The following is a 41,517-nucleotide window of genomic DNA, read 5'->3' on the forward strand; positions in this document are numbered from 1 at the left end:
CGCCGGGCGCCCAGGCGCGCAGCGCCAAGCCCGCAGCCAGCACGGCCAGCGCGCCCAGCAGCACGTGGCGCGCGCCCAGGCGCTGCTGCAGCGCCGGTCCGCACCAGGCGCCAGGCCCATCAGCAGCATGGGCCGCAGCGTGAGCCAGGCCATGCCGCGCACATCGAGGCCCGTGGCGGCGGCGATGTCGTGCGCGAGCGGGCCCACGGCCGTGAGAAAGGGGCGCAGGTTCAGCGCCGTGAGAACACCACCACGGCCAGCCACAGTCCCTGGCGGGCCGGTGCCTGCACCTGCACCTGCACTGGCTCGGGCGCGGCGGTGCGGCCGGCGGCGCTGCCCATGTCAGGCGGCCGCCCCCGGACCGGCCGGCGCGTCGCCATAGAGCTGCTGCGCTGTCACGCCGGTCTCGACCCGCGTGAGCGGCAGCGGGCGGGGGGCGAGCGGCAGGCGCAGCGCTGCATACGCCGCGGCGCTCGACAGCCCGTAGGGCGCAGCGTCGTCGTTGTCGAACGCGTAATACACCGCCTGCACGCCGCCCATGACCATGGCCGCCAGGCACATGGGGCATGGGTGGCCGCTGGCATAGACCACGCAGCCGTCCAGGCGCGGGCGGCCGAGGTGGCGACTGGCGGCGCGCAGCGCCTGCATTTCGGCGTGGGCGGTGGGATCGTGGCTGTGCACAATCTCGTTGACGCCGCTGGCAATGCGCTCGCCGCCGAGCGCCAGCACGGCGCCAAACGGGCGCCCGCCGCGCACGCGGTTGGCCTGCGCCAAGCGCACGGCCTCGCGCAGCAAAGAGGTGTGGTCGGACATGGAACGGGCTCCTGGGGGCAAGCGGAAAAACGGTCGGTGAAATGGCGCATTTCAGCGCGCGCCGGCCGCGCGCAGCAGCGCAGCGAGGGCGCTGTGGCCGCGCTGCTCGGCATGGCGCAGCGGTGCCACGCCGCCGTGGTCAGGCAGGTTGACGTCGGCGCCCGCGGCGATCAGGGCCTGGGCAATGGCCACGCGGTTCCGCGCCGTGGCCAGCAGCAGCGGCATGCGCGTGCCGCCGCAGGCCAAGGTCACAGGGTGGAAACGCATGGAAAGAAAACAGCGGAAAGCGCCAACGGATGCCAACGCAGGGCGCACAGGGTAACAAAGCGGTTTTGGCCACGGTGCTCGAGCAGGCATGCGCTGCGCCGGCCGGCGCGCGGGCGCCAGGGGCACTCAAGGATCCAACCCTCCCTGGGCTCGCGTGGGCCCTGGCGCGCCCATGCGGCGTTGTCCGGCACGCGCTGCGCCCGCGCCATGCTAGTTTGAAGTACCGAATGTTTCAGAGGACTTGCCATGCCCCTGCCTGCCCATGCGCACACGCCCACGCCACTGCCCCCGGTGGGCACGCCTCCCATCGACAAGCCGCCGCAGCCCACCTGGGTGCCCGAGCCGCCTGTGGTGGAGCCGCCTGCGGTGCCAGGCGAAACCCCGGTGCCCGATCCGACGCTGCCGGGGCCGCGCGAGTCCCCCGTGATCGATCCGCCGCCCTTTCACTGAGGGCCGGCTCCGCGGCGGCCCGCACACAAAGGCCTGCGCTACACCACGCCGCGGGCGCGCAGCTCGGCCCGCTGCGCCGCATCCACCCCCAGTGCCTCGAGCACCTCGTCGGTGTGCTGGCCCAGCGCTGGCGGCGCGTGGCGCAGCACAGGCGGGTGGGCCGCGAGGCGCAGCGGGCTGGCCACGCCGGTGATCTGCGCGACGCCGTCGCCCGCGTCCCGCGGCAGCGCCACGCGCAGGCCGCGCGCCTGCACCTGGGCGTCGCCGAAGGCCTGGGCAATGGTGTTGATGGGGCCGCAGGGCACGGCCTTGTCTTCGAGCAGCGCAATCCACTCGGCGGTCGTGCGCGTGCGCGTCACGGCCTCCATGGCCGGGATCAGTGCGGCGCGGTGCTTCACGCGCAGGGTGTTGCTGGCAAAGCGTGCGTCCTGCGCCCATTCGGGGTGGCCAGCGGCGGCGCAAAAACGCGCGAACTGGCCATCGTTGCCGATCGCCAGCAGCATGGAACCATCCTGCGTCGCAAAGTCCTGGTAGGGCGCCAGGCTCGGGTGGCTGTTGCCCTGGCGCCCCGGCGCCACGCCCGTGGCCAAAAAGCCGGCCGCCTGGTTCGCCAGGATGGCCATGCCCACGTCTAGCAGCGCCATGTCGATGTGCTGGCCCTCGCCCGTGCGGTGGCGCGCATGCAGCGCCGCCAGGATGGCGCTCGATGCGTACACGCCCGTGAACAGGTCGGTCAACGCCACACCCACGCGCAGCGGACCGCCGCCGGGCTCGCCGTCGGCGCGGCCGGTGATGCTCATCATCCCGGTCATGGCCTGGATCATCAGGTCGTAGCCGGCGCGCTCGGCATACGGCCCGTCCTGCCCGAAGCCGGTGACCGAGCAGTAGACCAGGCGCGGGTTCAGCGCGCGCAGGGTGGCGTGGTCCAGCCCGTAGCGCGCCAGGCCCCCGACCTTGAAGTTCTCGACCAGCACGTCGGCCTGTAGCGCCATCTGGCGGATCAGCTGCTGGCCGTCCTCGGTCGCCATGTCGATGGTGACCGAGCGCTTGTTGCGGTTGCAGGCGGTGAAGTAGCTCGCCTGCGTGGTGTCGTTGCCGTCGGCGTCCTGCAGGAACGGGGGCCCCCAGTGCCGTGTGTCGTCGCCCGCGCCGGGGCGCTCGACCTTGACCACGTCGGCGCCCAGGTCGGCCAGGATCTGCGTGCACCAGGGGCCGGCGAGCACGCGCGAGAGGTCGAGGACTTGGATGCCGGCGAGGGCGCCGGCGGGCGGGGTGAGGTCGGTCATGGTGGGCTGTGCACTCATAAATCAATAGCTTGAAGCGCTTATCCAGAAAGCGCTGGAGCCATTTTTCGCTTGAATTGCCGTTCAGTTGGCGAAGGCTGCGATGCCGGTCTGTGCGCGGCCCAGGATCAGCGCGTGCACGTCGTGCGTGCCCTCGTAGGTGTTGACCACCTCCAGGTTCACCAGGTGGCGCGCCACGCCGAACTCGTCGCTGATGCCGTTGCCGCCCATCATGTCGCGCGCCAGGCGGGCGATGTCGAGCGCCTTGCCGCAGCTGTTGCGCTTGATGAGCGACGTGGCTTCGACGGCGGCCGTGCCTTCGTCCTTCATGCGGCCCAGGCGCAGGCAGGCCTGCAGGCCGATGGCGATCTCGGTCTGCATGTCGGCCAGCTTCTTCTGGATCAGCTGGTTGGCGGCGAGCGGACGGCCAAACTGCTTGCGGTCCAGCGTGTACTGGCGCGAGGTGTGCCAGCAGAACTCGGCCGCGCCGAGCGCGCCCCAGGCGATGCCGTAGCGCGCGCTGTTGAGGCAGGTGAACGGGCCTTTCAGGCCCTGCACTTCGGGGAAGGCGTTTTCCTCGGGCACGAACACCTTGTCCATCACGATCTCGCCGGTGATGCTGGCGCGCAGGCCGACCTTGCCGTGGATGGCCGGGGCCGACAGGCCTTTCATGCCCTTGTCGAGGATGAAGCCGCGGATCGGGCCGACGGCACCCGCCTCGCTCACTTCCTTGGCCCAGACGACGAACACGTCGGCCACCGGGCTGTTGGTGATCCACATCTTGGCGCCCGAGAGCTCGTAGCCGCCGGCGACCTTCTTGGCGCGGCTGGCCATGCTGCCGGGGTCGGAGCCGTGGTCGGGCTCGGTCAGGCCGAAGCAGCCGATCCATTCGCCGCTGGCCAGCTTCGGCAGGTACTTCTGGCGCTGCGCCTCGGTGCCGAATTCATGGATCGGCACCATCACCAGCGAGCTTTGCACGCTGGCCATGGAGCGGTAGCCCGAGTCAACGCGCTCGACCTCGCGCGCGATCAGGCCGTAGGCCACGTAGTTGAGGCCGGGGCCGCCGTACTGCTCGGGGATGGTGGGGCCCAGCAGGCCGACCTCGCCCATTTCGCGAAAGATGCTGGTGTCCATCTTTTCGTGGCGGAACGCGTCGAGCACGCGCGGCGCCAGCTTGTCCTGGCAGTAGGCGGCAGCGGCGTCGCGCACCATGCGCTCGTCGTCGGTGAGCTGCAGGTCGAGCAAGAAGGGGTCTTCCCAGTGAAAAGTGGCGCGGGCCATGGCAATCTCCTGAAGGTGTAACGTGTTGTGCTAAAAGCGCATGAAGCGCCGACGGATGGCCCATCGTAGCGTGCATGGATATTGCGCCGCAAGCGAAAATGCTGAACTCAGTTATGAGAAAAAAGAACTCCTTAGAACGTGTTGCGCCACAATCGCGGCGTACCCGCCGTCCTTGACTGGAACCATGCGCCGCACCCTGCCGTCCACCCAGGCCCTGGCCTGCTTTGAAGCCGCCGCGCGGCACGAGAGCTACACGCGCGCCGCGCAGGAGCTCTCGCTCACGCAAAGCGCGGTCTCGCGCCAGATCACGGCGCTGGAAGACTTTCTGGGCGTGCCGCTGTTCCGGCGCACGCGCCACGGCGTCGCGCTCACGCCCGCCGGCACGCACTATGCGCGCCAGATCGGCCCGCGCCTGCAGGCGCTCGAGCGCGACACGCTCGACGTGATGGCGCACCAGGGCCATGGCGGTGCGCTGGCGTTGGCAGCGGTGCCCACCTTCGCCACGCGCTGGCTGATTCCGCGCCTGCCGCAGTTTGCCGCGCTGCATCCCGAGATCGTGGTGCACATCGAAACGCGCACGCGGCCGTTCCTGTTTGCCGACACCGGCTTTGACGCCGCGCTCTACGCCGGCACGCCCGAGCAGGTGGCCAACTGGCCCGGCACGCAGGCGCAGTGGCTGATGCACGAAGACGTGGTGCCGGTGTGCAGCCCGCGCCTGCTGGAGCTGGCCGCACAGCGCGGCCTGGGGCGCGCCTACCAGGGCGTGGCCGCCGAGGTGCTGGCGCAGCTGCCGCTGCTGCAGCAGAGCACACGGCCCTACGGCTGGCGCCAATGGTTCGAGGCCATGGGCGTGGAGGCGCCGCAGGCGCTCGATGGCCCGCGCTACGAGCTGTTTTCGATGCTGGCCGTGGCCGCGGCCCACGGCCTGGGCGTGGCGCTGATGCCGCCGCTCCTGATCGAGGCCGAGCTTGCGCGCGGCGAACTGGTGGTTGCCTGCCAGCGGCACCTGCGCGGCGAGCGCAGCTACTACCTGATCAGCCCGGCACAGGCGCAGCCGCCGGTGCTGGCGGCTTTTGCGCAGTGGCTGCAGGCCATGGCCGAGCCAGCGCCGGCTGCGGACCCCTCATGACGGCGTGTGGGAGGCTTGCGCCGCGCCGCCGCCTCAGAGGCGCGGCAGCAGCTGCACGATCAGCGGCACCAGAACCGCGGTGGCGATGCCGTTGAGGCCCATGGCCAGCGCGGCAAAGGCGCCGGCCGTCTGGTTGAACTGCAGCTCGCGCGCCGTGCCGATCGCATGCGCCGTCAGGCCCACGGCAAAACCGCGCACGGCCGGGTCGTCGATGCGCAGCGCCTGCAGCAGCGGCCGCGCCAGGATGGTGCCGGCAATGCCGGTGATGGCCACCGCCACGGCCGCCAGCGAAGGGAGGCCGCCCATGCGCTCGGCCACCGGCAGCGCAAACGGCATGGACGCCGACTTGGGCGCCAGCGACATCAGCGTCTCCAGCGACCCGCCCAGCGCCCAGGCGACCAGCAGCGCCGAGACAATCGCCACGCTCGAGCCGGCCAGCAGCGCCAGCCCCAGCGGCAGCCACATCTGCTTGATGCGGTCGAGCTGGCGGTACAGCGGCACGGCCAGCGCCACCGTGGCGGGACCGATCAGGAAATAGATGAATTCCACGCCCTGGAAATACACCGGGTACGGCGTGTCGGTGAGCAGCAGGACGGCCACGATCAGCGCCACCGCCGTGAGCACCGGAATCAGAAAGGGGTTGTTGCCGCTGCGCCGGTACAGCCACGCCGCGCCCAGATAGGCCAGCACCGTCAGCACCAGCCAGGGCAGGGGCGACTGCGTGAGCCAGACCGCTGCATCGCTCAAGACCGCGTTCATGGGCGGACCTCCACGGGCCGGGCGCGCAACAGCCAGCGCAGCGTCTGCGCCGTCACCACCAGCGTCACGGCGGCGCCGACCACGCAGGCCACCAGAAACGGCTGCCATTCGCGCGCCACGCGTTCAAAATGCACCATCACGCCGACGATGGCCGGAATGAACAGCAGCATCATGTTCTGCAGCAGCGTGCCCGAGGTGCGCTCCAGTGCCTCGGGCACGCGGCCCAGCGCGAGCAGGCCCGCAAACAGGATCAGCATGCCCGCCAGCGCGCCGGGCAGTGGCAGGGCCAGCAGGCGCACGGCGAACTCCCCCAGAAGCTGGCAGACGAGCAAGACAGCGATGGCGTAAATCATGCGGTGGCAACAGGCGTGACGGGCGGCGCTGCGCCCGAGGCACATGGGGCAGGCGGAGGGTGGTGAAGGAGGGCGCCGCAGGCGCCGGGAACGGCGGAGCGGGCGCACCAGTCTAGCGCAAGGGCACGGGCGGTGCAGTGCGCGCCGCGCAGTGTCCCTACCGCTTGCGCTGCGTTAGCGGGCGGGATACGCTGGCCGTGCCAGGCGACTGCCGGCTTCGCTTTTTGGGAGTCCTAGACCATGGAAAACAACTACCGCGCCCCGCATTTCGATGCCACCGTGGACGAGCTTGAAACCCTGAAATTGCTCGAAATGGGCCAACTCCTGACCACGCCGGAAGCACTGCGCGAACACCTGTCCGGACGCCTGTACGAGCGCGGCTTCATTGCCAAGAATGCACGCGGCGAACTCACCATCACCGACAGCGGCCGCGCCCTGATCCGCCGTCAGAACAACTGAAGGAGCCGATGCGCCGTTGCCTTCTTAAGCCCCGGCGCCCACTACGGCCCGCTCCCGCCGCGTTTCATACAGGCGATTGGTTCAGCAAAATATCCAGCAGACCGTGCACCACGGCCGGTGAGTTCAGCGCCTGCGTGCTCGGCGCGGTGTGCGCGTCATACGGCGCGATGCTCGCGTCTTGCCACTCGTGCTTGAGGTCGGGCGAGTGGGCGAACTGCCTCTTGGTGCTGTTCGCCGCCTGCTGCACCAGCAAGGGAGACTGCAGGGTAGACGCCCAGCGTGAGCGTTTTGCGCTTTTCGACAAAGCGATAGTCCATGCGCCAGTCCTTGCCACTGGCGTTCACCAACAAGTACATGCCCACCGTCAGATAAGTTTGTCGCCTGCGGGCTTGCGAATGTGCTTGGCATTTTTGATTGCTGTATTGGTAAGTGCCATGCACTCCCTCTGTGACGGTATGTCGATTGACGGTATCTGGGACATACCGTCAGAGGTACCGTTTTTGACGGTATGTCGTGGTATCCAGAGATGACGTGAGGCAAATAAAAACCCGCTACACGTATGAGATGTAGCGGGTTTGATCCGTCTTGATGCTGTCTGAACGCATTAGATGGTGCCGGGGCCGGAATCACAAAGCATTCAATAAGGCGCATGAATACTGGATTTTCAAAAATTTATTTTGAAAAGTACCGTCAAAAGTGCCGTCATTTTTCGAGGTGTCTCATTTGTGGCACGGATGAATCGGGCTGAGACGCCGTGACAGGGTGTGATTCGATGGGGTCGGGCTGACAGGGCGGTAGTATCCCGTAACAACTACCCGCTGTCTTTGGTCGCCCAGGGATGGCGCGATCTGCCGAATGGACAAGACAAACCTCTCCGAAAGCGACATTTGCGACAAGTTCATCCGCCCGGCCATGGAGCAAGCCGGGTGGAACGGTCTGGACCAGATCTTCCGGGAGTACCCCTTGCGTGCCGGGCGTGTCGTGGTGCGCGGCAGCAAGGCCTACCGCGACAAGAGTTCAGTGCTCAGGGCCGATTACGCCCTGTTCTACAAGGCCAACATTCCCCTTGCGGTGGTCGAGGCCAAAGACAACAAGCATGCCGTAGGCGCAGGCATGGGTCAGGCCGTGAACTACGCCCAGCTGCTTGATGTTCCTTTCAGCTTCGCCAGCAACGGCGACGGTTTTGTGTTTCGCGACGCGACCATGGCCACCGGCGTGCTGGAGCAGAACCTCAGCCTCGAAGAATTCCCGTCGCCGCAAGAGCTGTGGAGCCGCTACTGCGCCTGGAAAGGCTGGTCCGCCGAGGAAAGCCGCGTCGCCGGGTTCGACTACGCCCCCAACAAGACTCCGCGCTACTACCAGCTCAACGCCGTGAACCGCGCGGTCGAAGCCATCGCCGCCGGGCAAAACCGCGTGCTGCTGGTCATGGCCACCGGCACCGGCAAGACCTACACCGCGTTCCAGATCATCTGGCGCCTGTGGAAGAGCGGCGCCAAAAAGCGCATCCTGTTCCTGGCCGACCGCAACATCCTCATTGACCAGACCATGGTCAACGACTTCCGCCCCTTCAAGGGCGCCATGGCCAAGCTCAGCCCCAACGCCAAGGGCGTGGAGCGCGTCGATGCGCAGGGCACGGTGTCGGTCGAGGACGTGGAGCTGGCCGTCAACAAAAGCACCAAGCGGGTGGACAAAAGCTACGAGATTTACCTGTCGCTCTACCAGGCCGTCACCGGCACCGAGGAAGAGCGCAACATCTACAAGCAGTTCAGCCCCGACTTCTTCGACCTCATCGTGGTGGACGAATGCCACCGGGGCAGCGCGGCCGAAGACTCGGCCTGGCGCGACATCCTCAGCTACTTTGCCAGCGCCACGCAGATCGGCTTGACCGCCACGCCCAAGGAGACCAAAGACGTTTCCAACACCGACTACTTCGGCGAGCCCGTCTATACCTACAGCCTCAAGCAAGGCATCGAAGACGGCTACCTGGCCCCGTACAAGGTCATCCGCGTGGACCTGGACAAAGACACCTTTGGCTGGCGCCCCACCGCCGGTATGACCGACAAGCACGGCCACGCCATCGAAGACCGCATCTACACCGGCGCCGACATGAACCGCAAGCTGGTGCTGGAACAGCGCGATGCCATGGTGGCCGCCAAGATCACCGACTACCTCAAGGCCACCGACCGCTATGCCAAGACCATCGTCTTTTGCGAAGACATAGACCACGCCGCCCGCATGCGCCAGGCGCTGAGCAACGCCAACGCCGACCTGTGCGCCGCCCAGCCCAAATACGTGGTGCAGATCACCGGCGACAACACCGAGGGCAAGCTGGAGCTCGACAACTTCATCGACCCCGAGAAAACCTACCCCGTCATCGCCACCACCTCCAAGCTCATGAGCACGGGCGTGGACGCGCAGACCTGCAAGCTCATCGTGCTCGACCAGGGCATCAAGTCCATGACGCTGTTCAAGCAGATCATCGGCCGGGGCACCCGCCTGCGCGAAGACCTGGGCAAGACCTGGTTCACTATTCTCGATTTCAAGCGCGCCACCGAGCTGTTTGCCGACAAGGACTTTGACGGCGAGCCCGTGCAAATCTACGAACCCGGCAGCGGCGAGCCCGTGGCGCCGCCCGAGCCTCTTGCACCCGAGGGCAATCCTGGCGGCGTCAGCCAGCCCGGTGCAGACAGCGGCCCGTGGGACCCTCTGGGCCCCTTCGCGGGCGGCGGCGGTGCCTCCGACGGCCCCAAGAAATACATCCTCGGCAACAACGTCACCGTGGCCGTGGCCCGCGAGCGCGTGCAATACCTCAACGCCCAGGGCAAGCTCATCACCGAAAGCCTGCGCGACTACACCCGCATCAACCTGCGCAAACAATTCGATTCGCTCGACCAGTTCCTGCAGGCCTGGCAGCAGGCCGACCGCAAGGCCGCGCTGCTGCAGGAGCTCGAAGGGCAGGGCGTGCTGCTGGACGCCCTGGCCGATGAAGTGGGCAAAGACCTCGACCCCTTCGACCTCCTGCTGCATGTGGCCTACGACCAGCCGCCGCTCACCCGCAGCGAGCGCGCCCGCCGCGTGCAAAAGCGCAACGTCTTCACCCAGTACGGCCCCGTGGCCCGCAAAGTGCTCGAAGCGCTGCTCGACAAATACGCCGATGAAGGCATTGCCACCATCGAGAGCAACGACATCTTCAAGCTCCAGCCCTTCACCGATCTGGGCAGCCCCGTGGAGCTGGTGCGCAGCTTTGGTGGCCGGCCGCAATACCTGGGCGCGCTGCAAGTGCTGCAGCGCGAGCTGTACGCTACGCAGCCAGCCACTTGATCTTGGCCCCTTAATTACTCTGTTTTTGATAGCTAATAGCGCTTGTCCAGCAAGCGCTAGAGCATCATTTTGTTCAAAGTTTGCAATCCATGTCCAACCTCACCCCCGTCATCAAATCCATCCAGGACATCATGCGCCAGGACAGCGGCGTCGATGGCGACGCCCAGCGCATCAGCCAGCTCACCTGGCTGCTGTTTTTGAAGGTATTCGATGCGCTCGAAGAAGAGCTCGAACTCACGCGCGACCATTACCAAAGCCCCATCCCTGAAGCCATGCGCTGGCGCCACTGGGCGGCAGACCCCGAGGGCATGACCGGCGACGAGCTGCTGGATTTTGTCGACAACCAGCTTTTCGCCACCCTCAAAAGCCTCAGCGCCGACCCCGTGCGCAACCCGCGCGGCTATGTGGTGCGCGGCGTGTTTGAAGATGCCTACAACTACATGAAAAGCGGCCACCTGCTGCGCCAGGTGGTCAACAAGCTCGGTGGCATCGACTTCAACCGCCAGGCCGAGCGCCACCAGTTCAACGACCTGTACGAAAAAATCCTCAAAGACCTGCAAAGCGCTGGCAATGCGGGCGAGTTCTACACCCCGCGCGCCGTCACCCAGTTCATGGTGGACATGGTCAACCCGCAGCTCGGCGAAGTGGTGCTGGACCCGGCTACGGGCACGGGCGGTTTTCTCGTCTGCGCCATCGAGCACCTGCGCAAGCAGGTCCACAACGCAAGCCAAGAGGCCGTGCTGCAAAACAGCATTCGTGGCGTCGAGAAAAAGCAGATGCCGCACATGCTCTGCGTCACCAACCTGCTGCTGCACGGCATCGAGGTGCCCAGCCACATCCGCCACGACAACACCCTGGCCCGCCCGCTGCGCGACTACACCCAGGCCGACCGCGTGGACGTGGTGCTGACCAACCCGCCCTTTGGCGGCGTGGAAGAGCCCGGCATCGAACAAGGCTACCCCGCCGACGTGCGCACCAAGGAAACCGCCGACCTGTTCCTGGTGCTCATCAAGCACCTGCTCAAAACCAACGGCCGCGCCGCCCTGGTGCTGCCCGACGGCACCCTGTTTGGCGAAGGCGTCAAAAGCCGCATCAAAGAGCAGCTGCTGCAGGAATGCAACCTGCACACCATCGTGCGCCTGCCCAACGGCGTGTTTGCGCCCTACACCGGCATCAAGACCAACCTGCTGTTCTTCACCAAGGGCCAGCCCACGCAGCATGTCTGGTACTACGAGCACCCGTACCCGCCGGGCGTGAAGAACTACAACAAGACCAAGCCCATCCGCATCGAAGAGTTCGACGCCGAGAAAGCCTGGTGGGGCACCGAGGCAGACGGCTTTGCCGCCCGCGTGGAAAACGAGCGCGCCTGGAAGGTCGGCATCGAGCAGATCAAGGCCGCCAACTGGAACCTCGACCAGAAGAACCCTCACGTCGGCGAGCAGATCAGCCACGACCCCGAGGTGCTGCTGGCCGACTACGCCCGCCTGCAGGCCGAGGCGCAGGCCCTGCGCGACGAGCTCAAAGGCATCCTCGCCCAGTCTTTATCAGCCAAAACGGCCGCAAGCGCTTGAGGGGTAAGCGCATGCTGCTATCAAATTTGGATTTACTGGCCACCGCTCCGGGCGGCGTGGCGCGCCTGCGCGAACTGATCTTGACCCTGGCCGTGCAAGGCAAGCTGGTGCCGCAGGACGCGGCGGACGAGCCTGCGGGCGTGCTGCTGCAGAAGATTCGGGCGGAGAAGGACCGGCTGATTGCGGAAGGCAAGATCAAGCGGGACAAGCCGTTGGCGGAGATTGCTGAGGAGGAGAAGCCGTTTGAGTTGCCGGATGGGTGGGAGTGGGCACGGCTTGGTCAGATTGCGATGCAAGTCACGGATGGAACGCATCACACGCCGAAGTATTTGCCCAATGGCGTCGCCTTCATATCGGTCAAGGATATTGATGGAAATTCTGTGTCTTTCAACGATTGCAAATTCATCTCGGAAGAAGAGCATCGTCAAATTAATGCGCGGTGCAATCCGGAAAAAGGCGACCTTCTTCTTTGCCGTATCGGAACCTTGGGACGCCCTACGTTGGTTGATACGGACAGGCCATTCAGCTTGTTCGTGAGTGTTGGATTGATAAAGCTGCCCAAGAGCTGCAATCTCAGTACGTATCTTCATCTGGTCATGAGAAGCCCGCTTTTGGCAGCGCAGTACCAAGAGATCAAAGCCGGCGGAAGTCACACAAACAAGCTCAACTTGGGCGATATTCCGCAGCTGCGAATACCAGTTCCTCCCCTCGCCGAACAATCCCGCATCGTCACCCGCGTCGCAGAACTCATGCGCCTGTGCGATGCGCTGGAGGCCAAGGGCCGGTTGGAGGCCGCGCAGCACGCCCAACTGGTCAACACCCTGCTGGGCACGCTCACCGCCAGCGCCACGCCCGAAGAGCTGGCCGACAACTGGCAGCGCGTGGCCCAGCACTTCGACCTGCTGCTGGACCGCCCCGAAGCCATCGACGCCTTGGAGCAAACCCTGCTGCAACTGGCCGTGCGCGGCCTGCTCGTGCCCCAAGACCCCACCGACGAACCCGCCAGCGCTCTGCTGCAAAAAATCCGCGCCAAAAAAGACCGCCTCATCGCCGCAGGCAAGATCAAACGCGACAACCCGCTGCCGCCAATCACTGACGAGGAAAAGGCGTTTGGGTTGCCGAATCAATGGGAGTGGGTACGTTTAATTGACCTGATGCCTGAATTTCAGAATGGGGCATCGAGTCGCGGGGATGCGGGTGGAACACCGATAACAGTGCTCCGCCTTGCGGATATCAAGAGCAAACGCATTTCGCTCGCGGAAACCCGGCAGGTTCCAATCGCGCCCTCCGATATCGCAAAGTACCAACTTGCGGAAGGTGACATATTGATCACTCGTGTGAATGGAAGCGCGGACATTGTTGGGCAATTCAACCTATGCGATAGACCGGTGGAGGCGATCTACTGCGACCACTTCATTCGCATGCGCATTGATCAGCGTTGGGTTGAGCCGAGCTTCTGCGCACTTCTTGGAGAGTGTGCGCTTGTACGAAATGCAATCAAGAATTTGTTCATCTCGACAGCCGGCCAGAAGACCGTCAATCAAGGTCACATAGGTTCGTTGCAATTGCCACTCCCGCCCCTCGCCGAACAATCCCGCATCGTCACCCGCGTCACCGCCCTGCGCCGCCTGTGCGCCGATCTGCGCCAGCGCCTGGCCGAACGCCAATCCGTGCAGGCCCGTCTGGCCGAGGCGCTGCTGGCTTCTGTGGCGTGATAGCCCCATCGCCTTGTCTAAAATTACCACCATGGTAAAAATGTTCGTCGTTTCGGAGTACAGTCTGAATCCTCCCGAGGACGGACAGGGGCGCGTCAAGATCGCCAACGGGCCGCTATACGACTTGGCGCGGGTGCAGCAGTTGGCGCAGGCTGAGCGCCAGCTCAACGCATGGACAGAAAAGTGCCGCAAGGATGTGCGCAAGTGGTTTGACGATGACCTGGAGCGCGTTTCCGATGTGATCTTGGCTTTGAGAGCCGGCGATTACATCGACTCGGAATGGTGCGAAAACGGCAAGGGTGCGATAGCGGCCTGTGATGCCTACCGTGTGAGCGTGACCGAGATCGCCCCCGCCACCGGCAAGCCGGTTCGCATGGAGTATTTTTTGAAGTTTGCAGTGAGCAAGACGGGCGCCTTGGTGCTGATCGTGTCTTGCCATGCTTGAAAGGAGTGCCTCGATGAGCGCACAAGAACTTTGCCCGATTTGCGGTGAGGGCCATGTCACCGCACAGGTGCAGATGGTGGAGAGCGACTACAAGGGCCACAAGGCCGATCTGCCCTTGCATTACAAGCTGTGCGATGCCTGCACCTCTGACTTTGCCGGGGCTGCAGAGAGCAAGCTGAACAAGCGCGTGCTGATGGCGTTTCGCAAACAGGTCGATCAGCTGTTGACCGGCGAAGAGATCACCGCATTGCGCAAGCAATACAAACTCACGCAGGCCCAGGCCGCGCTGCTGTTTGGTGGCGGACCAGTGGCGTTCAGCAAGTACGAAAACGACGATGTTGCGCAGTCCGAATCGATGGACAACTTGCTGCGCCTGGTCCGCCGAAGCCCCGCAGCGTTCTGGGCGCTGGTGGAGGAGAAGGGCATGCAGTCGGAGTTCATTCGACCGCGTGTGTCGGTTCACTCCACGGCGAAAGTGCTGGCGTCGGTGCCCATCTCTGCGAGTCGCACCGATCTGCATTACGACCACCGGCGGACCCGCAGATTTAGTCAGGGAGTCGTGCCATGCCACTGACTACGGCACCTCGCCCTGTGCTGCGCAGCTTTCGGGTGTTGGCCTCCAACGGCCAGAACCGTGGCGAGGCCGTGGGCTCCAAGATGCGGCTTGAAGTGCAGCAAGAGATTGAGTTTGGTTTGGGCGTGCCCGATGTAGAAGGTGCCCCGCTGATGCTGGCCGTGAGGATCAAGTTGGACGCCAAGGCCACCAACGAAAACGACGCCAGCGATGTGCCCGCCTATGCCGGTGAATACGAGGCCCGGTTCTACTACCCCACAGACGTGACCGAGGACACGGTAACGCCGCTCCTGGATGACCATGAATACCAGTACATTCTGGTCGCGCAAGCCTTCCCCCTGGCAATGACCCACTTCCGCCGCGAGCTTCAAGCCATGGGGCTGGATGCGCGGGAGTTGCCGTTGGGCCTGGATCCGGCCAGATAGTCTCTCAGCTGTCGGCTGCTTTTTCGGGGCTACCTTGAATCCACACGGCCCAGTGCGTGCGACTGGGCCCACAGAGCCCTTCACGGAGCTTGCCGTATGACCCGGGCCATTGGCGCTATCACCCCTGCCGCACCGTGTTGCGGTGCCCGCTACGCCTATCCCCGCTACACGTCTATGAACTTCACGGCATGGGCGCACTAGACAGACGGCTGGCGCGACCAGTCACTGATGCCCAATGACGAGGGCCTGCGGCCGTGCGCTTGCGGGCGGTTCTTCCTGCTCAAGGACACGAAGACCATCGAGGAAGGTGACGCCGCTGAGGAGGAAGACCTGCCGTTCACGATGGCGGTGCCGCCCGAGCAATTGCCGGAGTGTTTCAATCAGGCGGTCAGCGCGGAGGTGGAGGTGGCCGCCCGCTTCGGTTACTGGCGGTATTTGAACCACGACTACCGCAGCGCCTATATAAAGCACCGCGATGCCGAGGAGGCCGCCAGCGGGGCGGCATGGCTCACAAACAACCCGGACCAGCACAGGGACCGCCTGCTCCGGCGCCCAGCGCCCCGCTACAGTAGGCCCGAAGGTAGCCCCTTCACCTATCCGCCCTATGAATTCACCCCGGAGAAATTGGCGAACATGGAGCGCATGCCAGTACCGTGCGAGGGGGCCCCTACCTGCACCTGTTGGCCAACTCACGCGATAGCCGCACATGCTCATTGACCATCATGGAAAGCTCGCGCAGCTCTGCCCGGTGGCCGCCCTTCCAGGCATTGCGACTGACCCGCTCCTTGCCCTCCAGAGATCTCGGTCCGGTGGACTTAGCCCACGGTCTCCAGTTTCTGATTAGCTCTGCTTGGCGCTGCCTGCGCTCTAATGTCCAGCCGTTGGCCATGATCTGCCTCCAATAGTTTGTTTGGCTCACTTTGAAAATTTCCCGCGCCCGCCTGGATGCCACCATGCGAAGGTGTATCGGCATAGGTGTTGTTGACCTGTTGCGGCCCGGTGGTCATGTTGGCCTGCTTGATGTAGGGCATGGGGTTCTTCAGCAGCGCCAGTGCTTCAGCCGTCGACCTAGCCTGCGCCTGCGCCTTCAAGGCAAGCCGCATCAGCACCTCGATGCCCTTGAATGTGTCTTGTCTGCGCGACCGCTGCGCCATGTCATTGAATATGGCGTCCAGGGTCATGGCTTGGTTTGCCAGCATTCGCTCGACCCGGCCCAGGTTGCCGGCGACAGCTTCTTCCCCGGCCTTCTTCATTTCTGGCACCAGGTCAGCCACGTCCAAGGCGTCCCCTGCTCCCGAGTAGCTTTTGAGCGTGACCGCCGACAGGGCTGAAGTCGTTGCGAGTTTTGCCAATGTCTGCGATGTGGTGTCTTCACTTTTCACGACCTCAACGGCATCTGGGTGGCGCCTAGGTGGTGGGGCCGGTGCCGTTTTTGCGGTCGATTTTTTCGCTGCCATGCTCATGCTCCTTGGGTTGATTGAATGAGGCCGCGAACCTGCAGCCAGTTCGCCCAGCCGGTGCAGTGGGCGTGAAATTTGGTTTTGGTGGCCATGCTGTCGTTCAGATGTTTTGATACCGTCAGTGGTGAACAGGTAATAGCCCCGTTTCTGGGGTGTTGTTACCGTGTCGTTTCAAGGGGGGCGAGTTGGTTTGTGTCACTTCGCCCCTTCTCCCTCAGTGATGCAGTTGTCTCCCTGCAGATGGCATCTCTAGATGGTTTCCGCGAGACGGTGTACGCGGGACAGTAAAAACACCCCTGATAGCACCGTGAGACGGTGTAGGCGGGGCACTCTCTACACCGGGAGACGGTGCAATAGATGGCCTCTCTACACCGGGAGACGGTCTAAGGGACGCGTTTTTCTGGTACGCCCCGCGCACGAATGTTTCAGCAGCCCCCAGGTCATAGCCCGGGATCTTGTCGAGCGTCCGCCATGTGACTGCATACCAGCTCGCCTTGTTGGGACGGTGGCCTTTGACAGTCTCATGGATGAACCCGGCTTCGATCAGGTCACGCTTGGCCCGTGTAATCACGTCTGCACTTTTCCAGCCGCGTTTGGCAAGGTAGGCAGCAGACGCCAGCAATCGCCCATTGTTGTCTCGCACAAACTGGCGTGCCAGCTCGAAAAGAAGGGCGCGCGCAGGATGGCTCAAACCGGCGTAGGCGGGGCAATCCAGCACACTCCAAGGCAAGGCTATGAACCCGCCTGCGTCGCGCCCCGAATCGCCCTTCTGGCCTCGGTTGCGGCCATTCGCCATTACACAGTACCTTGATGCAAAAGGCCCGCCATCTTGGCGATGTGCTTGCGTTTGCTGTGCTCTGCTACTTTGACAACGTGAAGGGCGTTCTCACGCTTCAATGAACTGGCACGATAAACAGTCATGGCGTGCCCACCGTCAGCGCGAGAACACCTATCAGTGGCTTCAGCGCGGTCTTGATCTGTTGGTGTAGACCGTGCCCGTCCGAGGCCTCTGTGACGGCTTTTGCAGCCATCGCACACCCCACGGCCAGAATGCTTTGCTGCAACTGGCCAGCGGCAGGACGTTGCCCAGGCTGTACGCCAGCAAGCTGGTTCAAAAACTTGTTGGCGTTGATGTGCATGAAGCGCTCATTGGGCGAACCGTTGGCGGCGCGCTTTATGGCGTCGTGCATGGCGTGATAGCTCGGCAGATACTCGGTTGCCCGAACTTCCGCAGCGCGGCGGGCGTCGCGGAACGCCGTCACCATCTTCAACTTCAGGGCGCGCACCCTTGTGCTGTTGCGTGCGTAGGTCAGCAGCAGATATGCCTGATCCTCGTTGAGGAGGGCGAACTTTTCCGACTGCCCACTAGGTAAAGCCTCCGTTTGAAACGGAACCTTCCCGAGTGCCTCGAAGTCGGTTTTGTAGCTCTTCACCAACTCGAACAAGCTCTTATGCTTGTTGCCCAGGTGTTCGGCGAGTAGGCGGGTGTCGGCGCGGGGTTCTGCTTTGATAGTGGTCAGTTCCAGTGCATTGCATGGGATGGTTACAGCGCCTTCCCGCGCTGCGCTCGATACTGCCTTTGTGGTGTCGGGCGTTTTCATTGGTGGGCCTCCCCACGCTGCGTTGCGCAGTGGCCGGCGATCCAGGCGCGCACGTCGCCCACCTTCCAGGCGGTGATGCGCTCGGACAGCTTGATGGGCTTGGGGAAAGTGCCCGCCTTCACCTTGCGCCACAGGGTCGGTGCGCTGAAGGGTAGGGGGGCTGGTGTCTCTGGCCTTTTGGGGCTTTGCACCAGTTGCCATTCACGGAGAAACGCGCTGTCGGGCAGTGAGTCAAAGTTCGCTGCGATTGAGTCGGACGTGGAGTATCCTGCCGTTGCGGCATTTTTTTGCTTTTGCATGGCGTCCCCTTAATTGCCGATGGTGGCGATCAGGGAATCAATCTCGGATGCGCGCCACATGGCTGTGCGCGGGCCTGACTTGATGGGAGCGGGATACTTGCCGCGCTTCATGCCTGCGTACCAGCCGGAGCGGGATACAGGAAAGCGGGCCAGCACTTGCGGCAGGCGTAGCAAGGTTTCGTTCTGATGCGGGATATTGGCCATGATGGGCCCTTTTTAAACAGGGGACAAAGAACCCCCGCTCCCGGCGAGCGGATCACAAACGCAGCATGTGGTTAATCACAGTAGCGCGTGCTTTCCAAAAGCATAGAATCTAAAACTGTCCGCCAAGACAAGTCCTTGATCCTTCGGGATTGGGTACTTAGAGAGCCTCCTTGTGTTCTATGCACTTGGGGGCTTTCGCCTTTTTGTGCTGTTGAATCCAAGTAGGTGCGCCAATGTTAAGGGATGCTGCATCAGGCGCCTCCTTTCAAAAAACTCGCTCTCGGGCGGGTTGCGCCAACGATTTGTTGGTCCCCCAATGTTTTCTCTATAGAGGGCAGGGAGTTTTGTTTCAAAATTTTACATAAACGGCCGCAAAAGGGGTCGTATTGGATGTTTTAGTCGCGCATGGAGTCGTTCTACTGGTTGGCGAAGAGGTGGCAGTCGCCTTCGAGCTGCATTTCATACATGCCCTAGGGAAGGTCTGCACGAATCGTCGAGAGGTGTGCTCATAGCGTTTGAGTGCCGAGAGTCGGCTCGTTCAGCGTCATAACGGCGTATCCGTGCTCTCCAGGAGTTCCTCTTGGCGCCCGACAGGCCCTGCGCCGGGTTGTTGGCGCTCTGCAGACGCACCTATGCCCATGCCACCAGTTGGTGACGCACCATCCACAGGTTCGATAGCGCAAACAGCGTCTTGAGTTGCTCGGTGTTCTTCTTCAGCCCCCGGTAGCGCACCTTCACATGGCCAAACTGGCGCTTGATCACCCGAAACGGGTGCTCCACCTTGGCCCGGATGCTCGCCTTGAGCTTCTCCAACTGGTGCAGCAAGCCCTGTATCGGGTGCCCCTTGTCCAACGCCCGGCGTATGGATGGCTTCATGGCCACATGCCACTCGACGCTGCCTTTCGCATCGGGGCGCTTGTGCACTCCCTGGTAGCCCGCATCGCCAAACGCGTCCGTCTCCTGGCCATGCAGAAGGCTGTTGGCCTCCACCACGTCGGCAACATTGCCTGCCGTGCCCCGTACCGTATGCACAAGCCCTGAATCGGCATCCACCCCAATGTGGGCCTTCATGCCGAAGTCATACTGCTGGCCTTTCTTGCTTTGGTGCATCTCTGGGTCGCGTGTGCCGTCCTTGTTCTTCGTCGAACTCGGCGCGGCAATGAGTGTGGCGTCCACCACGGTGCCAGCTCTCAGCAGCAATCCCTTGGCGGTGAGCAGGTCGTTGACCACAGCCAGGATCTCGCCTGCGAGCTTGTGTTCTTCCAGCCGGTGGCGAAAGCGCAGGATGCTCGTCTCACTGGGCACGGCGTCATCCCAACCGCTCAAGCCTGCGAAGTTGCGAAAAAGCGACACGTCGTGCAAGGCCTCTTCCATCGCCGGATCCGAAAGGTTGAACCACTGTTGAAGGAAATGGATGCGCAGCATGGTCTCGGCTGCAAAGGGTTGCTGGCCGCGCCGGCCGCCCTCGGGCTGGTACGGCTCGACAAGTGCGACCAGGTCCGCCCACGGTACGACCCGATCCATCGAGTCCAGGAACTCCCGCTTACGCGTGCGCTTGCTCGAATGGGGCTGCATCAGACTGGCTTGCTTCATGGGTCGCGATCCTCCTGCCTCCTGCCGCTCAGGGCAAGCACTTCTCACAGGGATTCGTGCAGAGCATCCCTAGGAGTTTTCCTTGTGCTTGTCATGGGGAAAGGCTCTGAATGGCCCTTGTGTTGGCGGACTCCATGGAGTCATGTAACCTTGTCGGTTTTGCCTTGGAGCGAGTATCGCTTGCAGGTATCTCATGCCGCGCCGCGCAGCGCGATCACGTCCGCGCCAATGCGCAGCTTGTCCAGGTAGTCGGCCCAGCGTTGCATCATTTCCCGCCGTGCCGGCAGGTGTGCCGTGCGGTTGTAGGCCCGTCCGTTCACGTCCTTCACCGCGTGTGCCAGTTGGTGCTCTATCAAGTCCACCCGTTCCCCTAGAACCTCATCCATGATGGTGCGCGCCGTGGCGCGGAAGCCGTGGGCGCTGTGCACCTCTTTGGCGTAACCCATGCCGCGCAGGGCAGCATTAATGGTGTTCTCGCTCATGGGCCGCTCGCCGGTGCGCAGGCTGGGAAAAACAAACTTGCCGTGGCCGGTAGCTGGGTGCATACCGTGCAGCAGCGCCAGCGCCTGGGTGGACAAGGGGACGATGTGGTCTGCCTTCATCTTCATCTTGGTGCCAGGAATACGCCACTCTGCCGCCTCCAGGTCAACCTCGGCCCATTCCATGGTGCGTAGTTCTCCGGGGCGTACAAACACCAGCGGAGTGAGTCGCAGTGCCGTCACCACGTTGGGGTGACCGCCGTAGGCGAAGATGGAGCGCATCAAGTCGCCTAACTGCTTTGGCTCGGTGATCGCTGCAAAGTGGTTTGGTGAGGCTTTGGCCAGCGAACCCTTGAGGTCTTGGGTCACGTCACGCTCTGCGGCGCCGATGGCTACGGCATAGCGAAATACCTGCCCGGTCACTTGCTTGACTCGGTGCACGCTGTCGAGCGCTCCGCGCGCCTCCATCTTGCGCAGCGCTGCCAGCACGTCACGCGGCCCGATGGCCGATATGGGTATGTCGCCAATGAAGGGGATCACGTCCTTCTCCAGCCACGAGGTGATTTTGTTCTGCGTGGTGGCCGCTCGCTCGGCTGCTGTCTTGGCCAGCCAGTCACGCGCCACAAGCTCAAACGTGTGCGCCGCCGCAACTGCCTTGGCCCGCCTTTCCTCACGCTTGGCGGTGCTGGGGTCGATCCCGTCCGCCAGCAACTCACGGGCCTTGTCACGTCGCGCCCGGGCTTTGGCCAGTGACACCGCTGGGTACACGCCCAGCGCCAGCGTTTTTTGCTTTCCTGTGAAGCGGTAGCTCATACGCCAGTATTTGCCGACGCCCTTGACGTGGAGATACAGCCCTTGCCCGTCAGTGTGCTTTTCGCCCGCGGCAGACCCGGTAGGTTTGACGTTCTTCACGAAGGTGTCTGTCAGTGCCATCGAGGTGCCCCTTTGTTGGTATCTCTGGCGGTGGTATTTCCAGATACCTGCATAAGTACCAACAAATTGTTGGTATGTCATGGTACTCAACGAGGGGGCGTGAGGCAAAGAAAAACCCGCTACACCTATGAGATGTAGCGGGCTTGATCCGTCTTGATGCTGTCTGAGAGCATGAGATGGTGCCCGGGGCCGGAATCGAACCGGCACTCCTTTCGGAGGGGGATTTTGAGTCCCCTGCGTCTACCAATTTCACCACCCGGGCTGCAATTTGTGGAGTCGCAAATTATGGCACAGTAGGGCGGATGAAATACCCGACGATCGAAGATGCAATTGGCCATACGCCCCTGGTGGCCATGCAGCGCATCGGTGCGCAAGACAACGCGGCGCGCGGCAATGTGGTGCTGGGCAAGCTCGAAGGCAACAACCCGGCGGGGTCGGTGAAGGACCGGCCTGCGCTGGCCATGATCCAGCGTGCCGAGGAGCGCGGCGAGATCCGCCCCGGCGACACGTTGATCGAGGCGACCTCGGGCAACACCGGCATCGCGCTGGCCATGGCGGCGGCCATCAAGGGCTACCGCATGGTGCTGGTGATGCCCGAGGATTTGTCCGTCGAGCGCGCGCAGACCATGAAGGCCTTTGGCGCCGAGCTGCTGCTCACGCCCAAGAGCGGAGGCATGGAATACGCGCGCGACCTGGCCGAGGGCATGCAGAAGCAGGGCAAGGGCCGGGTGCTCGACCAGTTCGCCAATGCCGACAACCCGCGCATCCACTACGAGACCACGGGCCCCGAACTGTGGGAGCAGACGGGCGGGCGCATCACGCACTTCGTCTCGGCCATGGGCACCACGGGCACGATCACCGGCGTGTCGCGCTACCTGAAGGAAAAGAACCCCAACGTGCTGATCATTGGCGCGCAGCCGCAAGAGGGATCGCGCATTCCGGGCATCCGCAAGTGGCCCGAGGCGTATATGCCGGCCATCTACGATCCGCGCGCGGTCGACGAGCTGGTGCTGGTCAGCCAAGACGACGCCGAGGACATGTGCCGGCGCCTGGCGCGCGAAGAGGGGATTTTTGCCGGCATCTCGGCCGCCGGCGCCTGCTGGGTGGCGCAGCAGATCGCCGCGCGCGAGCACGACGCGACCATCGTGTTCGTGGTTTGCGACCGGGGCGACCGCTACCTGTCCACGGGCGTGTTTCCGGCCTGATTCCATTGCGACATCCCCCGTGCGCTGTGTTGGAATGCCGCGCTACTGCACTGTCTGAGGCTGTCCTTGGCGTTCACGCTGGGTGGAACAATGGGATGCAGGAATTTGGGGCAAGTCGGCCTTCAGCGCTTATGGGGTAAGCGCTGGCAGCTATCAAAAGAAGACTTCATGCAGCACGAAACCCGCTTTTGCACGCACTGCGCCACGCCGCTGGCGCGGATCCGCCAGGCCGAGGACGGCGGCGACGTCGAGCGGCTGCGCTGCCCGGCCTGCGGCTGGACGCACTGGAACAACCCGACGCCGGTGCTGGCGGCGATCGTCGAAGTCAATGGCCAGGTGCTGCTGGCGCGCAATGCGGCCTGGCCCGCCAAGATGTTTGCGCTGATCACGGGCTTCATGGAAGCGGGCGAGTCGCCGCAGGACGGCATCGCGCGCGAGGTCAAGGAAGAGACCAACCTCGATGTGCGCTCGGCCACGCTGGTCGGCGCCTATGAGTTCCTGCGCATGAACCAGGTCATCATCGCCTACCACGTGGTGGCCGAGGGCCAGGTCCAGCTCTCGCCCGAGCTGCTGGACTACCGGCTCTACGACTTGCCGGACCTGCGCTGCTGGCCTGCCGGCACCGGCTATGCGCTGGCCGACTGGCTGCGCACGCGCGGCCACGAGCCGGTGTTTTTCACCGAAGAAGAAAATGCAGAGCGGCGCCGCGGACTGGGCCTGCCGCCAAAGGACTGAAAGACCATGGAAATCCACAAGGAAATCGACACCCGCGGGCTCAACTGCCCGCTGCCCATCCTGAAGGCCAAGAAGGCGCTGGCCGACATGGCCAGTGGCCAGCTGCTCAAGGTGCTGTCCACCGACGGCGGTTCGCTGCGCGATTTCCAGGCGTTTGCCAAGCAGACCGGCAACGAGCTGGTCGAGCAGCAGACGCAGGGCGGCGAATTCATCCACGTGCTGCGCCGGCGCTGAGCGGGCGACAGACGAAGCCGGAGGGCCGCAGGCCGAGCACGCCTGCCGTGCGCAGGCTGCCCCCGCCCATGCTGGCTCTTCCAGGGCGCGGGAATTCAGGTCAAATCGGCCTCAAACGCTTATCTGTCAAGCGCTGTCAGCTATTGAAGGGTGAGCGTTTCATGCGTTGCCCACGCTGCGCCTGCGGCGGGAGCCGCAGCCCTGCGCTCACAGCGCCAGCGTTTGCAGGTACGCCCGGAATGCCGATCCCACCTCGGGGTGCTGCAGCGCCAGTTCCACGGTGGCTTCGAGAAAGCCTTCCTTGCTGCCGCAGTCGTAGCGCTTGCCCGCGTACTGGAAGGCGTACACGGCCTCGTGCGCCATCAGGCGGGCGATGGCGTCGGTGAGCTGGATTTCGCCACCGGCGCCCTTGGGCTGGTTGCGGATTTCGCTAAAAATGGCCGGCGTGAGGATGTAGCGCCCGGCCACGCCCATGCGCGAGGGGGCGCTTTCGGGGGAGGGCTTTTCGATGATGCGCTGGAGGCGCATCAGCGGGCCGCCCGCCGGTTCGCCGGCCACGATGCCGTAGCGGTTGACCTGGTCGGCCGGCACCTCCTGCACGGCCAGCATCGAGCGGCCCTGCTGGCGAAACGCCTGCACCATTTGCGCCAGCACGGGCTCGCCGTCGGGCGGGCCCACCATCAGGTCATCGGCCAGCAGCACGGCAAAGGGCTCGTTGCCCACCAGTGGCTCGGCGCACAGCACGGCGTGGCCCAGGCCCAGCGAGCGCGGCTGGCGCACGAAGGCGCAGTCCATGTCGCTCGGTTGCACCGAGCGCACCAGTTCCAACAGCGCATTCTTGCCGGCCGCCTCGAGTTCGTTTTCGAGTTCGTAGGCGGTGTCGAAATGGTCTTCGATGGCGCGCTTGCTGCGGCCCGTGACAAAGATCATGTGGCGGATGCCGGCGGCGTAGGCCTCTTCGACGGCGTACTGGATCAGCGGCTTGTCCACCACCGGCAGCATCTCTTTCGGGGACGCCTTGGTGGCGGGCAGAAAGCGCGTGCCCAGGCCCGCCACGGGGAACACGGCTTTGCGAACAGGGGTATTGGTTGATGGATTCATGTCGGCCTAAAGAAAGGATGGAGTGGTGGTGCGCGGCGGTTTTTCAGCCTAGGCGGGCCAGTTGCTCGCGCAGGCGCTCGAGCGTGGCACCGAAGTCGGCCACGCGCTTCTTTTCCTGCTCGATGACGGCGGCCGGCGCCTTGGCGACAAAGGCCTCGTTGCCCAGCTTGGCGTTTGCCTTGGCAACCTCGCCGTCGATGCGCGCGATTTCCTTGGACAGGCGCGTGCGCTCGGCGGTCACGTCGATCTCCATGTGCAGGCACAGGCGCGCGCCGCCGACCACGGCCACGGGCGCGGCCTGCGCGGCGGCCGCCCAAGCGGCCTCGTCGTCGAACACCCTGACTTCGCTGAGCTTGGCAAGCGCCTGCAGCACCGGCGCGGCGCCGCGCAAAAATTCGCTGTCGCCCACGGCATACAAAGGCAGGCGCGCGGCGGGCGAGACGTTCATCTCGCCGCGCAGCGTGCGGCAGGCGTCGACCAGCGCCTTGAGGCGCGCGACGTGGGCGATTGCCGCCTCGTCGATCTTCTCGGGCTGCGCCTCGGGGTAGCGTGCGATGCTGACCGACGCGCCCGCCAGGCCGGCCACGGGCGCGACCTTTTGCCACAGCTCTTCGGTGATGAACGGGATGATGGGGTGGGCCAGGCGCAGGATGGCTTCGAGCGTGCGGATCAGCGTGCGGCGCGTGGCGCGCTGCTGGGCGGCGTTGCCGGTCTGGATCTGCACCTTGGCGATTTCCAGGTACCAGTCGCAGAACTCGTTCCAGACGAAGTCGTAGACCGTGTTGGCGACGTTGTCGAGCCGGTACTCGGCAAAGCCCTTGGCGACTTCGGCCTCGGTCTTCTGCAGCTGCGAGCTGATCCAGCGGTCGCACTGGCTGAAGTCCAGGTAGCCCTCGAAGGCGCCGCCGGGCTGGCACTGTTCCTTGGTGTGTTCCTGCAGGCCGCAGTCCTGGCCTTCGCAGTTCATCAGCACGAAGCGGCTGGCGTTCCAGAGCTTGTTGCAGAAGTTGCGGTAGCCCTCGCAGCGCTTGCTATCAAAATTGATGCTCCGCCCCAGGCTGGCCAAGGCCGCGAAGGTGAAACGCAGGGCATCTGCGCCATAGGCCGGAATGCCGTCGGGAAATTCCTTTTGCGTGTCCTTGCGCACCTTGGGCGCGGTTTCGGGCTTGCGCAGGCCGGTGGTGCGCTTGCCCAGCAGCGGCTCGAGCGCGATGCCGTCGATCAGGTCGACCGGGTCGAGCACGTTGCCCTCGCTCTTGCTCATCTTCTTGCCCTGCGCGTCGCGCACCAGGCCGTGGATGTAGACATGCCTGAACGGCACGCGGCCCGTGAAGTGCGTGGTCATCATGATCATCCGGGCCACCCAGAAGAAGATGATGTCGTAGCCCGTCACCAGCACGGAGGAGGGCAGGTAGAGGTTGTAGTCGTCGGTGGGCGCGTCGCCCTGGTGGGGCCAGCCCATGGTCGAAAAGGGCACGAGGGCCGACGAGTACCAGGTGTCGAGCACGTCGTCGTCGCGGCGCAGGGTCTTGCCGGGCGCCTGAGCCTGGGCGTCGGCCTCGTTGCGCGCCACGTAGACCTGGCCGTCCTCGTCGTACCAGGCGGGAATCTGGTGGCCCCACCACAGCTGGCGCGAGATGCACCAGTCCTGGATGTTGTTCATCCACTGGTGGTAGGTGTTGACCCAGTTTTCCGGCACGAAGGTGACGGCGCCCGAATCGACCGCGTCGATGGCCTTCTGCGCAATGCTCTTGCCGGTGGGGTCGGAGTCACTGACCTTGCCCATGGCGACGAACCACTGGTCGGTCAGCATGGGCTCGACCACCTGGCCGGTGCGCGTGCAGATCGGCACCATCAGCTTGTGCTTCTTGATCTCGACCATCAGGCCGGCCGCTTCGAGGTCGGCCACGATCGCCTTGCGCGCCACGAAACGGTCCATGCCGCGGTATTTTTCGGGCGCCTCGTCGTTGATGGTGGCCTGCAGCGTCAGCACGCACACCATGGGCAGGTGGTGGCGCTGTCCGACCTGGTAGTCGTTCGGGTCGTGCGCCGGCGTGACCTTCACCACGCCCGTGCCGAATTCCTGGTCCACGTAGTCGTCGGCAATCACCGGAATCTGGCGGTCGCACAGCGGCAGGTTGACCATCTTGCCGATCAGGTGCTGGTAGCGCGCGTCTTCGGGGTGCACCATCACGGCCACGTCACCCAGCATGGTCTCGGGGCGCGTGGTGGCCACCACCAGCTGGCCTGAACCGTCGGAGAGCGGGTAGGCGATGTGCCACAGCGAACCGTCTTTTTCTTCGCTCTCGACTTCGAGGTCCGACACGGCGGACTGCAGCTTCGGGTCCCAGTTGACCAGGCGCTTGCCGCGGTAGATCAGGCCCTGTTCGTAGAGGCGCACAAAGGTCTCGGTCACCACGGTGGACAGTTTGGGGTCCATGGTGAAGTATTCGCGGCTCCAGTCCACGCTGTCGCCCATGCGGCGCATCTGCGTGGTGATGGTGTTGCCGGACTGTTCCTTCCACTCCCACACCTTGGCGACGAAGTTCTTGCGCGCCTCGGGGGGCGTGGCGCCCATGTCGTGGCGGCTGATGCCCAGTTCTTGCAGCTGGCGCTCGACGACGATCTGCGTGGCGATGCCGGCGTGGTCGGTGCCGGGAATCCAGGCGGTATTGAAGCCGCGCATGCGGTGGTAGCGCGTGAGGCTGTCCATGATCGTCTGGTTGAACGCATGGCCCATGTGCAGCGTGCCGGTGACGTTGGGCGGCGGCAGCTGGATCGCGAACGACGGCGCATCGGCCTGCGCCGCGCCGCTGCCGCGCACGCCGGCCGCGCCGTAGCCACGCGCCTCCCACTCGGGGCCCCAGTGGGCTTCGAGCGCGGCGGGCTCGAACGATTTGGACAGGCTGGCAAGGCCGGGTTGGGCAGGGGTGTCGCTCATGGAGGGGGCAATGGCAAATGAAAACGGCATCCCAAAGGATGCCGTGGTGTTGGACGGTGGGCGGGATAGGCTGATTTTAGACCGCCACCGCACCTGGGCGCAGGGCGGCGTGTGCGCGCCCCGGGTCGGATGCGCGCACCAGCTGTGCCGCCACCGCCACCGCAATCACCTCGGGCTCCTTGCCGCTGATGCCGTCGATGCCGATCGGGCAGGCCATGCGCGCGATCGCGGCGGGGTCGATGCCACGCTGCTCGAAGCGGTGCACGAAGCGGTTCCTCTTGGTCTTCGAGCCGATCAGACCGAAGAAGCCAAAGTCGCCGCGCCGCAGGATGGCCTCGCTGATGCGCAGGTCGAGGTCGTGCTGGTGCGTGAGCACCAGGTAATACGCACCGGGCGGTGCGGTGGCGACTTCGGCCTCCACCGCATCGACGCACAGCCTGCGGATGTGCGCGGGCCAGGGGCCGCCCAGTCCATCGAAGCTGGCCGGAAATTCTTCTTCGCGTTCATCGATCCAGTCGACCACGCAGTGCAGCGGGGCGAGCGCCCGCGCGATGGCGCGGCCCACATGGCCGGCGCCGTACAGCTGCAGGTGAAAGCGCGGCGGCACCAGCGGCCAGGCGGACAGCGCCGCGGCGTCGAGCGGGGCAAAGCCCAGCGTCACGGCACCGCCGCAGCATTGGCCGAGCGCGGGGCCCAGCGGGTAGTGCACCGACAGCGGCGGGCGGGCCTGGCCGGCCAGCAGCGCGCGCGCCTGGGCGATGGCCTGGAGCTCCAGGTGGCCGCCACCGATCGTTCCGGCCAGGTCCGACGCGCCCACCAGCATGCGCGTGCCGGCGCCGCGCGGCACCGAGCCGCGCGCGTCGAGCACCTCGACCACGGTGGCGCGCTGCCCGCAGGCCAGCCACGCGGCGGCGGTGTCGCGCAGGCGGTCCATGGCTAGGCCTCCTGCGCCGCCTGCACCGCCGTGATGGCGCGCAGGATGGATTCGCTGGTGGCCGGCGCGCTCAAGGGCGGGTCGGTGTGGTGGCCCCCCGCGGCCGACACCGCGTCGCGGATGGCGAAGAACACCGAGAACGGCAGCAACAGCGGCGGCTCGCCCACGGCCTTGCTGCGGTGGATGCTGTCCTCCGCGTTCTGCCCTTTGAATAGTTCGCAGTGCAGCACGGGCGGGCAGTCGTTGGCGGTGGGGATCTTGTAGGTGCTGGGTGCATGCGTGGTCAGCTTGCCGCTGGTGGGATGCCAGACCAGCTCTTCGGTGGTCAGCCAGCCCATGCCCTGGATGAAGGCGCCTTCGATCTGGCCGATGTCGATGGCCGGGTTCAGCGACTTGCCGGCGTCGTGCAGGATGTCGGCGCGCAGCAGCTTCCACTCGCCCGTGAGCGTGTCCACCACGACCTCGCTGGCGGCCGCGCCGTAGGCAAAGTAGAAGAACGGCCGGCCCTGCATCTTGTCCTTGTCCCAGCTCAGGCCCGGCGTGGCGTAGAAGCCGTCGGACCACAGCTGCACCCGCTCCAGGTAGGCATGGTCGACGAGGGCACAAAACGCCATCTGCCGGCCGTTGACCTGCACCAGGTCGTTGGCGAAGCGCACCGCTGCCGGCTCGCCGCCGTGCAGCTGGGCGGCGCACGCGGCCAGCCGTTCCCGGATCTGGCGCGCGGCATCCTGCGCGGCCTTGCCGTTCAGATCGGCGCCCGTGGAGGCCGCCGTGGCGGACGTGTTGGCCACCTTCTGCGTGTCGGTGGCGGTGACGCGCACGCGCTCGAAACCCACGCCGAGTTCGTGCGCCACGACCTGCGCCACCTTGGTGTTCAGGCCCTGGCCCATTTCGGTGCCGCCGTGGTTGACCAGGACCGAGCCATCGGTGTAGACGTGCACCAGCGCGCCGGCCTGGTTGAGGTGCTTGACGTTGAACGAGATGCCGAACTTGACCGGTGTGAGCGCGATGCCGCGCTTGAGCACGGGGCTCGCGGCGTTGAAGGCGGCTATCTCGGCGCGGCGGCTGCGGTAGCCGCTGCTGGCTTCGAGCTGCGCGCTCAGCTCGTGGATGATGTTGTCGGTGACGGTCTGGCCGTAGGGCGTGACGTTGTTGTGCGCCTTGCCATAGAAGTTGGCGCGGCGCACGTCCAGCGGGTCCTTGCCCAGCGTGCGCGCCACCGAGTCGAGGATGTTCTCGATGGCGATCGCGCCCTGGGGCCCGCCAAAGCCGCGGAACGCGGTGTTCGACTGCGTGTTCGTCTTGCCCGAGAAGCCGTGCATGGACACATCGGGCAGCCAGTAGGCGTTGTCAAAATGGCACATCGCGCGCGTCATCACCGGGCCCGAGAGGTCGGCCGAGTGCCCGGCGCGCGAGACCAGGGTGATTTCGGCGCCCAGCACCTTGCCGGCAGCGTCGTAGCCGACTTCGTACTCGTACCAGAAGCAGTGGCGCCGGCCCGTGACCAGGAAGTCGTCGTCGCGGTCCAGGCGCAGCTTGACCGGGCGCCGGAGCCGGCGCGCCGCCACCGCGGCCACGCAGGCGAACAGGGCCGACTGCGACTCCTTGCCGCCAAAGCCGCCACCCATGCGGCGGCACTCGACCTGCACGTGGTTGGACGGCACATTCAGCGCACGCGCCACCAGATGCTGCATCTCGCTCGGGTGCTGGGTCGAGCAATGCACGTGCATGCCGCCGTCTTCCTTCGGTGTGGCGTAGCTGATCTGCCCTTCGAGGTAGAACTGTTCCTGCCCGCCCACGGAGAGCGTGCCGCGCAGCCGGTGCGGCGCGCGCGCGATGGCGGCCTGCGCGCCGCCCTCGGTGGTGGCGCGCGCCAAGTGCATGGGCGGCAGCACGTACTGCTGCAGGGCATGGGCCTGCTGCGGCGTGAGCACGGGCGGCAGCGGGCTGATCGTCAGCGCGTCCCGGGCCAGCGCGGCGGCGCGGCGGGCCGCATCGCGCGTCTGGGCGACCACGGCAAAAACCGGCTGGCCCAGGTAGCGGACCTCGCCGTCGCACAGGATGGGGTCGTCGGGGACGATGGCGCCGCAGTCGTTGGCGCCGGGAAGGTCTGCGGCCGTGATGACGTCCACCACGCCGGGCATGGCACGGACGCGGTCGAGCGACAGGCCGGTCAGCGTGCCGTGGGCCACGGGCGACAAGCCCAGCGCGCAGTGCAGGGTGCCGGCCAGCTCGGGCAGGTCGTCGATGTAGGCAGCTTCACCGGCCACGTGCAGGTGCGCCGACTCGTGCGGCCGGCTCACGCCCACGCGTGCGCCCGCGCGCTCGGCGCGCGCTTCGGCGCTCTGGTCGATGCGGGTCGCGGTGTTCTGCAGATAGTCCGAAAAGGTTTCAGCGCGCTGCAGCAGCCGCGCGTCCACGGGTTGGTTCATGTCAGGCTCCCTGAAGGTCGGACGGGCTGGCGGTAGCCGCTGGCGCGGCGTGCGGCATGGCGCTGAACACGCTGGTCAGCGCGCTGGGCAGCGGATCGGCCGTGCGCGTTTCCAGCCAGAAGCGCCGCAGCAGGTTCTGCGCCACCTGCAGCCGGTAGCCGGCGCTCGCGCGCATGTCGGACAGCGGCGCGAAGTCGCTGGCCAGGGCCGCCTGGGCCGCCTGGACCGCTTCTTGCGACCAGGGCTGGCCCCGCAGCGCGGCCTCGGCGTGCGCCGCGCGCCGGACCGTGGCCGCCATGCCGCCAAAGGCCAGGCGCACGGCGGCGACCCGGTCGCCGTCGAGCTCGATCGCAAAGCCGCCGCACAGCGCCGAGATGTCGCAGTCAAAGCGCTTGCTGATCTTGTAGCCGCGCACCTGGCGCGCCAGGGCCGTGAGTGGGATCGCCAGCCCCTGCACGAACTCACCCGTTTCGAGCCGGTTCTTCATGTAGTCGGTATAGAAGTCCTGCAGCGGCATGCGGCGCACGCGTTCGCCGCGCCGCAGCTCGATCTGCGCATCGAGCGCCATCAGGATCGGCGGCGAGTCGCCGATGGGCGAGCCGTTGGCCACATTGCCGCCCATGGTGCCGGCGTTGCGGATGGGCGGCGAGGCAAAGCGCAGCCACATATCGGTGAGCGCCGGCACGCGCTGCACCAGGGCCTCCCAGGCGCGGGTGAGCGAGGCGCCCGCACCGATGTAGAGCTCGCGGCCGCCGAGGTGGTCGCGTTCCTCGACGACCTTCATCGCGTCGACGTCGCCGACGAAAAGGATGTCGCCCAGGTCGCGGAACATCTTGTTGACCCACAGGCCCACGTCGGTGGAACCGGCCAGCAGCTGGGCCTGGGGGTGCTGCAGGCGCAGCGCGGCCAGCGCGCCCAGCGTCCGGGGGGCGTGGAAGTGGTCGGTGCGCCGGGCCGCGTTCGGGCCGGCATAGCTGAACGAGCCTTCGCTGGCGCCGCGCGCGATGCCCTGCAGCGCTGCGACCACGGGTGCCGTGTCGAGTGCGATCGCCGGCAGGTCGAACATGCGCTGGCCCGCGTCGAGGATGGGCCGGTAGCCGGTGCAGCGGCACAGGTTGCCCGACAGGTCGTCGGCCAGCTGCTGGCGCGTGGGCTGCGTGCCGCAGGCGCTGTGGTGTTCGTACGTAGACCACAGCGACATCACAAAGCCCGGCGTGCAGAAGCCGCACTGCGAGCCGTGGCAATCGACCAGCGCCTGCTGCACCGGGTGCAGTGCACCAGGCTGCGTTGCGGTGTCGGCGGCCTTCAGGTCTTCGACCGTGAACAGCGCCTTGCCGTGCAGCGTGGGCAGGAACTGGAGGCAGGCGTTCACAGTGCGCAGCGCCAGGCCGCGCACGGTCGTGCCCGGCGCCTCGCTGCGCCCGGGCAGTTCGCCGATCACGACCGTGCAGGCGCCGCAGTCGCCCTCGTTGCAGCCTTCCTTGGTGCCGGTGCAGCGGGCGTCTTCGCGCAGCCATTCGAGCACGGTGCGCGTGGGGTGCGAGCCGCGGACTTCGACAACGGCGCCCCGGTGGTAGAAACGGATGGCTTGGTGTGGCATGGACGACGGATGGGAGGGTCAGAGGTATCCCTGAAACTTAGTCGCTTTCTTGCCGGCAGGCATATGCCGAAAGGAATAGTCTCTATGCGGTGGTGCATATGGCGCTCCGCGCGGATTTCGCCAAGATCGGGCCTCGGAGTCGGCCTTCCATCCGATGCGGCCGCTGCCGGGCAGTGCCCGCCCCTTTGTTCGCCGGGGCCGATGGCCCGGTCTTACCAAACGACCTCATGACCACGATGTCACCCTCCAAGCTCGCACTGCGCGGCGATCTGCTCGATTTCACCGGCACGCCCGAATGGGCGGTGGTCGATGCCGCGGCCGTGCGCTTCCGCCCCGACCACTGGCTGCTGATCGAGGGCGGCCGCATCACCGGCGTGCAGCCCGGCGACCAGGCGCCGGGCGCGGACTGGGTGCAGCACGACCACCGCGGCAGGCTGCTGCTGCCCGGCTTCATCGACACCCACGTGCACAGCCCGCAGATCGACATGATCGCCAGCTACGGCGCCGAGTTGCTCGACTGGCTCCACACCTACACCTTCCCCGCCGAGATGCGCTTTGCCGACCCGGCCGTGTCGCAGGCGGGCGCCGCGCGCTTTCTGGATGCGCTGCTGGCCAGCGGCACGACCAGCGCCGTGGTCTTTCCGACCGTCCACAAAGCCAGCGCCGACGCACTGTTTGCCGGCGCCAGCGCGCGCGGCATGCGCCTCGTCACGGGCAAGGTGCTGATGGACCGCCACGCGCCGCCCGCGCTGTGTGACGACGTGGCAGGGGCCGAGCGCGACTGCGTCGACCTGATCGAGCGCTGGCACGGCGTGGGCCGCAATGCCTATGCCGTGACCGTGCGCTTTGCGCCCACCAGCACGCCGGCGCAGCTGGCCATGGCGGGGCAGCTGTGCGCGGCCTACCCGGGCACCTACATGCAGACCCATGTCGCAGAGAACCGCGACGAGGTGGAATGGGTGCGGCAGCTCTTTCCGCAGGCGCGCAGCTACCTCGATGTCTACGCACGCGCCGGCCTGCTGCATGCGCGCAGCGTGCTGGCGCACGGCATCTGGCTCGACGCCAACGACCGCGCAGCGATCCGCGACAGCGGCGCGCAGGTGGCGCACAGCCCCTCGTCCAACCTGTTCCTGGGCAGCGGGCTGTTCGACTGGCACGCCGCCGTGCAGGCGGGCATACACGTCAGCGTGGCCACCGACGTCGGCGCCGGCACCAGCCTGTCGATGCAGCGCACGCTGGCCGACGCCTACAAGGTGCAGGCGCTGGCCGGCCAGCGCCTGACCGCCTGGAAGGCGCTGCACAGCGCCACGCGCGGCGCGGCGCAGGCGCTGGGGCTGGCGGGTGAAATCGGCTCGTTCGATGTCGGCTGCACCGCCGACGTGTGCGTGTGGCACTGGGCCAGCGGCGCGGTGGCCGAGCGCCGGCACGCACTGGCGCGCGACCTGCACGAGCGCGTGTTTGCCTGGCTCACCCTGTCGGACGAGCGCAACCTGGCGGCCGCCTATGTGGCGGGCGTGGACCGCCTGCCAGCTGCCGCAGCAGCGCCGCAGGAGGTGAGCGGCTAGGGTGCACCCCGGCAGCGGCCTGCGCAGCCCTGGCGCCGCACCCCTCAAAACAACGGCAGCCGCCACAGAGCGGCAAGCCCTACCTGGAGACAAACCCATGTTAGAGCGAATTTTCAAGCTGAAAGAGCACGGCACCGACGTGCGCACCGAGATCGTGGCGGGTCTGACGACCTTCCTCACGATGGCCTACATCGTCTTCGTCAACCCGTCCATCCTGGGCGCCGCCGGCATGCCGCAGGACGCGGTGTTCGTCGCCACCTGCCTGATCGCGGCGCTGGGCACGGCCATCATGGCGCTGTACGCCAACTACCCGATCGCGCTGGCGCCCGGCATGGGGCTGAACGCGTACTTTGCGTTCGTCGTCGTCGGCGCCATGGGCTATTCGTGGCAGACGGCGCTGGGGGCGGTCTTCGTCTCGGGCTGCCTGTTCCTCGCGATCACGGTGTTCGGCCTGCGCGAGCTCATCGTGAGCGGCATTCCGCAATCGATCCGCACGGCCATCGTCGTCGGCATCGGCATGTTCCTGGCGATCATTGCGCTCAAGAGCGCCGGCATCGTGGTGGCCTCGCCCGCCACGCTCGTGACGCTCGGCGACCTGCACCAGCCCCCGGCCGTGCTGGCGGTGATCGGCTTCATCCTGATCGTCGTGCTCGACCGGTTTCGCGTGCCCGGCGCCATCCTGATCGGCATCGTCACGGTGACCGTGCTGTCGTTCTTCTTCGGCGGCAACCAATTCGCCGGCGTCTTTGCGCCGCCGCCCTCGATCGCGCCCACCTTCCTGCAGCTCGACATTGCCGGCGCCCTCCAGGGCGGCGTGCTCAACGTGGTGCTGGTGTTCTTCCTGGTCGAGCTGTTCGACGCCACCGGCACGCTGATGGGCGTGGCCAAGCGCGCCGGCCTGCTCGTGCCGGGCCGCATGGAGCGGTTCAACAAGGCCCTGCTGGCCGACAGCGCCGCCATCTTTGCCGGATCGATGCTGGGCACGTCCAGCACCACCGCCTATGCCGAGAGCGCCGCAGGCGTGCAGGCCGGCGGCCGCACGGGTCTGACCGCGCTGACGGTGGCGGTGCTGTTCCTGGCCTGCCTGTTCATCTCGCCGCTGGCCGCCGTGGTGCCGGCCTACGCCACCGCGCCGGCGCTGCTGTTCGTGGCCTGCCTGATGCTGCGCGAACTGGTCGAGCTGAACTGGGACGACCCGACCGAGGTGATCCCCGGCGTGATCACGGCGCTGATGATGCCCTTCACCTACAACATCGCCAACGGCCTGGCGTTCGGCTTCATCTCGTACGCCGTGCTCAAGCTGTTCACCGGCAAGGCCCGCGACGTGCACTGGATGGCCTGGATCATTGCCGCGGTGTTCCTGTTCAAGTTCATCTACATGGGCGGGCACTGACGCCTGGGCGGCCGCACACCGGCAGGTGCGTGGCCGCTGTGGGTTTTCAGTGAAATGAGCCTCAAACGCTTTATGGGAAAGCGCTGATAGCTATGAAAACAGTAGCTATCAGGTGCGACTGGGCACGTACTCCGGGCGGTCGTTCGCCTGCGGCTTGAGGGGTGCGGTGGCGCGGCCCTCGGCGCGCTCGCTGCGCCACTGCGCCTTGCGTGCCGTCCACTCGGCCAGCCGCTGGTGCGCCACGGTGCTGTCCTTCTCCATCTGCGCCGCGTCGGCCAGCTGCGCCGACAGTTCCAGCCGGATGCCGTTGGGGTCGAAGAAATAGATGCTCTTGAAGATGTGGTGGTCGGTCACGCCCAGCACCTCGATGCCGTGCGCCTGCAGCCGCGCCTTGGTGTTTTCCAGCTCCTGCACGGTGTTGACGCGGAAGGCGATGTGGTTGACCCAGGCCGGCGTGTTGGGCGAGGGCTCGGCCTTGACATCGTCGCCCAGGTCGAAGAAGGCGATGAACGAGCCGTCCTGCAGGCGGAAGAAGAAATGCGTGTACGGGCAGTACTCGCCCGTGCTCGGCACGTAGTCGCTCTGGATGATGTGGTAGAGCGGCAGGCCCAGGATGTCTTCGTAGAAGTGGCGCGTTTCCTCGGCGTCGCGCGCCTTGTAGGCGAAATGGTGCAGCTGCTGCACGGCCGCGGGCGGCGGCAGTGTGGCGGGGTCGGGGGTGGGCAGGGCGTTCATGGCGGTCTCCGGGGAATGTGCCGAAATTCTACTATCCGTAATTTGTTTACGTTAGTTCAATTTTGCTGCGCTGCAGGCGCTGGACCGGGCACAAAAAAGCCCGCTCCCTGCGAGCAAGGGGCGGGCTGGCGGGGCCGGCAGCGTGGCAGGCCTGCGCTGGCTGCTTACTGCTTGACGGCCTCGACCTGCACGATCAGGCGCACGTTCTTGGCAAAGCCCCAGTCGATGCCGTAGTTCATGCCGAACGCCGTGCGGTCGATGGTGGTTTCGAAGTCGCCGCCGCAGGTTTCGCGCTTTTGCAGCATGGGGTTGGGGTAGCAGTTGAACTTAGACGCCTTGAGCGTGACGGGCTGGGTCTTGCCCATCAGCGTGAGCTGGCCGGTCACTTCGCTGACCTTGTCGCCGCTGAAGTTGAACGTATCGGACACGAAGCGGGCCGTGGGGTGCTTGGCCGCGTCGAACAGCTCGGCGCTTTGCAGGTGTTTGTCGAAGGCAGCGGTGCCCGTGTTGATCGAGTTGATGTGGAGGGTCAGGTCCACCTTGCCCGCCTTGCCGTCACGGTCGAATTGCACGGTGCCTTCCTTCTTGTCGAAGCGGCCGCGGTTGGTGGTGGCGCCCATGTGGTCGATCTCGAAGGTCACGAAGGTGTGGGTGGGATCGATGGCGTATTGCGCGGGGGCTGCGTGGGCAACACCTGCGGCCAACGTTGCGGCCGCGGCCAGGGCGAAGAGGGACTTGCGCATGAAGGGTTCCTTGAGAAAAAGGGTGGCAGAAAGAAAAATCAGAGCTTGCCCACGCCGCTGAGCGCGAGCTTGAAGGTCACTTGCACGTCGTCGGCGACCATGGAGGTGTCGGCCCACTCGTTCTCGCCGATCTTGTAGGCCAGGCGCTTGAGGGCCAGCGTGCCGGTGGCGGTGGTGGTGGCGCCGTTCTGCGCCAGGGTCACGGGCACGACCACGTCGCGCGCCTGGCCCTTGATGGACAGCTTGCCCGCCACCTCGAACTTGCCCCCGCCCAGCGCCTTGACGGCGCTGGACTGGAAGCTGGCCTGGGGGAACTGGGGCACGTTGAACCACACGGGCTTGGGCAGTTCGGCGTCGGTCTCGCGCGAGCCGAGCGTGGCGCTGCCGGTGTCCACCGTGAAAGCGATCTTGCTGGCGGCGGGCTGGGCGGGGTCGAAGGCGATCTGTGCGTCGAATTTCTTGAAGTGCCCCTGCAGCGGTACACCCATCTGGCGCGCCGTGAAGGCCACGCTGCTTTGTGCGGGCAGCAGCTTTTGTTCGGCATGGGCGGGCACGGTGGCCAGCACGGCGCAGGCGCCCAGCAGGGCAGCGGACAGGGATACAGAAATTTTCATGGGGAACTCGGGAGCGGGAAAAAGGGTTCGGACAGCGTGCGCGGCCAAGGCTTCAACGCCGGCCAGGCCACATGCGCGTGAGCAGGCCGTCGCGGTCGATCCACTGGTGCTTGAACGCCGCGGCCACATGCAGCCCGGCCAATGCCGCGAGGGCGTAGGCGCTGATCTGGTGCCACGGCTTGAGGGCCTCGGCCAGCGCATCGCTGGCCGGCACGAAGTCGGGCAACTGCACCAGTCCGAGGAACACGATGGGGAAGCCGGCCGCCGAGCTGTAGGCCCAGCCGATCAGGGGCACGGCGAAAAACAGCGCATACAGCAGGTGGTGCGTGCCGTGGTGCGCCCATTTCTGCCAGGCGGGCATGGCCTGCACCATCGTGGCAGGCAGGGCCGGGGGGCGGTGCGTGAGGCGCCACAGCAGGCGCAGCAGCGACAGCGTGAGGATGGCCACGCCGGCCCATTTGTGCCAGTTGTAGAGCTTGAGGCGCTGCGGCGAGAACGGCAGGTCGGCCATGTACAGGCCCAGCGCAAACAGGGCCATCAGCGCTGCGGCCAGCAGCCAGTGCAGCGCGATGGCGGTGTGGCTGTAGCGCGCGGAACGCGCCGGGGCGGTCGGAGAGGAAGAAGGCATGCAGGGCGCCAAAAGGGCGGTAAGGGGGCGTTAGAGGGAAAAAGTTCAGCACAGCAGCCGGCAGCCGCTTGGGAGCCAGTGTAGGAAACGGAAGCTTCTTTCCGTTTCAACGGGATTGATGTCTCGATTCAAATGAATTGAACGAGTGGCCGTGGCTGGGCCGCAGGCAAGGCCTTCCTCGGATGGGCTCAGCCCGCGAGCGCAGCGCTTTTCCAGGCCTGTGCGGCGGCCCCTGCGTCGCCGCGCTGCTCGGCCAGTTCAGCCAGCCGGCGCCACGCGCTCTGGCGCAGCGAGGTGTCCTGCAGCTGCTGCGTGGACTGCGTCAGCAACTGCTGCGCCTTGCCCCACAGCTGGCGCTGCACGCAGGCTGCGCCGGCGAGGTACTGCAGGCGCGGGTCGCGCGGGTTGGCCTGGGCCGCGGCTTCGATGCGCGCCAGCCAGGTGCCGTCGAGCGCGTCCATGCCCGACTCCAGCGCACGCACCAGCTTGAGCGCGTGGTGATCGGCCAAGGTGCCGGGAGCGCGCACCATGTGCTCCCACACCGGCAGCAGCCACTGGCGCACCGTCTGGCCATCGCCCCCGAGCTGCGCCAGGCGCTGCGCGGCATGGATGGCCAGCTCGGGCATGGCGCGCTCGGTCGCTTCGAGCGACTGCCAGGTGCCGTGCAGCTGCGCCGGGTCGTGCGCGCCGTTGAACAGTTCGATGGCCAGGCCGCGCACCAGGCTCTGCGCGGCCGGGGCCGAAAACGCGCCGTGCTTGGCCAGCAGGCGCGCGGTGTCCAGGGCGTCCTGCGTCTGGTGCGCCAGGCGCGCGGCCTTGAGCTTGACCCGCAGCGCCAGCGTGCGCCGCGCCGCGCCCTGCGGCAGGCTGGCCAGCCATTCGAGCGCGGAGGCGGCCTCGCGCTCGTCGAGTGCCCAGCGTGCGGCGCGCAGCTGGATGCCCTCGCGCAGCTCCTGCTCGTGGGCGGTGCCGCGCAGGGGCGCATGGTCGAGCGACTGCTGCAGGTGGCTGTCGCGGTGGGTGCGGTCTTGCAGGGCGTGCGAGCCCTCGGCCGCCACCAGGTGCGCCAGGGCGCGCAGTTGCCGGCCGTGGGGCACGGTCGCGCCGGCGCGGGCCAGCGCGCTTTCCTGTGCCAGGGCGCCCAGGGCCGCCTTGCGCGAGCGCAGGAAGCGGCCGGCCATGAGCTGCGCCATGGCGTCGAGCAGGGCCGAGTGCATGGCGCGCTCTTTTTGCTGCAGGCGCCAGCGGCGCGCCTGGTGCGGCAGTTCCAGCAGCGCGGCGAGCGCGCGCAGGGCCGCATACAGCGTGGCGAAGCCCAGCGCCAGCAGCAGCACCACCATGTTGAGCGACAGATCGAGCCGGTAGGGCGGCCAGAACAGCGTGACGCTGCCCTGGTTGTTGCCCGCAAACAGGGCCGTCGCGACGGCCACGCCAAACAGGGCCAGGAGCCAGAGTGCTGCGCGCATGCGGTTCGTCCTCGCGCGCTTCAGCGGCCGGCGGCCGCGGTGGCCAGCGCGGACAGGGTTTCGTCTAGGCGCGGCAGTTCGGCGGACTTCATGTTGGCCTGGGCCTGCTGCAGCACCGTGGCGGCGTTCTGTGTGCGCCGCGATGCCGGGTCGAAATACTTGTTGAGCGCGGCGCCGGCCGTGGCCAGGTCCGAGCGCGCCGAGTCGAACTGGCGCGCCAGCACGCCCAGGCGCGCGTTGAGCAGTTTGAGCTTGAGGTTCTCGCGCAGGAAGAAGGTCTGGTCGGGCGCCAGCAAAATGGCTTCGGGCTGGTCGATGCGGCTCACGCGCACCAGGCCCCGGGCTTCGTCGCGCACTACTTCCCAGCTGCGCAGCAGCGCGGCCTGCCACCACGGCAGGTCGGCGGGGGCGGGCTCGGCGCTGTCGCCGGAGACGCGCGCGTTCATGCGCCGGGTGGCGGCGGCCAGCGCCACGGCGTTCTGCACGGGCAGGTCGTCCACCTGGCGCACCAGGTCGTCCAGGCGCGCGAGCAGGCCGGCGGTGTCGGTCACGTTGGTGCTGGCGATGCGGTCGAGGTCGCGGCCGATGGCGCGCTGCACCGGCGCCAGGCGCGGCTGGGCGGCGCGCTCGATGCGCTGCTGGGCATTCTGGAGCGCGGCCACCAGCGGCTCCAGGCTGCCCGTAAGCCGCGTCTGCTGCTGCGCCATGCGGACCGCCGACTCGATGTCCACCACCAGGGTTTCATCGCGCGAGCGCGACAGGCTTTGCATCAGCTCTTCGAGCTGGCTGCGCTGCAGGGCGACTTCGCTGAGCCGGGTTTCCGCCACGGTGAGGCGCGCGAGCGCCTGGCTGACCTGGTCGCGGGCCTGGCGCGCCATGGTGCGCGCCTCGATCGCCTGGGTGCCGGCGTCGGCGCTCTGGCGCGCCAGCTGTTCCTGGATCGTGCTGAGCTTTTGCCACAGCAGGCTGGCACTGACGAGGGCGGCCACGGCGACCGCGCCCACGGCGTACAGCGCGATCCGGGGCGCGCCCGGGGCCGAAGTCTGCGGCGCTGGCACGGCCGCCGACGGGGGGAAAGGCTCTGCTGCGGGCAGGTCGGGGGTGGGCGCGGCGCTCATGGGGCCGATTCTATCGAGGCAGCCACATCGGCCAGCGCGGGCCGGCATTCGCGCACGCAGCCAAAACCGGCCGCGCGCGCGGCCTGCGCGATGCGCGGGTGCGTGGCCAGGGCCCGTGCCTGGCCCCAGGCCTGGCCCGGCAGGGCGGCGCACAGGTGCGAGAGCGCCTGCGAGCTGCTCAGCAGCCACAGCGAGCCGTCGTGCGCCGCCTGCTGCGCCAGCGCGCGCTGCGCGGCGGTGAACGCGGGCGCGCAGCGCGTGTAGGCGACAACGAAGTCCACCTCGGCGCCCGCGGCCCGCAGCTGCTGGGCGAGCCACTCGCGGCCCGAGCCGTCGGCGGGGGCACCGGCTTCGGCGCCGCGCACGACCAGGATGCGGTCGCGCGGCGCGACCTGGCCCTGGACCTGCGCCCACAGCGCCTCGGACTCGAACTGCGCGGCGTCGGCGGCCGGCTGGTCGATGCAGTCCGCCGCCAGGCCCAGGGCCTGCAGCGTCTGCGCCGTGCCAGGGCCGGGCGACCAGACTCTTGTTTTGATAGCTGCTTGCGCTTGTCCAGCAAGGGTTTGAACCGTTTTTGGATCAAAAAAATGCTGGGCCGCATTGCCGCTGACCACCATGATGGCGCGGTAGCCTGCGGCACGCTCGCGCGCGGCCTGCAG

At 66.2% G+C, this 41,517-nt stretch carries 40 protein-coding genes, 1 tRNA gene and 2 pseudogenes; 15 read left to right on the forward strand and 28 right to left on the reverse strand.

The annotated features are described in order from the left end of the window. From B2J86_RS15970 to B2J86_RS15980, 3 genes and pseudogenes are all read right to left on the reverse strand, one after another. A pseudogene (locus tag B2J86_RS15970) lies at window positions 1-207 on the reverse strand (hypothetical protein); the annotation flags it as partial. 135 nt (window positions 208-342) lie between these two features. Then, window positions 343-813 carry a nucleoside deaminase gene (locus B2J86_RS15975; protein ID WP_173026094.1) on the reverse strand — a complete coding sequence of 157 codons (471 nt, stop codon included), beginning with the start codon at window positions 811-813 and terminating at the stop codon, window positions 343-345. A gap of 51 nt (window positions 814-864) precedes the next feature. Beyond that, window positions 865-1,080, reverse strand: coding sequence for a hypothetical protein (locus B2J86_RS15980; protein WP_169636814.1), 216 nt, complete (start codon window positions 1,078-1,080; stop codon window positions 865-867). 246 nt (window positions 1,081-1,326) lie between these two features. Between B2J86_RS15980 and B2J86_RS15985 the strand changes: the two genes are divergently transcribed. Further along, window positions 1,327-1,530 carry a hypothetical protein gene (locus B2J86_RS15985; RefSeq protein ID WP_169636815.1) on the forward strand — a complete coding sequence of 68 codons (204 nt, stop codon included), beginning with the start codon at window positions 1,327-1,329 and terminating at the stop codon, window positions 1,528-1,530. Window positions 1,531-1,568: 38 nt separating this feature from the next. Here the strand turns inward: B2J86_RS15985 and B2J86_RS15990 are convergent, their stop codons facing one another. Next, the gene (locus tag B2J86_RS15990; protein ID WP_169636816.1) at window positions 1,569-2,816 is read right to left on the reverse strand and encodes a CaiB/BaiF CoA-transferase family protein; all 1,248 of its coding nucleotides are present in this window, start codon (window positions 2,814-2,816) and stop codon (window positions 1,569-1,571) included. 81 nt (window positions 2,817-2,897) lie between these two features. Beyond that, window positions 2,898-4,094 (reverse strand): acyl-CoA dehydrogenase, encoded by a 1,197-nt coding sequence (locus B2J86_RS15995; protein WP_173026095.1) that lies wholly within the window; start codon window positions 4,092-4,094, stop codon window positions 2,898-2,900. A 184-nt stretch (window positions 4,095-4,278) separates the two neighbouring features. Between B2J86_RS15995 and B2J86_RS16000 the strand changes: the two genes are divergently transcribed. Continuing rightward, the gene (locus tag B2J86_RS16000; RefSeq protein ID WP_169170020.1) at window positions 4,279-5,223 is read left to right on the forward strand and encodes a LysR substrate-binding domain-containing protein; all 945 of its coding nucleotides are present in this window, start codon (window positions 4,279-4,281) and stop codon (window positions 5,221-5,223) included. A 33-nt stretch (window positions 5,224-5,256) separates the two neighbouring features. On the opposite strand, the gene B2J86_RS16005 is transcribed toward B2J86_RS16000, so the two are convergent. Beyond that, entirely contained in the window at window positions 5,257-5,982 is a 726-nt protein-coding gene (locus tag B2J86_RS16005) for an LrgB family protein (protein ID WP_169170019.1), read from the reverse strand. Beyond that, window positions 5,979-6,335, reverse strand: a complete 357-nt coding sequence (locus B2J86_RS16010) for a CidA/LrgA family protein (protein WP_169170018.1) — start codon at window positions 6,333-6,335, stop codon at window positions 5,979-5,981. The genes B2J86_RS16005 and B2J86_RS16010 overlap by 4 nt, the downstream gene beginning before the upstream one ends. Before the next feature lie 240 nt (window positions 6,336-6,575). Here B2J86_RS16010 and B2J86_RS16015 point away from each other — a divergent pair, with 240 nt between their 5' ends. Continuing rightward, window positions 6,576-6,794, forward strand: a complete 219-nt coding sequence (locus B2J86_RS16015; RefSeq protein ID WP_169170017.1) for a hypothetical protein — start codon at window positions 6,576-6,578, stop codon at window positions 6,792-6,794. Between the two features lie 64 nt (window positions 6,795-6,858). Here B2J86_RS16015 and B2J86_RS16020 read toward each other — a convergent pair whose 3' ends face one another. Both B2J86_RS16020 and B2J86_RS18455 read right to left on the reverse strand, forming a co-directional pair. Next, on the reverse strand, window positions 6,859-7,047 hold the full coding sequence (locus B2J86_RS16020; protein WP_169170016.1) for a hypothetical protein: 189 nt from the start codon (window positions 7,045-7,047) through the stop codon (window positions 6,859-6,861). Window positions 7,048-7,093: 46 nt separating this feature from the next. After that, window positions 7,094-7,150, reverse strand: a pseudogene (locus tag B2J86_RS18455) (hypothetical protein); the annotation flags it as partial. Between the two features lie 499 nt (window positions 7,151-7,649). Here B2J86_RS18455 and hsdR point away from each other — a divergent pair. From hsdR to B2J86_RS16055, 7 genes are all read left to right on the forward strand, one after another. Beyond that, a complete protein-coding gene (hsdR, locus tag B2J86_RS16025; RefSeq protein ID WP_173026096.1) occupies window positions 7,650-10,115 on the forward strand; it encodes an EcoAI/FtnUII family type I restriction enzme subunit R in 2,466 nt (821 codons plus the stop codon). A gap of 89 nt (window positions 10,116-10,204) precedes the next feature. After that, a complete protein-coding gene (locus tag B2J86_RS16030) occupies window positions 10,205-11,686 on the forward strand; it encodes a class I SAM-dependent DNA methyltransferase (protein WP_173026097.1) in 1,482 nt (493 codons plus the stop codon). 11 nt (window positions 11,687-11,697) lie between these two features. Next, entirely contained in the window at window positions 11,698-13,401 is a 1,704-nt protein-coding gene (locus B2J86_RS16035) for a restriction endonuclease subunit S (protein ID WP_173026098.1), read from the forward strand. 31 nt (window positions 13,402-13,432) lie between these two features. Further along, entirely contained in the window at window positions 13,433-13,846 is a 414-nt protein-coding gene (locus B2J86_RS16040; protein ID WP_173026099.1) for a hypothetical protein, read from the forward strand. A 13-nt stretch (window positions 13,847-13,859) separates the two neighbouring features. After that, a complete protein-coding gene (locus B2J86_RS16045; protein ID WP_173026100.1) occupies window positions 13,860-14,420 on the forward strand; it encodes a type II toxin-antitoxin system MqsA family antitoxin in 561 nt (186 codons plus the stop codon). Then, window positions 14,411-14,845, forward strand: coding sequence for a hypothetical protein (locus tag B2J86_RS16050; protein ID WP_173026101.1), 435 nt, complete (start codon window positions 14,411-14,413; stop codon window positions 14,843-14,845). The genes B2J86_RS16045 and B2J86_RS16050 overlap by 10 nt, the downstream gene beginning before the upstream one ends. Before the next feature lie 228 nt (window positions 14,846-15,073). After that, on the forward strand, window positions 15,074-15,562 hold the full coding sequence (locus tag B2J86_RS16055) for a hypothetical protein (RefSeq protein WP_173026102.1): 489 nt from the start codon (window positions 15,074-15,076) through the stop codon (window positions 15,560-15,562). Between the two features lie 98 nt (window positions 15,563-15,660). Here the strand turns inward: B2J86_RS16055 and B2J86_RS16060 are convergent, their stop codons facing one another. The 7 genes from B2J86_RS16060 to B2J86_RS16090 form a co-directional block, all read right to left on the reverse strand. Continuing rightward, window positions 15,661-16,302 carry a hypothetical protein gene (locus B2J86_RS16060; RefSeq protein WP_173026103.1) on the reverse strand — a complete coding sequence of 214 codons (642 nt, stop codon included), beginning with the start codon at window positions 16,300-16,302 and terminating at the stop codon, window positions 15,661-15,663. A 920-nt stretch (window positions 16,303-17,222) separates the two neighbouring features. Further along, entirely contained in the window at window positions 17,223-17,906 is a 684-nt protein-coding gene (locus B2J86_RS16065) for a Rha family transcriptional regulator (RefSeq protein ID WP_173026104.1), read from the reverse strand. Next, on the reverse strand, window positions 17,903-18,205 hold the full coding sequence (locus tag B2J86_RS16070; RefSeq protein WP_173026105.1) for an AlpA family transcriptional regulator: 303 nt from the start codon (window positions 18,203-18,205) through the stop codon (window positions 17,903-17,905). Before B2J86_RS16070 ends, B2J86_RS16065 begins: the two co-directional genes overlap by 4 nt. 9 nt (window positions 18,206-18,214) lie before the next feature. Next, entirely contained in the window at window positions 18,215-18,409 is a 195-nt protein-coding gene (locus tag B2J86_RS16075; protein WP_173026106.1) for an AlpA family transcriptional regulator, read from the reverse strand. Window positions 18,410-19,039: 630 nt separating this feature from the next. Next, window positions 19,040-20,002: an IS5 family transposase gene (locus B2J86_RS16080; RefSeq protein ID WP_173026107.1), complete on the reverse strand. Its 963-nt coding sequence runs from the start codon at window positions 20,000-20,002 to the stop codon at window positions 19,040-19,042. Window positions 20,003-20,193: 191 nt separating this feature from the next. Further along, window positions 20,194-21,414: an integrase arm-type DNA-binding domain-containing protein gene (locus B2J86_RS16085; protein ID WP_173026108.1), complete on the reverse strand. Its 1,221-nt coding sequence runs from the start codon at window positions 21,412-21,414 to the stop codon at window positions 20,194-20,196. Window positions 21,415-21,591: 177 nt separating this feature from the next. Beyond that, window positions 21,592-21,676: transfer RNA gene (locus B2J86_RS16090), tRNA-Leu, on the reverse strand. A 40-nt stretch (window positions 21,677-21,716) separates the two neighbouring features. Between B2J86_RS16090 and cysM the strand changes: the two genes are divergently transcribed. From cysM to B2J86_RS16105, 3 genes are all read left to right on the forward strand, one after another. Further along, the gene (cysM, locus tag B2J86_RS16095; protein WP_173026109.1) at window positions 21,717-22,619 is read left to right on the forward strand and encodes a cysteine synthase CysM; all 903 of its coding nucleotides are present in this window, start codon (window positions 21,717-21,719) and stop codon (window positions 22,617-22,619) included. 168 nt (window positions 22,620-22,787) lie between these two features. Continuing rightward, window positions 22,788-23,354 (forward strand): NUDIX domain-containing protein, encoded by a 567-nt coding sequence (locus B2J86_RS16100; RefSeq protein WP_169634042.1) that lies wholly within the window; start codon window positions 22,788-22,790, stop codon window positions 23,352-23,354. A 6-nt stretch (window positions 23,355-23,360) separates the two neighbouring features. Further along, entirely contained in the window at window positions 23,361-23,588 is a 228-nt protein-coding gene (locus B2J86_RS16105; protein ID WP_169168172.1) for a sulfurtransferase TusA family protein, read from the forward strand. A 207-nt stretch (window positions 23,589-23,795) separates the two neighbouring features. Here the strand turns inward: B2J86_RS16105 and galU are convergent, their stop codons facing one another. The 5 genes from galU to xdhA form a co-directional block, all read right to left on the reverse strand. Next, entirely contained in the window at window positions 23,796-24,689 is an 894-nt protein-coding gene (gene galU, locus B2J86_RS16110; protein ID WP_173026110.1) for a UTP--glucose-1-phosphate uridylyltransferase GalU, read from the reverse strand. A 43-nt stretch (window positions 24,690-24,732) separates the two neighbouring features. Beyond that, the gene (locus B2J86_RS16115) at window positions 24,733-27,630 is read right to left on the reverse strand and encodes a valine--tRNA ligase (protein ID WP_173026111.1); all 2,898 of its coding nucleotides are present in this window, start codon (window positions 27,628-27,630) and stop codon (window positions 24,733-24,735) included. Window positions 27,631-27,706: 76 nt separating this feature from the next. Further along, the gene (xdhC, locus tag B2J86_RS16120; RefSeq protein WP_173026112.1) at window positions 27,707-28,564 is read right to left on the reverse strand and encodes a xanthine dehydrogenase accessory protein XdhC; all 858 of its coding nucleotides are present in this window, start codon (window positions 28,562-28,564) and stop codon (window positions 27,707-27,709) included. 2 nt (window positions 28,565-28,566) lie between these two features. Next, window positions 28,567-30,996: a xanthine dehydrogenase molybdopterin binding subunit gene (xdhB, locus tag B2J86_RS16125; protein WP_173026113.1), complete on the reverse strand. Its 2,430-nt coding sequence runs from the start codon at window positions 30,994-30,996 to the stop codon at window positions 28,567-28,569. A 1-nt stretch (window position 30,997) separates the two neighbouring features. After that, window positions 30,998-32,596, reverse strand: coding sequence for a xanthine dehydrogenase small subunit (gene xdhA / locus B2J86_RS16130; protein WP_173026114.1), 1,599 nt, complete (start codon window positions 32,594-32,596; stop codon window positions 30,998-31,000). 227 nt (window positions 32,597-32,823) lie between these two features. On the opposite strand from xdhA, the gene guaD reads away from it, so the two are divergent. Together guaD and B2J86_RS16140 are read left to right on the forward strand one after the other, a co-directional pair. Then, window positions 32,824-34,161, forward strand: a complete 1,338-nt coding sequence (guaD, locus tag B2J86_RS16135) for a guanine deaminase (protein WP_216842422.1) — start codon at window positions 32,824-32,826, stop codon at window positions 34,159-34,161. Window positions 34,162-34,258: 97 nt separating this feature from the next. Then, the gene (locus tag B2J86_RS16140; RefSeq protein ID WP_173026116.1) at window positions 34,259-35,554 is read left to right on the forward strand and encodes an NCS2 family permease; all 1,296 of its coding nucleotides are present in this window, start codon (window positions 34,259-34,261) and stop codon (window positions 35,552-35,554) included. Window positions 35,555-35,662: 108 nt separating this feature from the next. Here the strand turns inward: B2J86_RS16140 and B2J86_RS16145 are convergent, their stop codons facing one another. The 7 genes from B2J86_RS16145 to B2J86_RS16175 all read right to left on the reverse strand — a co-directional run. Next, entirely contained in the window at window positions 35,663-36,289 is a 627-nt protein-coding gene (locus B2J86_RS16145) for a VOC family protein (RefSeq protein WP_169168179.1), read from the reverse strand. A gap of 164 nt (window positions 36,290-36,453) precedes the next feature. Further along, entirely contained in the window at window positions 36,454-37,032 is a 579-nt protein-coding gene (locus B2J86_RS16150) for a YceI family protein (protein WP_169168180.1), read from the reverse strand. Window positions 37,033-37,070: 38 nt separating this feature from the next. Next, window positions 37,071-37,646 (reverse strand): YceI family protein, encoded by a 576-nt coding sequence (locus tag B2J86_RS16155; protein WP_169634048.1) that lies wholly within the window; start codon window positions 37,644-37,646, stop codon window positions 37,071-37,073. A gap of 52 nt (window positions 37,647-37,698) precedes the next feature. Then, complete coding sequence (locus B2J86_RS16160) at window positions 37,699-38,274, reverse strand: cytochrome b (RefSeq protein WP_169168182.1); 576 nt, start codon at window positions 38,272-38,274, stop codon at window positions 37,699-37,701. A 188-nt stretch (window positions 38,275-38,462) separates the two neighbouring features. Then, the gene (locus B2J86_RS16165; protein WP_169168183.1) at window positions 38,463-39,740 is read right to left on the reverse strand and encodes a heme biosynthesis HemY N-terminal domain-containing protein; all 1,278 of its coding nucleotides are present in this window, start codon (window positions 39,738-39,740) and stop codon (window positions 38,463-38,465) included. A 20-nt stretch (window positions 39,741-39,760) separates the two neighbouring features. Further along, a complete protein-coding gene (locus B2J86_RS16170; RefSeq protein WP_173026117.1) occupies window positions 39,761-40,858 on the reverse strand; it encodes a uroporphyrinogen-III C-methyltransferase in 1,098 nt (365 codons plus the stop codon). Further along, window positions 40,855-41,517: uroporphyrinogen-III synthase (locus tag B2J86_RS16175; RefSeq protein ID WP_173026118.1), on the reverse strand; the 663-nt coding region annotated here is incomplete at its 5' end. The genes B2J86_RS16175 and B2J86_RS16170, both read right to left, overlap by 4 nt.

The organism is Acidovorax sp. SRB_14, assembly GCF_012932145.1.
Classification (GTDB): domain Bacteria; phylum Pseudomonadota; class Gammaproteobacteria; order Burkholderiales; family Burkholderiaceae_C; genus Simplicispira.

What these genes read in the sequence shown, in the direction of transcription:
- B2J86_RS15995 (WP_173026095.1), bottom strand. Translation starts at nt 4,094, where the DNA reads ATGGCCCGCGCCACTTTTCACTGGGAAGACCCCTTCTTGCTCGACCTG.
- B2J86_RS16150 (WP_169168180.1), bottom strand. Translation starts at nt 37,032, where the DNA reads ATGCGCAAGTCCCTCTTCGCCCTGGCCGCGGCCGCAACGTTGGCCGCA.
- B2J86_RS16100 (WP_169634042.1), top strand. Translation starts at nt 22,788, where the DNA reads ATGCAGCACGAAACCCGCTTTTGCACGCACTGCGCCACGCCGCTGGCG.
- B2J86_RS16165 (WP_169168183.1), bottom strand. Translation starts at nt 39,740, where the DNA reads ATGCGCGCAGCACTCTGGCTCCTGGCCCTGTTTGGCGTGGCCGTCGCG.
- B2J86_RS15985 (WP_169636815.1), top strand. Translation starts at nt 1,327, where the DNA reads ATGCCCCTGCCTGCCCATGCGCACACGCCCACGCCACTGCCCCCGGTG.
- B2J86_RS16065 (WP_173026104.1), bottom strand. Translation starts at nt 17,906, where the DNA reads ATGAAAACGCCCGACACCACAAAGGCAGTATCGAGCGCAGCGCGGGAA.
- xdhC (WP_173026112.1), bottom strand. Translation starts at nt 28,564, where the DNA reads ATGGACCGCCTGCGCGACACCGCCGCCGCGTGGCTGGCCTGCGGGCAG.
- B2J86_RS16035 (WP_173026098.1), top strand. Translation starts at nt 11,698, where the DNA reads ATGCTGCTATCAAATTTGGATTTACTGGCCACCGCTCCGGGCGGCGTG.
- B2J86_RS16085 (WP_173026108.1), bottom strand. Translation starts at nt 21,414, where the DNA reads ATGGCACTGACAGACACCTTCGTGAAGAACGTCAAACCTACCGGGTCT.
- B2J86_RS16105 (WP_169168172.1), top strand. Translation starts at nt 23,361, where the DNA reads ATGGAAATCCACAAGGAAATCGACACCCGCGGGCTCAACTGCCCGCTG.
- B2J86_RS16005 (WP_169170019.1), bottom strand. Translation starts at nt 5,982, where the DNA reads ATGAACGCGGTCTTGAGCGATGCAGCGGTCTGGCTCACGCAGTCGCCC.
- B2J86_RS15975 (WP_173026094.1), bottom strand. Translation starts at nt 813, where the DNA reads ATGTCCGACCACACCTCTTTGCTGCGCGAGGCCGTGCGCTTGGCGCAG.
- B2J86_RS16145 (WP_169168179.1), bottom strand. Translation starts at nt 36,289, where the DNA reads ATGAACGCCCTGCCCACCCCCGACCCCGCCACACTGCCGCCGCCCGCG.
- B2J86_RS16060 (WP_173026103.1), bottom strand. Translation starts at nt 16,302, where the DNA reads ATGGCAGCGAAAAAATCGACCGCAAAAACGGCACCGGCCCCACCACCT.
- B2J86_RS16050 (WP_173026101.1), top strand. Translation starts at nt 14,411, where the DNA reads ATGCCACTGACTACGGCACCTCGCCCTGTGCTGCGCAGCTTTCGGGTG.
- galU (WP_173026110.1), bottom strand. Translation starts at nt 24,689, where the DNA reads ATGAATCCATCAACCAATACCCCTGTTCGCAAAGCCGTGTTCCCCGTG.
- xdhB (WP_173026113.1), bottom strand. Translation starts at nt 30,996, where the DNA reads ATGAACCAACCCGTGGACGCGCGGCTGCTGCAGCGCGCTGAAACCTTT.
- B2J86_RS16155 (WP_169634048.1), bottom strand. Translation starts at nt 37,646, where the DNA reads ATGAAAATTTCTGTATCCCTGTCCGCTGCCCTGCTGGGCGCCTGCGCC.
- B2J86_RS16140 (WP_173026116.1), top strand. Translation starts at nt 34,259, where the DNA reads ATGTTAGAGCGAATTTTCAAGCTGAAAGAGCACGGCACCGACGTGCGC.
- guaD (WP_216842422.1), top strand. Translation starts at nt 32,824, where the DNA reads ATGACCACGATGTCACCCTCCAAGCTCGCACTGCGCGGCGATCTGCTC.
- B2J86_RS15990 (WP_169636816.1), bottom strand. Translation starts at nt 2,816, where the DNA reads ATGACCGACCTCACCCCGCCCGCCGGCGCCCTCGCCGGCATCCAAGTC.
- B2J86_RS16075 (WP_173026106.1), bottom strand. Translation starts at nt 18,409, where the DNA reads ATGGCCAATATCCCGCATCAGAACGAAACCTTGCTACGCCTGCCGCAA.
- B2J86_RS16170 (WP_173026117.1), bottom strand. Translation starts at nt 40,858, where the DNA reads ATGAGCGCCGCGCCCACCCCCGACCTGCCCGCAGCAGAGCCTTTCCCC.
- B2J86_RS16010 (WP_169170018.1), bottom strand. Translation starts at nt 6,335, where the DNA reads ATGATTTACGCCATCGCTGTCTTGCTCGTCTGCCAGCTTCTGGGGGAG.
- B2J86_RS16045 (WP_173026100.1), top strand. Translation starts at nt 13,860, where the DNA reads ATGAGCGCACAAGAACTTTGCCCGATTTGCGGTGAGGGCCATGTCACC.
- B2J86_RS16115 (WP_173026111.1), bottom strand. Translation starts at nt 27,630, where the DNA reads ATGAGCGACACCCCTGCCCAACCCGGCCTTGCCAGCCTGTCCAAATCG.
- cysM (WP_173026109.1), top strand. Translation starts at nt 21,717, where the DNA reads ATGAAATACCCGACGATCGAAGATGCAATTGGCCATACGCCCCTGGTG.
- hsdR (WP_173026096.1), top strand. Translation starts at nt 7,650, where the DNA reads ATGGACAAGACAAACCTCTCCGAAAGCGACATTTGCGACAAGTTCATC.
- B2J86_RS16000 (WP_169170020.1), top strand. Translation starts at nt 4,279, where the DNA reads ATGCGCCGCACCCTGCCGTCCACCCAGGCCCTGGCCTGCTTTGAAGCC.
- B2J86_RS16160 (WP_169168182.1), bottom strand. Translation starts at nt 38,274, where the DNA reads ATGCCTTCTTCCTCTCCGACCGCCCCGGCGCGTTCCGCGCGCTACAGC.
- xdhA (WP_173026114.1), bottom strand. Translation starts at nt 32,596, where the DNA reads ATGCCACACCAAGCCATCCGTTTCTACCACCGGGGCGCCGTTGTCGAA.
- B2J86_RS16070 (WP_173026105.1), bottom strand. Translation starts at nt 18,205, where the DNA reads ATGCAAAAGCAAAAAAATGCCGCAACGGCAGGATACTCCACGTCCGAC.
- B2J86_RS16080 (WP_173026107.1), bottom strand. Translation starts at nt 20,002, where the DNA reads ATGAAGCAAGCCAGTCTGATGCAGCCCCATTCGAGCAAGCGCACGCGT.
- B2J86_RS16055 (WP_173026102.1), top strand. Translation starts at nt 15,074, where the DNA reads ATGCCCAATGACGAGGGCCTGCGGCCGTGCGCTTGCGGGCGGTTCTTC.
- B2J86_RS16040 (WP_173026099.1), top strand. Translation starts at nt 13,433, where the DNA reads ATGGTAAAAATGTTCGTCGTTTCGGAGTACAGTCTGAATCCTCCCGAG.
- B2J86_RS16030 (WP_173026097.1), top strand. Translation starts at nt 10,205, where the DNA reads ATGTCCAACCTCACCCCCGTCATCAAATCCATCCAGGACATCATGCGC.
- B2J86_RS15980 (WP_169636814.1), bottom strand. Translation starts at nt 1,080, where the DNA reads ATGCGTTTCCACCCTGTGACCTTGGCCTGCGGCGGCACGCGCATGCCG.
- B2J86_RS16015 (WP_169170017.1), top strand. Translation starts at nt 6,576, where the DNA reads ATGGAAAACAACTACCGCGCCCCGCATTTCGATGCCACCGTGGACGAG.